The organism is Mycobacterium sp. NGS35 (assembly GCF_059812855.1).
The window spans coordinates 113,288-165,412 of the sequence record NZ_JCALDL010000011.1 but is presented as its reverse complement, the minus strand read 5'-3'; the positions used below and the strand labels follow the sequence as shown (position 1 = coordinate 165,412).

The window sequence follows — 52,125 nt, the reverse complement described above, 5'->3', positions numbered from 1 at the left end:
CCCTCGGACACAATTTCTTAGCTACACAGCCGGAAAACATGCTCCGAACTTGGCCAGGGCGGCGTTTCTGTATTTGCTGACGTCGATTGGGCATCGCGTTGATGTCCGAAATCTGTCCTACCGCCAGTACGCCCGCCGTTGGGCTGCCGTGGGCATTTACACCTGGCAGCACAGCTGGAGTGCTTACACCTCAATCGGCGTCTGGTTTTCTGGGTTCAGTGCCGCGAACAGCTTGATCTGTCGGCGCACCGACATCGGCCGCCGCTCGATCGCTGCCAGGCCGTCCAGCAGCACGTTGATGTCTGCGAGCGCTTTCTCGAGCCACGACCTCAGCACGTTGTACTTGATCTCATCCACGTGCGGGATGAAGGCGGCGTCGTTCCTTGGAGCGTGGTGCGCTACTGCGAGCGCGGCAAGGGCGCTACCGATCGACTTGATGACCACCTCGATCTGCTCGGGTGTAGGCACCATGAACCGGTGCTTCTTTGCGTTCAGATACGTCCGTAGTTCGTCTAGATCTGCCTCAACGGGGCTTCCGGGAAGGAGGCCTCGATCCACGTTGTCGACTGCTCGCACTAAAAGGAACTGCGAGTTGAGCCGCGCTCGCAGTTCCATACACAGAGCTGCCTGGCGTTCGTCGAAAGGAGCGCTCTTCGCATTGTGGTTGGCGCGGATGGTCAGCAAGATACCGAAAGCGGTCATGACCAGGCCAAAGACGGTTGAGATGACGGTGAAAATGTGCATGCTGCGGAGTGTATGAAAGCACGGTGCACGCACCCGAGGTCTGAAACGACCACTGCGGTAAGACAGCCACGCAGGGCTCTCAGATCCCATTGCTTCTCTGCTTGCGGCGTCTTCCCGAAAGAAGCAGTGAGGGCACACCGCGTGTCCTCGAACATCGAAGAATCGAGAACCAACAGTGAGCTGCGGATATTGCGGCCATCGGGGCTTCCACACTCAGTTGATTCCACTGGGGCCGGGCCGTCTCGACAGTGCGGCGACTGCGCACGCGGTCAGGCAGGTGCAAGGCCCACCACCGGTACGTCCCGCTAGCGGAGCGGCCGACCTCGGGGCCGGTCGATCCGGCCCCGAGACTCCGACCAATGCCAGTGGCCGCCGTTACCCTGCTGCGGTGGAAGATATCGAGCGACCGGCGCCGGCCGAGCTCCGAAGTGGTGAGTTCGGTTCGGCGTGGTCATTGCTCGACGCTGCGACCAACGCTGTGCGTGAGATGGCGGGCGAGTGGAACAACCTCGTTAGAAGCGAGCTGTTCAGAAGCAATGTCTACATCGACGACGACGGGATGGGCCACCTCGACGTTCTGATCGACGAATATGAGGGTTACCGGCTTGAGCCTCTTGAGGAAGTGGCCGGGCGGTTCGCCGATGCATTGCTCGGGTGCGCGCGAGAAGCTGTGCTCGCTGCAGAGCAGTGTGTTTCCCGGCCGTTGCGCTCACCCGGTGGTGAACACCTCCCCCGATTCCCCCTTTTCGGCACAGTGTCTGAGTTCGTTGGCTTCCTCGACTCAGGTGCGCTCTCGGGGTTGAGGCCCGACCAGATCCAGCTCATCGAGCAGTTCCAGCCCTACTACCGATGGCACGTTTCTGATGATGCCCGTCAGCCAGTTCAGGCGGTGCTGACGCGGTTGTTCAACCTCGCCAGCATGCGTGAAGAGAATGGCCGCCCTGTGGTTGCGTTCTGGGCACATTCGGCCAGCCCGATGGTTGAAGTTGACCCGCCTGCGGTTGTGAGCGACCTCCAGTGCTTGCCCGACGGTGTTCTTGTCGATTGGCATCGGGTCGCCACTTTTCGCCCGCCGCCCGGTGCGACCGGCGTTCGGGCCAACCCCGATATTGCCTTCGATCCCATCCTCAACGTGGAACCCTGGCCTGAGGATCCCGACCACAACATCGATGTCCAGTGCCGTGCACTGTTACGGATGGTCGAGGCACTGATTTGTGCATTGGAACGCTCGGTTGGTTTACGAGCGCCGTTGACCGAGGGGCGTTTTCGCCTCGTTCCGATCGAGGAAGATCCGGTGTGGGCACGTGTGGATATCGAGGACGCGCCGGATATCGAAGAGGGTTTGCGCCGGTCCGATCTCGGCTTGGCGACCTACCGCGCCGGCGACGACTTCATCATGGTGATCCAGCGCCCTGACGGAGTCTATGGCCGCATCGTGCCGGTGGCGGAGCCACTCGATCAATCCCTTGAGCGTGGCACAGCAGCCGAGGACGCGAGCCGGGATTCGGCATCCCGTTGGGGATTATCGGACTTCGTTTTCCAGCCTGAGACCGTCCAGCGCGGCAGTGCCACTCGAGAAGTCGGCGATGGAACTATCGTGTGCGGCGATCGCGGCCTTGCGGTCCAAGTCAAGGCGCGGACCAAGGCGACCGCGCAGCCTGATCGCGAGCGCGCATGGATTTCGAAGAAGGCCAGGGAAGGCGCACGGCAAGCCAGCGGGTCAGTCCGGACTGTGCGGCGCGATCCCACGCCGCATGTGAACGCGCGGGGACGCTCGATCACCGTCGACGGCAACGCCATCGAATGGGTGGGCGTCGTTGTCATCGACCACGACACTCCCCCAGACGATGTGTCGGCCTATGAACAGAACGTCCCGATCCCCTATGTGGTTGTCCTTCGGAGGGAGTGGGACTTCCTGTTCAACCATCTCCGTTCTACGACCGCCGTCGTCGACTACATGCACCGGATCGCCACTGAGCAGGTCGCGCCCGGTGAACACGTTGCGAATTACTACGAGTTGGCCTTGGCCGACGAGCAGAGTCCGCACGATGTGTCAGGATCACGAATCCCTGCCTCCCCCGGTGACCCCGCACTGCGAACGTCGCATCCGGTCTTGCCTCTTGAACCGGCCAGTGCCGCAGACGAATACGGTGCACGGATGTACCGTCAGATACTTGAAGATATTGCGCTCAGCCCGTGGGATCGCGAGGAATCCGACCGCGTCAACATTCTGCACCTGCTCGACAAACTCCCAGTCGCTGAGCGCGCGGTCATGGGGCGCCGACTGTTGACGCACATGAGCAGGGCGCCGCATGTGAAGTTAGGCACAGCTCACTGGGATTTCCGACGTTATCTATTGGGCAACGCCGACCTGCATCTGGGATACGCCGTGTGCAACCAATTCACGGACTTGCACAATGAAGCCTTCAGACAGTGGGTCCTGCTACGTCATACCGAATGGGTCACGACGCTCGAGCCCGACAGGCGTCGCCTTTCGGCAACCGTCGCTGTGATGCTGACGCCGCGCCATGACCACGTACGCCCCTGGGACACAACACTTTACGCCATGTTCGGAGAAATCCCTCTCGACCCCGAAGAGCTGGCAGCGATGCAACGTCTGTGGAACAACCCCCAGAACATGGCAGATCAACTGGGCCTGGAATGAACTCGCGCCAGTCGCCGTACTGCCTGTTAGCTACGGGGCGCGCGGCCCGGGTTGGGTGGCGTGTCGCGCGTGCCGCCTCCGGCCTGTTGGTGCAACGATCCGGTCATGGGGGATCGACTGCGTGAAACGATGGATGGGACACTCGGCCATTTCTGGATGAATTTCGGCGATGTGTACAACCTCGACAAGGCAGCAGATGGCTACGTGCGGCTAGCCGAGGACGACCTATTCCACATCGGCACTTTGCGCACTCGCCAGTACAACAGCGAGTTCGGCACAAACCGCGAGCGACTTGCTCTGCCAGACACGATCTACGCGATGACGAACGTGACCCGTTCGATCTTCTTCGATATCGCCGGCATCTCGCAGTCGAACGTGATGGGGGAACGAGCTTCCACCCAAACTGTTCGGACACGCGGTGTGATAGTGAACGTGCCCCTTGCGGCGCTCAAGGATGACAAGTTTCTCGCCGTCGAGCTTGAGATTCCACAGGTGACCAGATGGGCGGGGCTAACCAGCATTCGCGAGGGAATCGTTCCTCCCAGCGGTAATCGGGGGAAGCAATACCAGGCCGAAACGGTTGAGGTGGATCCTCTTGAATTGGACATCAGGCCCGGTTTCAACTTGAAGCTGCAGTCGACCTGGCACGTCGACGGCCCTGACGACCGGCGAACGATCAATGCGCCGCTCGTGGTGGGGACAACAAGCCGCATACCGCGGAAGTGGCACGACCACCTTGTGCCGCTGCTGGCCGTCCAAGATCTGATCAATCTCGCCCACGACGGATTCGTGCCAGCGGAGCAAGCGAGGGTTGACTTCAAGATCGAAGACGACGGCAGCCCCCGCGGCTCTGCCACACTTTGGAACTCTCGACTGATGGCGCTGCCGCGCCAAGGCGGTATAACGAGCCCGAAGTCGATGACGGAGGTCCCGTTGTTCTACCTCGGTCACATCGGCGGCGTTAAAGGGCTCCGCAACTGGATCCGTCTTGACCACGAACACGGGCGTGCGACGGGTCCGATTACGAACACATACAGGTACGGCCGCACCGGCATAGAGGTCCATCTAATCGAACTGGCTGTCGGGATGGAGTACTGGACCAACCTCCACAAAAAGCTAGGGCGAGCCTGGGCGCAACCGCGTCGCCTACGAAAGAAGACGAAAGAACCGCTACCAATGTCGATCGGGCGCCACGTTGGTCCGGCTTTTTCAGACTTCGTCGGTGACCTAAACAAGTGGAGCCAACTGTTCTGGGACGCCTACACCAGCTTGAAGCACGCTCCGTCATATGAATACGATCCAAGGGATATCGAGGTGCTTGGCGACTCAGGCCAACTGTTACTACTGGGAGAGTTGTTGAATCGGGTCGCTGGCAACAGGACGCCAATGAATGCGATCACCAGCAGTCACCGCACACAGCACCTCAAGCAGAGAATTCAAAAGCTCGTTGCTGCAAGCTAGACCCGGCGTCCGACACCGAGGCGCTGCCGTCGCCATGCAGCTGACCATGAACGCCAGCTGGGACGAAGTCCCACCGGGGACGGCAAACACCTTCCGCCGCAACACCTTCGGATGCAGCTTGGACGAAAGGCGACCAACCACCATGACATCGACCGTCCCGGCGTCGCCAGCACCGCGGACGAATCGGTGTATCGGCCCGTTGCCACCTCGCCTCAGGCTTGCGCAGGTCAATCTCTCAGGTCGTCGTTGCCGCGCTCAGTAGTGACATGTACAAATCACGGCTCAGTGAGTGTACAGTTCACGGTATGGAGGTATCCGTGACCGAGTTGCGCGCGCACCTCAGCGATTGGCTCAATCAAGTTCGGGCTGGTGGTGAGGTCGTCATCACCGACCGCGGGATTCCGGTCGCGCGACTCGCTGCGCTGGACAGCGCGGGCACCTTGGAGCGTCTCACGGCCGAAGGCGTGATTGGCAAGGCCACCGCGCAGCGGCCCGTTGCTGCGGGACGGTCCGGACCCCGACCGCGGCGGCCGGTGTCTGACCGGGTCAGCGACCAGCGGCGCTGACCGGTGCCGCTCGTCTACTTCGACGCCAGCGCCTTCGTCAAACTTCTCACCACCGAGACAGGGAGCTCGCTGGCGTCCGCTCTATGGGACGGCTGCGACGCCGCATTGTCCAGCCGCCTGGCCTACCCCGAAGTCCGCGCCGCACTCGCCGCAGCAGCCCGCAATCACGACCTAACCGAATCCGAGCTCGCCGACGCCGAACGTGACTGGGAGGACTTCTGGGCCGCCACCCGCCCAGTAGAACTCACCGCGACGGTTGAACAGCACGCCGGCCACCTCGCCCGAGCCCATGCCTTACGCGGAGCCGACGCTGTCCATCTGGCCAGCGCGTTGGCAGTCGGCGACCCCGGCCTGATCGTCGCCGTTTGGGACCGACGCTTGCACAACGGAGCCCAAGCCGCCGGGTGCCGAGTCGCCCCCGCCCAACTCGACCCCTAGCCCGCCGCCGGACATTGGAGTGAGTCAACCCCAGCACTGACGACGATCAAGTACCGATTCGCCAGGTCGCAACCCGTGTCGCAGATGGCCAAGTCCCCCTCGGACACAACACCGAAAAATGCATCGTCGCAGCTAGATAGCGGTCTTCCTTCGAGGGCGACGACGGTCTGCGGGCGCTTTGGACACACTTTTCTATTTCGCGTCCAGATTGACCGCTACCGCGTCGAGGTCCGAGTCGAACAAGTCGGCGTATATCCTCAGCGTGACGCTACCCCGGTTATGCAGCCATCGCTGCGGCCCGTTCGTCGTCGCCGACCGCGATGTACCGCTCCGTCGTCGCGACGCTCGAATGCCCAAGCAGCGTTTGCACCGCGCGGAGGTTCCGGAATTCGCGGTACGTCATAGTGGCGAATCGGCGTCGCGATGAGTTTTGCCCTGCACTACAGTCTGATTTGCATGGGCAAACTCATCTATGCCTTCAACGTTTCGGTGGACGGGTACATCGCCGATGCACAAGGCAACATCGGCTGGTCCGAACCGAGCGAAGAACTGCACCAGTCCTGGAACGACTTCGAGCGGGAAACCGCCCTGGCGTTCTACGGGCGCCGGCTCTACGAACTGATGTCCGCGTACTGGCCGACCGCCGACAAGGCCCCGGACGCAACCCCTTTGATCGTCGACTTCGCCCGCATCTGGCGCGACATGCCCAAGGTCGTGTTCTCGCGCACCCTGGAGTCCGTCGATTGGAACTCCCGCCTGGAACGCGGCGGCCCGGTCGAGGTGGTGACGAAGCTGAAAGCCGAAACCGACGGCAGGCTGGAGGTAGCCGGCGCGACGCTGGCCCGATCGATCGTGCAGGCCGGACTGGTGGACGAATACCGGATCGTGGTCGCGCCCACCGCCGTGGGCGGCGGCATCCCGTTCTTCCCGGCCCTGCCGTCATGGATCCGGCTGCGACTGTTGGAGAACCGCACCTTCCCGGGTGGCACGGTCCTGCTGCGCTACGAGGCGAAACACGACTGATCGGGCATACACAGGCAGGGCCCAGCACGATGTCGCGTCGCACGCCGGTGGTTCGCAGCCCTGGCGCTGCTGCTCGCAAGGCACGCCGATGACCTGCTCGGTACCGCTCAGAGATTTCATGCCGGGGCAAAATAACTCTGTTGCCTAGCTTCCGTCCGGGTGGCTGTGGGTACTCCTGGGCTGCTCGGTTTCACACACGCCTGACGAAGGGAACGCCATGTCAGCGCCTAATGCGCCGGCCATTTCGCCTCGCAAGGTCCGGTGGGCCACGGTCCAGGTTTTCGCATTAGCGATCGCGGTGGTGTTCCTGCTTGTCGGAATCCTCGGGTTCATACCGAAAGTGACTGTCGGCTACGACACGATGACCTGGGCGGGACATGCCTCGAACGCGAAACTTCTTGGTGTGTTCGATGTTTCGGTGCTACACAACGTGATTCACTTGGCGTTTGGCATTCTCGGGATTGTGATGGCTCGAACGTTCAACGGTGCCCGTGTGTATCTCATTGGCACCGGCCTGGTGTACGCCGCCCTGTTCGTCTACGGCATGCTTGTCGACCGCGAAAGTTCGGCGAACCTGGTTCCAGTGAACGACGCAGATAACTGGCTGCATCTGGGTCTGGCTGCAGCGGCTCTGTTCTTAGGCTGGGCTTTTGGCCGCCAAGGCGTCAACCGCCCACTGGGCGGGATCAGCACGGGAGTATTCGTCGGCAAGGGGTGACACGTGCGGGTCGTTGCTTCACCAAGAATGCGACGTTGATCATGCCGAACTCGGTGACGTATGAAAACGGTTATGGCACAAGATGATTCGTAACCGAAACATGCTGTCATTCATCCCGTTGTCGGCGGCTTAGGGGTCGCCTGGAAGAACCCGCCGAGGACGATCTCGTCGCCCGCCTCCGGTTCGGCACCGCCGCCGCGAACAACACCCATGACACAAGCACCAGCATGAACACCGTCGCCTGGACAAGCACCGCCGCGCCAGCTGGGTAGAGCACCCCGGCGATGTAGTGGTCGATGAAGCCCGCAGACGGCAGCTGCGCCATACCGGCATGCGCACGCGCCCATCGCTCGGCGTCGGTCAGTGGACAAGGGAAGTGCAGCAGGACACTGCCCAATCCCCACAACACCGTGAGCACGTGCAGCGCGATCGTGCGCGGCCACCGCAGCGCCAGGAAACCGCCGACGACGAGGTAGGCGAGGAACATGAAGTGGACGGTCGCCACCACGACGACGGCGATGAACACTCCTCCACTGTGGCACGCGGGCCCCGATCGAGAGGACACTAGGACGCGGAGGATCGCAATGCGACGATTTTCTGGCCTGACCCGCGGCGCCGGCACACCCTACGCCGACCGCCGTGAAGCCGGGCGCGCCCTGGCCGCCGCGCTCACGACCTACCACGGCACACCCGATCTCTTGGTGCTGGGTTTGCCGCGCGGCGGCGTGCCCGTCGCATGGGAAGTGGCCGCCGCCCTGCACGCGCCGCTCGACGTGTTCGTCGTCCGCAAGCTCGGCGCACCGCGCTGGGAGGAACTGGCCGTCGGTGCGCTGGCCAGCGGCGGGCTGGTGGTGCTCAACGACGAGGTGGTGCGCAGCTTGCACATCAGCGAAGAGCAGCTGCAGCAGGTGATCGAGCGGGAAAGCGCCGAACTGACGCGCCGGGAGAGCGCCTACCGGGGCGGCCGACCGCCGATCGACTTGGCGGGCCAGACGGTCATTCTGGTTGACGACGGGATCGCCACCGGCGCAAGCATGCTGGCCGCCGTGCGGGCCGTGCGCGCCGCAAACCCGGCGAAGATCGTCGTCGCGGTTCCGGTGGCGCCGCCAACAGCATGCCGGCAGCTGGCCGAAGCCGCCGACGACGTGGTGTGTGTGGCCACACCGCCGTCGTTCATGGCGGTCGGCGAGTACTACCGCAACTTCAGCCAGACCTCAGACGACGAAGTGCGCAAGCTTCTGGCCACCCCGACCTGCTGAGGTCAGCGCTCGGTCTTGTCTTCCTCGGCCACCGGCGCCTTCTCGTCGCCGGCACGCTCTTCGTCGGGGTATTCCTCGTCGAACTCCTGCGCCTCGGCCGGGGACTCCTCCGGGGCCTCTTTCGGAGTCTCCTCTGCGGAGTCCGCGGCAAGCGTGGTGTCGCGTTTCTGCCGCTCGCGCACGGCATCCACGATGAGCAGGATCACGCCGATCACACTGGCTCCGATGCACACCCACGCGATCACCTCGTTGCTGGTGACGACCGCAGTCACCAAGGCGGCAAGGCCGATCACGGCCATGACCAGTGCGACGATCAGCATTGATCAGCCTCGGGGCTAGTTGCCCCTGTTGTACTGATTGAACGCGCCGCTGTCGCTGTTGGCGCTCGAGTCGACGGGAGCGGCGGAGCCGCGCTGACCCAGTTCCTCCAGCTGCGACTCCAGGTACGTCTTGAGCCGGGTGCGGTATTCACGCTCGAACGTGCGCAACTGCTCGAGCCGTCCTTCCAGCACCGTGCGCTGCTGGTTGATGGTTCCCATGATCTCCGAGTGCTTGCGTTCGGCATCGGCCTGCAACGCGTCGGCCTTCTCCTGGGCTTGGCGCAGCTGGGTCTCCGAGCGCATCTGCGCGTCTGCGAGCATCGCCTCGGCGCGCTGGCGCGCCTCGGTGACCGTGGTCTCGGCCTCGCGCCGGGCCTCCGAAAGGATCTGGTCGGCGTTGGCGCGGGCGTCGGCGAGCAGCTTGTCGGCCTCCGCCTTAGCGGTGCTGGTCAGCCGGTCGGCGGTGTCCTGGGCCAAGGCCAGCACGCGGGCGGCCTTGATGTGGGACTCTTCGTCGACGGGGCCGGGCGCAGCGGCCGGCGTGGGCGGCGCCTCGTACGCGGGCTGCGGTGCCTCGTAGGCGGGCTGCTGGGGCTCGGGCTGCTGCTGCTCATACAGCGGAATGGCCTGAGTGGTGGCCGCGCCGTTGCCAGACCGCGCGCCGGCCAGCTCTTGCTCGAGCTCGCCGACCCGCTGGCGCAGATCCGTGTTCTCCTCGATCAGTCGCGTAAGCTCGGCCTCGACGAGATCGAGGAACGCGTCGACCTCGTCCTCGTTGTAGCCGCGTTTGCCGATAGGCGGCTTGCTGAATGCGACGTTGTGCACGTCGGCGGGCGTTAGCGGCATTTTCTGCCCCCTCAAAGTTCTGGACGGTCGAAGCTGATCTAGGAGTGTAGACCGTGGTCGGTGCCCGGACTGTAACTGCCGTCCATCCTGTCACATCAGAACCGCCGGTTGCAGGCGAGGATAATAATTAAGAAGGAATTTCAATCTCTGCGGCGCGCCATGTTTTAGGCGCCGGCATTGAACGCCAGGTTCATTCCAATGAAGGCGACCAGCAGCAGGACCATGATCGAAAGGTCGAAGCGGACCGCGCCGACGGTGAGCTGAGGAATGATGCGCCGCAACAGCTTTACCGGCGGATCGGTGACCGTCAGAATGATTTCGAGGATCACCACCGTGACACCCCGCGGCCTCCAGTCCCGGCTGAACGAGCGAATGAATTCGATGACCACGCGGGCGATCAGCAGCAGCCAGAATAAGAACAGCGCGAAGCCCAAAATGTCGAAGAACAGCCGCAACAGGCCCGACCTCACTAGAGACGTAGACGACAGCGCCCCCCGAATAGGGAGCGCTGTCAGCCTACCGATGGCTCACTGGTAGGCGTAAAAGCCCGCCTCAGCGATGCGCCGGCGTTCCTCAGCGCTGACGTCGACGTCTGCCGGCGACAGCAGGAACACTTTGGTGGCCACCTTGTCGAAGGAACCGCGCAGCGCGAACGCCAGGCCGGCGGCGAAATCCACCAGCCGCTTGGCGTCGGCGTTGTCCATCGACACGAGGTCCATGATCACCGGGGTGCCGTCACGGAACCTCTCCCCGATGGTGCGTGCCTCGCTGTAGTCCTTCGGCCGCAGCGTGGTGATTTTCGACAAGGGGCTGCCGGCCTCGAACAGCTCGGCCATCCGACGGGGGTCCATCGCCAGCGAGCCGCGGGTAGCGCCACGCAGCGCACCGAACCGCGAGCGACCCATTTCCGGCGGCCGGTCGAATTCGCGCGGCCGGAACCGCGGCTCGTCGTAGCCGCGGTACGACGGCGCGTAGTCGTCCGCGTCGCGATCGTCGTAGTCGCGATCGCGAGCTTCGTAGCGACGACTCGGGCGGTCATAGCCGTCGTCGCCGAACCTCTCCGAATGCGGCCGGCGCGGATAGCTGCGTCCGCGGTCCTCGTCGTCGTAGTACTCGTCGTCGTAGTCCTCCATCGGCGCCATGCCGAAGTAGGCCTTGACCTTGTGAAGCGTACTCATCGGTGACCCTTTCGGGAGGCTCGTGGTTGACGACTACTTGATGTTGGTGTGACAGGAGTGACTACTGCAGGTGACGATAAAGGCCGCGGTCCCAACAACGCGGTACCGACACGCACACAGGTGGAACCGTGTTTCACGGCAGCCTCCAAGTCGTCGGACATGCCAGCCGACAGGCCTGAGGCTTGCGGATGGGCGCGAAGTACCCGCTGATGCTCGGTGTGCAACCGCGCGAACGCCCGCTCCGGATCCCAGCCCAGCGGCGGTACGGCCATCAACCCGACCAGCGACAGGCCCGCCGCGGAAGCCACCGCGTCGCACACGTCGTCCACGAGCTCAGGCCGGCGTACGTCCACCCCGCCGCGCTGCGGATCACCGTCGAGGCTGACCTGCACAAACACCCGCAGCGGCGGCCCGCTGACGGCGCGGTCCAACGCCTCGACGAGTCGAATGGTGTCGACGGAGTGCACGGTGTCGGCCCAGCGGGCGATCGAGCGGGCCTTGTTGCGCTGAATCCGCCCGACCATGTGCCAGTGCACGTCTTCGTCGACGAGCTGGGCGACCTCGGCAGCCTTCGCCGCGGCCTCCTGGTCGCGGGATTCGCCGACGGCGCGGCAGCCGAGCCGGGCCAAGATCGCGACGTCAGAGGCGGGGAAGAACTTGGTGACCGGCAGCAGGTCGACGTCGGCCGGGTCGCGGCCCGCCGCCGCGGCGGCGTGGTCGATCCGCTGGCGCACGGCCGCCAACGAGCGCGCCAATTGCTCTTGGCGTTCGGTCATTCCATCCATATGACGGAGGCGAGCCGACCTGTCGTCGCTTGTCTGCGGTGACTGAACAGCTTCGGGTCGTCGACCGTGCAGCGCGGGTCGATGTCGATCGCCTTCACCCCCAAAGCGCTGAGCTGACGAGCAATTCCGGCCCGCAGGTCCAATGCCGCAGTGCCGCGCCGGCTGGTGGTGCGGCTACCGGGCAGCGCGGCTTCGACCTCGGCGGCCATCTCCTCGGGCACCTCGTAGTTGGCGCCGCTGACGGCGGGGCCCAGCAGCGCCGAGATGTCGTCGGGGTGAGCGCCCGCAGCCTGCATCGCCTCCAGCGTGCGTGCCACCACACCGCGCTGGGCGCCGACCCGGCCGGCATGCACGGCCGCCACCACGCCGGCGCGCGCATCTGCCATCAGCACCGGGACACAGTCGGCCGTCACCACCGCCAGCGCCAGCCGTAGTGTCGTCGTCAGCAGCGCGTCGGTGTCGTCGACCGGCCTGTCCCGCGGCCCGTCGACACGCGTCACCCGATCGCCGTGTACCTGATTCATCCAGATCAGCCGGTCCTCGTCGAGCCCGATCGCCGCGGCCAGCCGTTTCCTGTTGGCGGCCACCGCTTCGGGATCGTCGCCGACGTGGTCGCCGAGGTTGAACGTGTCGAAGGGTGGCCCGGAAACGCCGCCGTCGCGGGTAGTAGTCACCCGCCGAACCCGAATGGTCACGCAGCCAGTATTTACCGGCGCATGAACGGCGGCACGTCGACGTCGTCGTCATCGTCGCCGCCGATGCGCACGGTCGCACCGTTGGTGTGCGCGGGAACGGCGGCCGGGTCACCGGGCTCGAACAGCGTGGAGGTGACCTTGCCGGCCGCACCGGCCGCTACCTTCGCACCGGCACCCACCACGGGCTTCGCGTGCCTGGCGCTGACCGCGTCAAAGCCCGCGGCGATCACGGTGACCCGCACCTCGTCGCCCAGCGAGTCGTCGATGACCGTGCCGAAGATGATGTTGGCGTCGGGATGTGCGGCTTCCTGCACCAGCGACGCGGCCTCGTTGATTTCGAACAGCCCCAGGTCGCTGCCGCCCGCGATGGACATCAGCACGCCCTGCGCGCCTTCCATCGACGCCTCGAGCAGCGGCGAATTGATCGCAATCTCAGCGGCTTTGAGCGCGCGGCCGTCGCCGCGGGCCGAGCCGATACCCATCAGCGCGGTGCCAGCGCCGCTCATGATGCCTTTGACGTCGGCGAAGTCGACGTTGATGAGCCCCGGCGTGGTGATGAGGTCGGTGATCCCCTGCACGCCGTTGAGCAGCACCTCGTCGGCGCTGCGGAACGCATCCATCAGCGACACGTGCGCGTCGCCCATCTGCAGCAGCCGGTCGTTGGGGATCACGATCAGCGTGTCGCAGCTCTCCCGCAGCGCGGCGATCCCGCCCTCGGCCTGCGCGCCGCGGCGCTTGCCCTCGAACGAGAACGGCCGGGTGACGACGCCGACGGTGAGCGCACCGAGTTTGCGAGCGATGCTGGCGACGACGGGGGCGCCGCCGGTGCCGGTCCCGCCGCCCTCGCCGGCGGTGACGAACACCATGTCGGCGCCGCGAAGCAGCTCTTCGATCTCGTCCTTGGCGTCTTCGGCGGCCCGGCGCCCGACTTCCGGGTCGGCGCCCGCGCCGAGTCCTCGGGTCGAGTCGCGACCGACATCGAGCTTGACGTCGGCATCGCTCATCAGCAGCGCTTGCGCGTCGGTGTTGATGGCGATGAACTCCACGCCCTTGAGGCCTTGCTCGATCATCCGGTTGACGGCGTTCACGCCGCCGCCGCCGATGCCGACGACTTTGATGACGGCGAGGTAGTTATGCGGGGGGGTCATCAATAGCCTTCCTCCCAACCCTCAACCTCAACCAGAGGCTTAGAGTTATGTCAAGTAGTTCCGCGCAACCAGAACGGTATGGCCGCATGCCGCGCTATCCGCGCAGGCGCGCCGATTCGAAAGCAGGAATTTCTATTTGACCGTCGGCAGGTCGGGGCTCGACACGTCGTAGGTGTGGCCTGGCCGGGTCAGCAAGGCCGCCAGTTTCTCGGCCTTCTCGTCGGTGCGGTCGTTGGTCCCCCAGATCACCACGCGCCCGTCGGCAAGTGTGAGCGTGATGGAGGCGACCGACGGCGCGGCGATACGTCCCACCTGCCCGGCAACCTCGGGCCGCAGTGCAGTAAGCACGGCCAGCGCGGCCTTCGTGGGCGGATCGCTGGGACCCGGATGGTCGACGTCGAGGTACGGCACACCCGGCGGCGGCGGCGCGGTGGCGAAATCCACGCCGTCACGGTCGAAGAGATGCGTGCCGTCCGGCATGTCCTTGACCGCCACCGGGATTCGCTCCACCACCGTGACTCGCAACGACGACGGATACTCGCGCTGCACGCGTACCGAGGCCACCCGGCTGATAGTCGCCACGCGGTTCGCGACCTTGCCGGTGTCGACCTGGAGCAGCGGCGTGCCGTGCGGTATTGCCACCGCCGCGACCACTTCCTCGCGCGAAATCACCTGCAGGCCATCGATATTCAGATTGCGCACCGACATCAGCGGCGTGAAGTACAACACCAATCCGAGGCCGACTGAGATGACGGTGATGACCACCGCCCATACCAGCACCTTGAGCCCCCGGACCACGCCGCGCCGGGGCGGTTGAGAGGCAGTGGCCGTGGCGGTGACTTTGCGCTTGGCCTCGCGGCGCGCGTCCTCGATCGCCCGCGCCCGGGCTGCCGCGGCGCGACGCTGCTCGCGCTCCCGGCGGGCACGTCGCCGCGGTCCCTCTTCCAGCAGAGGCTCGGTCATCCGCTCACCCCGGAGCGGCGAGGCGCGCTGCGGTTGGCCTTGACGTGCAACGAGTTCACGATCTCCGGCCCCAGCATCGTGATGTCGCCGGCGCCCATCGTGACCACCACGTCGCCGGGCCGCGCCGCCTCTGCCACCCGATCAGGCGCCGCCGCGAAATCCGGCACGTAGGACACGGGGACGCTGACGTGCTCGGCGACCATCGCCCCGCTGACTCCGGCCCGGGGCTGCTCTCGCGCGCCGTAGACGTCGAGCACGAACACCAGGTCCGCGTCGTCGAGCGCGGCACCGAACTCCCGCGCGAAAAGCTCAGTGCGCGAATACAAATGGGGCTGAAACACCGCGATCGCGCGGCCGCTGCGGTCGGCGGCGCGCGGTGCCTGCTCGATCAGCGCACGCACCGCCGCCAGCGTCGCGCGGATTTCGGTGGGATGGTGCGCGTAGTCGTCGAACACCCGGACCGAGTCGGCGACGCCCACCAGGTCGAACCGGCGGCGTACTCCCTCGAAACCGGCGAGCCCGTCGAGCACGCACTCGGGTTCCGCGCCGGCGTCGACTGCCGCCACCAGCGCACCCAGCGCATTGAGCGCCATGTGCCGCCCGGGCACCGACAGCCGCATCACCCTGCGCCGCGACTCACCGGCCAGCTGCACCTGAGCGACAGCGCCGGTGCCCTGCTGCTCCCAGGACAGCAACTGCCCGGCCAGCGGCAACGAAGCGTCACTGCCGTAGCGCAGCACCCGAACTCCCTTGTCCGCCGCCCGCTCGGCCAGCGCCGCCGCACCCGGGTCGTCGACGCACACCACAAGCGCGCCGCCGGGCGCAACGCGGTCGGCGAAGTCGTCGAACACCTTGGTGTAGGCCTGCGCGCTGCCGAAGAAGTCGAGGTGGTCCACGTCGATGTTGGTCACCACCGCGACGTCGGGCGTGTACTCCAGAAGCGAGCCGTCGCTTTCGTCGGCCTCGGCGACGAAGTAGTCGCCGCTGCCGTGATGCGCATTGGTGCCGGCCTCCCCCAAGTCGCCGCCGACAGCGAACGACGGGTCCAGCCCGCAGTGCTGCAGCGCGACGATCAGCATCGACGTGGTCGACGTCTTGCCGTGCGTGCCCGTGACCATCACTGTGCGGTAGCCGTCCATGAGCTTGGCCAGCACCTTCGGCCGCAACACCACCCCAATGCCGCGCCGGCGCGCCTCGACGAGTTCCGGGTTGTCCTTCGGAATCGCCGCGTGCGTGGTGATCACCATGGTGGGCCCGCCCGGCAGCAGGTCCAGCGACGCCGGGTCGTGGCCGATGCGGACCTCGGCACCGCGGGCCCGCAGCGCGAGCACCGCGCGCGACTCCTTGGCGTCCGAACCCGACACCGCGGCACCGCGGTCGAGCAGGATGCGCGCGATCCCGGACATCCCTGCCCCGCCGATGCCGACCATGTGAACCCGCGCCAACTCGGAGGGCAACGGCCGCACGGTCACCGTCGCCCCGCTTTTTTCGGCGGGCGGGCGTCGCGCGCGAGGTCTAGCGCCACCCGCGCCACCCGCTCGGCGGCGTCGCGATGGCCAACAAGCGCCGCCGCGGCCGTCATCGCGGCGAGGCGGGGCCCATCGGTGAGCAGCTCGGTGACGGTCTGTGCGACGAAGTCCGGCGTCAGGTCTTTGTCGTCGACCAGCAGGCCCCCTCCGGCGTTGACCACTGGCAGCGCGTTGAGGCGTTGTTCGCCGTTGCCGATCGGCAGCGGCACGTACACGGCCGGCAGCCCCACCGCCGATACCTCGGCCACGGTCATCGCTCCGGACCGACAGATCGCCAGGTCGGCGGCCGCGTACGCCAGGTCCATGCGATCCAGGTAGGGCACCGCGAGGTAAGGCGGATCGCCCGGTGCGGGCTCCGGCAAGTCCAGGCGATTCTTGGGGCCGTGCGCATGCAGCACCGAAATGCCTTCGGCAGCAAGGTGTTTCGCGGCACCCGCCACAGCCCGGTTGATGGACGCCGCACCCTGCGAGCCGCCGAAAACCAGCAGCACCAGCGCGTCGTCGTCGAACCCGAAGAACGCCCGCGCCTGCGCGCGCACGGCCATGCGGTCCAGCCCCGTGATCGACGGGCGCAGCGGCACGCCCACCACCTCGGCGCCGCGCAGGCCCGCGTCGGGCACCGCCGCCAGCACGCGTTGCGCATGTCGTGCGCCGACGCGGTTGGCCAGGCCCGCACGGGCATTGGCCTCGTGGATCACCACCGGCACGCGGCGCCGGCGCGCGGCAAGGTAGGCCGGCAACGCCACGTACCCGCCGAAGCCGACGATCACGTCGGCGCCCACCGCGTCGAGGATGGCGCCTGCCTCACGCACCGCCTGCCGGATCCGCAGCGGAAGGTGCGCGAGGTCGCGGCTGGCTTTCCGGGGCAGCGGCACCGGCGTGATCAGCTCGAGCCGATACCCCCGCTCAGGCACCAGGCGGGTTTCCAGCCCCCGCGCGGTACCGAGTGCGGTGATGCGGACATTCGGGTCCAGGGCCTTCAGTGCGTCGGCGACGGCCATGGCGGGCTCGACATGGCCAGCGGTACCGCCGCCGGCGAGCACGACGGAGACCGCCTTATTGCCGTTCACCAGCGGCGGGCACCGATGTTCTTCGCGCTACCGGTCATGGCTGCCTCTCCTGAAGTTCTGCTGCGCGCACCTTCACCTCGGCTGGTGCGGCGCCGGCCGTTGTGACGCTGGCCGACTCTATGATGCCCTGACCGTCGCGACCCACTTGCCGCGACCTTCGTCGGCGTCGTGGGCTTCGCGGGCTTGTTGGGCTTCGTGGGCTTCTTCGACTTCTTCGGCGTTTCGGCGGAGGGCCGCGACCGCAGCCGGTCGCGCAGCGCCTCGGTGCGGCTGGGCACGTACGGCTCGGGCAGGGCCAGCCGCAGCAGCCGATTCATCTTGTCGTCGCGGCCGGCCCGCAGCGCCGCCACCGCCTCCGGTTCGTGCCGGGCCGCGTTGGCGATCATGCCCATGATGAAAAGCGTTGTGGCCGTTGATGTTCCACCGGCGGAGATCAGGGGCAGCTGCAAACCGGTGACCGGCAACAGCCCGATCACGTAGCCCACATTGATGAAGGCCTGGCCCAAAACCCACATGGTCACGGTCGCCGACAACAGCCGCAGGAACGGGTCGGCCGAGCGGCGCGCCACCCGCATCCCGGTGTAGGCGAACAGCCCGAACAGACACAGCAACCCGAACGCGCCGACGAACCCGAGCTCTTCGCCGATGATCGCGAAGATGAAGTCGTTGTGGGCGTTGGGCAGGTAGTTCCACTTCGCGGTGCCCTGGCCCAGCCCGTCGCCGAATACGCCACCGTTGGCCAACGCATACTTGGCCTGACGGGCCTGGTAGCCGGAGTCCTGCGGGTCGGCGCCAGGGTTCAGCCACGACCGCACGCGGTCGGAGCGGTACCCCTCGGAGACCGCGAGGATGGCGCCGGCGCTGATCGCTGCGAACAGTGAGCTCAGGAACACCCGCAGCGGCAGGCCGCCGTACCACAACAAGCCCAGAAGGATGATCGCCAGCGACACCGTCTGCCCGAGGTCGGGCTGCGCGACGATCAGGCCGAGTGCGATCACCGCGGCGGGCACCAGCGGAATCAGCATCTCGCGCAGCGACGCCCGCTCCATACGGCGGCCGGCCAGCAGGTGTGCGCCCCAGATCGCGAACGCGATCTTGGCCAGCTCCGAGGGCTGCATGGACAACCCGGCGATGACGAACCAGCCGCGAGATCCGTTGGAGTAGTGCCCGATTCCGGGCACCAGCACGAGCACCAGCAGAAGGATGGTGAACGCGAAAGAGAACGACGCGGTGCGCCGCATCACCCGAACCGGAACCCGCAGCGCGATGTAGAACCCGACGAGCCCGATCACCGTCCAGAGCACCTGGCGGCCGAAGATCACCCACGGCGAGCCGTCGTCGTCGTAGGACCGCACCCCCGACGCTGACAGCACCATGATCAGCCCCAGCGACGTGAGCAGCGCGACGACGGCGATGACGAGGTGAAACGAGGTCATCGGCCGGCCCAGCCACGCACCGACCCCGTTTCCCCGACTACGAAGTCGGGCCAGCGTGTCGCGCATCGCCACTACCGGGTCGCGCCGCGGACCGCGGCAGCGAAGGCGTCGCCGCGGTGGGCATAGCCGGTGAACTGGTCGAACGACGCCCCGGCCGGGGCCAGCAACACCGTGTCACCGGGCCGGGCCAGGCGGCGGGCCGCTGCAACGGCCTCGGCCATCACTCTTTCCCCAACAGACTCACTGGCCTCTTGCACCACAGCATCGTCTCCCGTGGTGACCTCGACGACGGGGACATCCGGGGCGTGTCGCGATAACGCGTTGGCAACTACGGCCCGATCCCGGCCCAGCAACACCGCGCCGACCAGCCGATTCGCCACTTCGCGCACCATGTCGTCCACCGAAGCGCCCTTGAGCAGGCCGCCCGCGACCCACACCACCCGCGGATAGGCCGTGATCGACGCCTGGGCCGCGTGCGGGTTGGTGGCCTTGGAGTCGTCGACGAACGTGACGCCGTCGACGACCGCGACCACTTGAGCGCGGTGCGGGGCCACCCGAAACGACGCCAAGCCCGCAGCGATCGCGTCGGCGGGCACGTCGACCGCGCGAGCCAGCGCTGCGGCGCCCAGGGCGTCGAGCACACCGACCGGCCCCGGCACGGGAATCACCGACTCGGCGACCAGCGGCAGGTCCATCGCGAAAGCACGGTCCGTGAGCGTCCCGTCGCGAACCCCGAGCTCGCCCGGTGCCGGCTCCCCCAGCCGGAAGCCGACGCGTATCGCGGCCGGGGCGTCCTGCAGCAGCCGGGCGGCCACCGGATCGTCGACGCCGGCGACCGCCACCCGGCCGGTCAGGGCCCGGGCCTTCGCGGCCGCGTAGTGCTCGAACGAACCGTGCCAGTCCAGATGGTCCTCGGCGACGTTGAGCACCGTGCCGGCCTCAGGCCGCAGCGACGGCGCCCAGTGCAGCTGGAAGCTGGACAGCTCGACTGTGAAGAACTCGGCGGGCTGGTCCAGGACGTCGAGCACCGGGCTGCCGATGTTTCCGCACAGCACGCTGCGGCGCCCGGCCGCCAGCAGCATCCCGTGCAGCATCGACGTGGTGGTGGTCTTGCCGTTGGTGCCGGTGACCACCAGCCAGCGGCGCGGCGGCCCGAAGCGTCCGGACGCATCGAGCCGCCATGCCAGCTCGACGTCGCCCCAGATCGGCACGCCGCTGGTGGCGGCGGCCGACAGCAGCGGGGTCGTCGGGGAAAATCCCGGGCTGGTGACCACCAGATCGAAGTCGGCGATCCGCTCGGCGGCCTCGCTGGTCCCCACCACGATCGCCGGTTCGGACAGCCGCTGCAGCGCCTTGGGGTCGTCGTCACAGATGTAGAGCCGTACACCCATCGGTGTCAGCGCGGCGCTCACCGCCCGCCCGGTGATCCCTGCGCCGGTAACCAGCACCCGCGTGCCAGGTTCGAGGACGTCGGCCATCTCAGTCACCTATCGCGGCAAGCCATTCGCCGTAGAACAGAGCCACGCCCAGCCCGCACGCGATCGCGGTCAGCAGCCAGAACCGGATGATCACCGTGGTCTCGGCCCACCCCACCAGCTCGAAGTGGTGATGAAACGGCGCCATCCGGAACACCCGGCGGCCGGTAGTGCGAAACGCCAGGATCTGTAGCACCACCGAGGTGATCTCCGCGACGAACAGCGCACCCAGCACCACCGCGAGCAGCTCGGTGCGGCTGCTCACCGACAGCCCGGCGATGATGCCGCCCAACGCCAGCGAGCCCGTGTCGCCCATGAAGATCTTGGCCGGCGCAGCGTTCCACCACAAAAAACCGATGCACGCGCCGGCCGTCGCCGCGGCGACCAGCGCCAGGTCCAGCGGATCGCGCACGTTGTAGCAGCCCAGCCCGGGGTGCGTCGAGCAGGCGTTGCGGAACTGCCAGAACGTGATGATCACGTAGGCGGCGGTCACCATCGCCATGCACCCGGCGGCCAGCCCGTCGAGTCCGTCGGTGAAGTTCACCGCGTTGCTCCAGGCGCTCACCAGCACCACACAGAACAGCACGAACAGCGCCGGCGGCAACGTCACCGTGGCGACCTCACGCACATACGAAAGCTGCGCACCCGCCGGGGTGAGCCCGTCGCCGTTGCGGAACTGCAGCACCAATATGCCGAACAGGATCGCTGCGACGATCTGCCCGACAGCCTTGGCGGTCTTGTTCAGCCCGAGGTTGCGGGCCTTGCGGACCTTGATCAGGTCGTCGACGAACCCGACCGCGCCCAGCGCGGTCGCCAGCCCCAGCACAAGCAGCCCGGACGCCGACGGTCCGCGGCCGTCCAGCGCGAGGCCGACCAGGTGAGTGCCGAGGTAACCGGCCCAGATGCCGGCGACAATCGCGACGCCGCCCATCGACGGCGTGCCGCGCTTGTGCTTGTGCGTGGGCGGACCGTCGGACCGAATCTCGTGGCCGAACCCTTGCCGCGTGAAGAGGTTGATCAGCAGCGGGGTGAGCAGGATCGACACCGTCAGCGCAATGCCGACGGCAATGAGGATCTGCCTCATGCCGTGCTGTCCGCCAGCGCCCGGGCCAGCGCGCCCAGCCCGGCCACGTTCGAGGCTTTCACCAGCACGACGTCACCGGGAGCCAGTTCTGCGCGCAGCAGTGCAAGCGCAGCGTCGGCGTCGTCGACCATGGTCACCGAAGTCGTCTGGGGGCCGCCCGAGGAACCCTCCATGACCGCTGCCTGATGCATGGCGCGCATCGACCTCCCGGTTCCGACGACGACGAGTCGAGAGACATCTAATCGCACGGCCAGTCGCCCGATGCGATCGTGCTCAAAAACCGCGTCGTCGCCGAGTTCGCCCATCTCGCCCAGCACGGCCCAGCTGCGGCGCCGACCGCTCGGCCGGTTCGCCATCCAGGACAGTGCCTGCAGCCCGGCCCGCATCGAGTCCGGGTTGGCGTTGTAGGCGTCGTTGATCACGGTGACGCCGTCGGCGCGCGTACTCACCTCCATCCGGTGTCCCGACACCGGGCCCGCGGTGGCGAGCGTGTTCGCCACCTGTTCGGCCGTGGCGCCGCACTCCAGCGCCACCGCCGCCGCGCACAGCGCATTGGTGACCTGGTGTTCGCCGTGCACGGCCAGCCGCACGGGCACGTCGGTGCCGGCGGCGTGCAGTGTGAAGCTGGGCCGGGCCAGCTCGTCGAGCGTGATTTGGTCGGCCCACACGTCAGCCGGTCCGGTGCGGCTCACTCTCACCACGCGGGCGGCCGTCACCTCGGCCATTGCGGCGACTGAGGGGTCGTCGACGTTGAGAACCACCACGCCTGACGGCGGAACTGCTTGCGGCAGTTCGGATTTCGTTGCAGCGATGGCCTCCCGCGAGCCGAACTCACCGAGGTGGGCGGTGCCGACGTTGAGGACGGTCGCCACCGACGGCCGCGCGATGGCGGCCAGCTCGGCGATGTTGCCAGGCCGGCGCGCGGACATCTCCAGCACCAGGAAGTCGGTGTCGGGCGTGGCGCGCAACACGGTCCAGGGGTGGCCGAGCTCGTTGTTGAACGACCCTGGCGGTGCGACCACCTGCCCTAGCGGCGCCAACAATGCGGCAATCAGGTCCTTGGTCGAGGTCTTGCCCGACGAACCGGTGATGCCGACGATCGTCAGTCCACCGGCCACCAGCTCCGCAGCGACGAACGCGGCGAGCCTGGCCAGCGCGGCCAGCACCGCGGCGCCGGAACCGTCGGTGTCGTGTTCGAGCACACTCGCGCCCGACTCCCTCTTGATCGGTTGCACGACGATCGCCGGCACACCGACCGGCCGCGCGGCCAGTACCGCCACAGCGCCCGCTTGCACGGCGGCGGCAGCGTGATCGTGTCCGTCGGACCGCGCGCCGGGCAGCGCAAGAAACAAGCCGCCGGGGGTGACCTTGCGGGAGTCGAACTCGACCGTGCCGGTGATGCGCAGCTGTGCGGCGTCCGCGGGCGAGACATCAGCCAGCTGGCCGCCGACGATCTCGGCGACCTGAGCGACGGTCAACTCGATCACGCCGTGGAGGTTATCGCGCTCAGCGCCGCGGCAAGCTCCTCGCGGTCGTCGAACGGGCGGGTGACGCCTTTCACGGTCTGACCCGTCTCGTGCCCCTTGCCGGCGACCAGCACGACGTCGCCGCGGCGTGCCCACCTCACCGCGTGCGCGATCGCGGCACGCCGGTCGCCGATTTCGACCACTTCCGCCGCCCGGCCGGCTTTCTCGGCGCCGCTCAGGATTGCCGCGCGGATGGCGGCAGGGTCTTCGCTGCGGGGATTGTCGTCGGTGACGACGACCAGATCGGCCAGCTCAGCGGCGATGCGGCCCATGGCTTTTCGCTTGCCGGGGTCGCGGTCGCCGCCAGCACCGAACACCACCGCCAGCCGGCCGCTGCTGTGCCGGCGCAGGTTCTCCAAGACAGCCTGCAGCGCGCCCGGCTTGTGCGCGTAGTCGACCAGCGCCAGGAAGTCCTGCCCGCGGTCGACCGGCTCCAGGCGCCCGGGCACCCGCGCGGCGGCCAGCCCCGGGGCCGCCTGCGCGGGCGCCACACCCACTGCATGCAAAAGGGCAAGGGCCAAAAGGGCGTTCGTGACGTTGTATCGGCCGGGCAGGGCTATCGCGATCGGGTGCCGGTGGCCCTCGGGGTCGACGGCCACGAACTGCTGGCCGCCGTCGGGCCGGGCGCGGATGTCGGTCGCGTACCAGTCGGCGGTGCCGTCGACGCTGACTGTGACCGGCTGCACCGCACGAGCCGCCATCTGGCGGCCGGCGTCGTCGTCGACACACACCACCGAGACGGCTGCCCGCAGCGGCGAGTCGGCGGCGAACAGCCGCGCCTTGGCCTCGAAGTAGGCCTGCATCGACGGGTGGAAGTCCAGGTGATCGCGGGACAGGTTGGTGAAGCCCGCCACCGCGAATCGCACACCGTCCACGCGGCCGAGCGCCAGCGCATGGCTGGACACCTCCGTCACCACCACCTCCACGCCGCGGTCTGCCATCTGCGCGAGCAGCGCTTGCAACGCCGGCGCCTCGGGCGTGGTCAGCGCACTCGGCTGGTCCACGCCGTCGACGCGGATGCCAACGGTCCCGACAAGCCCGGCACGCCGGGCGGCCGACCGCAGCCCAGCCTCGACGAGGTAGGTGGTGGTGGTCTTTCCGGACGTGCCCGTCACGCCGATGACGGTCAGTTTGGCCGACGGGTCGCCGTACACCAGCGACGCGGCGGCGCCGAGCACGGAGCGGGGATCCGGGTGCACGAGCACCGGCACGTCGACCGCCAGCATCGCCGCGCCCACCGGGTCGGTGAGCACCGCAACGGCGCCGGCCGCCACGGCGTCGTCGGCGAACGAGGCGCCGTGCACGTTCGAGCCGGGCAGCGCGGCGAACAGGTCGCCGGGGTGTGCGTCTTGCGCGCGCAGGGTGACACCGGTGACGGCGACGTCCGCGCCGGGCGGGGCGTCGGCGCCGACGCGGGCGGCGACTTCACGCAGCTGGACGGACACCGTCAAACCGTACCCAGGTGCGGTGTCAGGCCTGCAACGTCAGCGGCGGCCCAGGGTCGGCAGACAGCGGGATGTTCTCACGTTGCAGCAGCCAGCTGGCGATGTTGTGGAACAGCGGCGCCGACGACGAGCCGGGCTTGCCGTCGGCGGCCCTCTTGGGGTTGTCCATCATGATGCCGACGACGTAGCGCGGGTTGTCGGTGGTGGCGATGCCGGCGAACGTCGTCCAGTACACGTCGTCGAAATAGCAGCCGCAGGCGGGATTGATCTGCTGGGCGGTGCCGGTCTTGCCGCTGATCTGGTAGCCCTCGACCGCGGCCTGCGGTCCCGTGCCCTGCTGTACGCCGGTGGGGTCGTGTTGCACCACCGCGCGCAGCATGTTGCGCACGGTTTGGGCGGTCTGCGGCGACACCACCCGGATACCGTCGGGCCGCGGTTCTTCGGTCCGCTTGCCGTCGGGCGCGACGGTCGCCCGCACGATGCGCGGCGGTATCCGCACACCGTCGTTGGCGATCGCCTGGTACATCGCGGTCATCTGCAGCAGGGTCATCGAAAGGCCCTGCCCGATGGGCAGATTCGAGAAGGTAGAGCCCGACCATTGGTCGATCGGCGGCACGATGCCGGCGCTTTCACCCGGCAACCCGACGCCGGTGCGCTGGCCCAGCCCGAACTTCGTCAACATGTCGGCAAAGCGCTCAGGGCCGACGCGCTGGGCCAGCATCAGCGTGCCGACGTTCGACGACTTCCCGAAGACACCGGTGGTGGTGTAGGGCATGGTGCCGTGTTCCCACGCGTCGTGCACCGTGACGCCGCCCATGCTGATCGACCCGGGCACCGACAGCACCTCGTCGGGGTTCGACAGCCCGAACTCGATCACCGACGACGCGGTGACGATCTTGTTCACCGACCCGGGCTCGAACGGCGACGACACCGCCAGGTTGCCCAGCTGTTTGTCTTCCTGCCGGCCGATGTCCTGGCTCGGGTCGAAGGTGTTGTCGTTGGCCATGGCCAGTACTTCGCCGGTCTTGGCGTCCAGCACCACCGCCGCGACGTTGTGCGCGCCGGACAGCCCCTTGGCCAGCTCCACCTGCTGCTGGACGTAGAACTGGATGTCGTTGTCCAGGGTGAGCTCCACTTCGGAGCCGTTGACGGCGGCGTGCCGATTGCGGTAGCTGCCGGGGATCACCACGCCGTCGGAGCCGCGGTCATAGGTGACCGAGCCGTCGGTGCCGGCCAGCACACCGTCCATCGCGTCTTCCAGGCCGAGCAGCCCGTGGCCGTCCCAGTCGATGCCGCCGACGATGTTGGCCGCCAGCGAGCCGCCCGGGTACTGACGGATGTCCTGGCGTTCGGCGCCGACCTCGGGGAACTTCGTGATGATCGCGCTGGCGACCGCGGGATCGACCGCGCGGGCCAGATAGACGAACGTCTCGTTGCTCTGCAGCTTTTTCAGCGCCGTCGCGGCGTCGGGCCGGTTGCCCAGCCGCTGCGCCACGCCGTCGGCGATCTCACGCAGCCGCTGAGCAGGGTCGGGTGCGGCGGGATTCTTCTGCTTGGCCTCGGTGAGCTGTTTGCGGATCTTCTGCGGCTGAAACGTCAGCGCCCGCGCCTGGGTGGTGAAGGCCAGTTTGTTGCCGTGGCGGTCGACGATGCTGCCCCGCACCGCCTTCTCGACGTCGGTGACCTTCAGCTGGCCCGCAGCCTCCGCCCGCAACTTCGCCGCACCAGGGACCTGGAGGTAGAACAACTGCGCCGCGGCGATCAGCAGCAGCACGAGGATGACGGTGTTACCCGCGCGGTGCCGCGCGACGAACGACGCACCCTTGGTGGTGGCCTTGACGATCGGGCGGATCCGCCGGTCCCGGGCCGAGCGCGGGGTGCCGCCGCGCCGAGGGGCCGAACGTTGGCCGCCGTGCCTCACGTCGGCGGAACGGCGGTCGGAGATGCCACGCTGTTGGATTGTTCCGGCACGGCTTGCGGATTCGGCGCATTTGCCGGCTGCGGCGCGTCAAGCGGAGCGGCCGGAGCCGGCGGGCCGGCGACATTCGGCACCGCGCCGGGGCCGGGCAGCGGGCCGGTGGGCGTGGGCATCACGGGCGGGCGCACCACCACTTCGGGACCGGCAGGACTGGCGCCGGGTACCGCACCGGGCCGAGGCACCATGACCGGCACCTCTGTGCGGTTGACCGGCACTGGCGGTGGCGCCGGCGTCGGATCGGGCAGCTTGGTGTTCAGCGGCGGCGGTGGGGTGCCTTCGGCCGGTTTCGGCTCGCCGACCACCACCCAGTTGCCCGCCGGATCCTGCACCAGGTGCGCGGTGTCACGCGACGGGATCATGCCGAGGTTGCGTGCCGCCTCAGCCAGCGCGGGGGCGGCCTGCGCTTCGAGCACCTCCCGCTCGAGCGATTCCTTCTGCTGGGTCAGCACCCGGTTGCGCTCACGGGCACTGCTGAGTTCGTAGGAGCGCTCGGCAGCATCGGTGGACAGCCACAGCGTCAGCGCCAGTCCGATGCCCAAGGATCCGATCACCAACACCACGAACGGCACCTTGGCCACCAGTGTCTGCGGCCGCAGGTCGATTGACGACAGCCGAGCGATCAGCCGTTCGCGTAGTGGTTCGCGAATCGGCTTTGGCGCCTTGGCTTTACGCGCCTTCGCCCGCGCCTTGGCCTGACTGGAGCTGGTGGCGGGTGCCGGGCGCCGGATCGGCGTCGTGCGTGGACCGGAGCGCACGGGGCGCCGAGCCCGGGCCGGACGATCCACGACCGGTGTATCGCGCCTGCTGGTCATGAATCACCTTCCCTGACAACCGGTTGTGCGCTCATCGCGCCCGCACCTTCTCCAGTGCGCGCAGCCGCACGGAAGCACTGCGCGGATTGCGGTCCACTTCATCGGCGCCGGCCTTCTCGGCACCGCGGGTCAGCGACACGAATTGCGGTTGATGCCCGGGCAATTCGACCGGCAGGTCCTGTGGCGTGCGCGACGACGTCGCTTCGGTGAAGACGCTCTTGACGATCCGGTCTTCCAGGGACTGGTAGGCCATCACGACGATTCGCCCGCCGGGCGCCAGCGCGTCCAACGCCGCCGGCAGCGCTGCGCGCAGCGAGTCCAGCTCGCCGTTCACCGCGATCCGCAGCGCTTGGAAGGTGCGCTTGGCCGGATGGCCGCCGGTGCGCCGCGCCGGCGCCGGAATCGCTTGGTACAGCAGCTCGACCAGCTCGCCGGTGCGGCGGAAGGGCTGCACCGCACGCCGGCGCACCACATGGGCGGCAATCCGGCGAGCGAACCGCTCCTCGCCGAAGCGGGCGAGAATGTCGGCGAGGGCGGTCTCGTCGTAGGTGTTGAGGATGTGCTCCGCGGTCAGTGCGGAGTCCGGGTCCATCCGCATGTCCAGCGGCGCGTCGACGGCGTAGGAAAATCCGCGCTCCGGGCGGTCCAGCTGCATCGACGACACCCCGAGGTCGAAGAGCACCCCGGCCACGGGTTCGTCGACAATCTCGCCGATTCGGTCGTATCGGGCTCGCACCGTCGTCAGTCGGTCGCCGAATCGCACCAGCCGCTGTGCTGCCGTCCGCAGCGCGTCGGGATCGCGGTCCAACCCGATGACCCTCAGGCCGGTCAACTCGGTGAGGAATCTTTCGGTGTGCCCACCGGCGCCCAGCGTGGCGTCCACCAGCACCGCGCCCGACCCGTCGGCGCTGCGCCGGGTGAGGGCCGGTCGCAGCAGCTCGACACAGCGGTCGAGCAGCACGGGCACATGGCCGGTCATGACGCGGCCCCTTGCACCCTGGTCCCTGTCCGATAGCACGAACCTGACGTCGGGGAAGTACGCCAGGGTCGGATCGGGCAGAGACCACGATGCACGGGCATGTGGCTCGACCTCCGGGTCAGATGATGTCGCGCAGAGTTTCATGGGTGGCCGCGGAGAAGTCGTCTTCGTGAGCCTGCTGGTACTCCTGCCAGGCCTGGGCGTCCCAGATCTCGAGGTAGTCGACCGATCCCGTGACGACGCAGTCCTTGGTCAGGTTCGCGTAGCGGCGGTGGTCGGCCGACAGCGTGATCCGGCCCTGGGCGTCGGGGTGTTGCTCGTCGGTGCCGGCTGCCAGGTAACGCAGAAACGCTCGCGCTTCCGGGTCGCTGCGCGAGGCGTTCGCCGCGCGGCGTGCCATCTGCTCGAATGCCTCCCGCGGATACACCGCAAGGCTGTGGTCTTGGCTCTTGGTGACCATCAACCCTCCCGCCAGTGCGTCCCGAAACTTCGCCGGCAGCGTCAGCCGCCCTTTGTCGTCGAGCTTGGGCGTGTAGGTGCCGAGGAACACTCCGCGCCCTCCTGCCACGCCGTCGGAACCACCCGGGCTCCGATGTCCGCCACTTTACCCCACAATCCCCCACATCGCCCCCCATCGTAGCAATTAGGCGTGTGTCTCCTCCACAGCTCCCCACGGCCGGGTTCCGTGCACACAAAAGCGGGGTGACCCGTGGTGGGTCACCCCGCTGAAGGGAGGTCAGAGAAGGTCAGTCAGGAAAGCGGCGGCGGAACCGGTCTTCCATCCGGCTGGTGAACGAGCCGCCCGCACCCTTCGCCCGCCGCGGCCGTCCGCCGGCGGTGGGCCGTTCGGCCACCCGGGGCAGCCGCGGCCCGGTGATCGCGAACACCACGCCGCCGAACATCACCAGAAAGCCGAGCACCGAGAGGATGGGGAAGGTACCGATCATCGTCGCCTTGAACGCCACGCCGGACACCAGCATGGCCAACCCGACCACGAAAAGCGCCGCACCCTGTATCCGCCGACGTGTGGACGGCGCGCGGAACGTGCCGCCGCGAACGCTCGACGCGAACTTGGGATCCTCGGCATACAGCGCGCTCTCGATCTCGTCGAGCATGCGCTGCTCATGATCGGAGAGTGGCATCCGTCCCTCCTTGCCGCCGCTGCGATCCCCAATTGCACACCCGTATAACCGGGTAACTGACAGCCATGATACGAGGCAGCTGGGCGCCGTACCACCTACTTGATCGGCCGATTCTATAGGCAGCCAAGGGCGCACGATAATGAGCCTTGACGAACGCGCGCGCTGTATGGAGGAGCCACGTGGCGACATTTCTCATCGACCTGTCGCCGCGCGACATGCAACGCCGGCTCGGTGACGCGCTGGCCATCTACGTCGACGCGATGCGCTACCCCCGCGGCACCGAGGACCACCGCGCCTCGATGTGGATGGAGCACAGCCGCCGGCGAGGCTGGCGGGCGGTGGCGGCGGTGGACGTCGACGGCCACGCCGACCCGCCGGCCGTCGAGGCGCTGGTGTCAGCGCCGATGGTCGGCGTCGCATACGGCTACTGCGGCGCCCCCGACCAGTGGTGGCAGCAGCAGGTGGTAGCCGGCATGCGGCGATCTGGACTGTCGCAGGCAGAGATCGGCTCGCTGATGAACAGCTACTTCGAGCTCACCGAGCTGCACATCCACCCCAGGGCGCAGGGCCGCGGGCTCGGCGAGGCGCTGGTGCGACGGCTGCTGGCCGGGCGCGACGAAGAATGGGTGCTGTTGTCGACGCCTGAGATCCGCGGCGAGGCCAATCGTGCGTGGCGGCTGTACCGTCGGCTCGGCTTCACCGACATCGTTCGCGGCCATCATTTCGCCGGCGATCCGCGCGCGTTCGCGATCCTCGGACGCAAGCTGCCCCTCTAGGATGACCGCGTGCTGCGTGGTCAGGTCCGCTCCTCGCGTCGTCTCACGACGATGCTTCTTGTCCTTCTGGTCCTTTTGCCGCTGGCCACCGGCTGCGTGCGGATCCGTGCCTCGATGACGATCTCGCCCGACGACAGGGTGTCGGGCACCATCACCGCCGCGTCCAAGCCGCGCAACAACGACGACAAGGGGCCGCAGTTCAACGGCGGCAGCCTGCCGTTCGCCGACAAGGTGTCGATCTCCGAGTACTCCCGGGACGGCTACGTCGGCTCCCAGGCGGTGTTCTCCGACCTGACCTTCGCCGAACTCCCCCAGCTCGCGAGCATGAACCACGACGCCGCCGGCGTGGACATCTCGCTTCGCCGCGCGGGTGACTCGGTGATCCTGGAGGGCCGAGCGGATCTGACGTCGCTGACCGATCCCAGCGCCGACGTGTCGTTGTCCATGGCGTTTCCCGGCGACGTCACCTCCACCAACGGCGACCAGGTGGATGCCCAGGTCGTCGAGTGGAAACTCAAGCCGGGCGTGGTGTCGACCATGACGGCGCAGGCCCGTTACACCGACCCCAGCGCGCGCTCGTTCACCGGAGCGGCGATCTGGATGGGCCTGGCGGCGCTGTTGGCGGCCGCCGTGATCGGCGCGTTGGCCTGGGTCAACCGGGACCAATCCCCTCGATTCGCCGAACCGCGCGAGCACTGAGCACCGTACCCTGAGGCCGATGAGCGTCGACACCGCCGCACCGTCGGCTCTACAGCTGGCCGCCGCGGTCACCGGTCAGCTTCGCGAGTACATGAGCACGCGACGCAGCGACGCCGCGTACATCGGGCACGAGTACGCGGCGCTCACCGGTGCGCTGGAGGAGTTCGTGTTGCGCGGCGGCAAGCGGCTGCGCCCGGCGTTCGCCTACTGGGGCTGGCGGGCGGTCACCGACGATCCCAATCCCGAAAACCCCGAGATGCTGAGGCTTTTCGCGGCGCTGGAACTGCTGCATGCGTGCGCGCTGGTGCATGACGACGTGATCGACGAGTCGGCGACGCGAAGGGGCTTGCCCACCGTGCACCGGCAATTCGCGGACATGCACCGCGAAAACGGCTGGCGCGGATCGGCGCATCAATTCGGGGTGTCGGCCGCGATCCTGCTCGGCGACCTGGCCCTGGTCTGGGCCGACGACATCATCGCCACCGCCGATCTGCCGGCCGACGCCCGTTGGCGCGTCCAGGCGGTGTGGGCCGACATCCGCACCGAAGTCCTCGGCGGGCAATACCTCGACATCGTCGCGGAGGCCAGCGGCGTGGATTCGATCGCATCGTCGATGACCGTGAACACCTACAAGACCGCCTCCTACACAGTGTCGCGCCCGCTGCAGATGGGCGTCGCGGCCGCCGCTGACCGGCCCGACGTGCTGGCCGCCTTCCACGAGTTCGGCACCGACCTGGGCCTCGCGTTCCAGCTGCGAGACGACGTGCTCGGCGTCTTCGGCGATCCTGCGGTAACGGGGAAGCCGTCAGGCGATGATCTGCGCTCGGGCAAACGCACAGTGTTGCTCGCCGAGGCCGTCGAGCGCGCGCAAGCCTCCGATCCGGCAGCCGCAGAGCTGCTGCGCTCGTCCATCGGCACCGAGTTGTCCGAGGAACAGGTGCGCTCGGTGTGCGAGGCGATCAGCTCGGTGGGCGCGCTGGCGGCCGTCGAATCACGCATCGACGCGCTGACCCGGCGCGCTCTCGACGTGCTCAGCGCGGCGCCGATCGCCGAAGCCGCCAAAACCGGGCTGCTCGAGCTCGCCAGATTGGCCGCCAACCGGTCGGCCTGACTCGCATGAACCGGTTATCAAATTTCGTCAGATCCCGCGACGGCCGGCCCGCGCTGCTCGGCTGCCTGGGCGCGTTGCTGATCACCGCGGGCGGGTTAGGGGCCGGCAGCACGCGCCTGCACGATCCCGTGCTGGAAACTCTGCACCTGTCGTGGCTGCGGTTCGGGCACGGTCTGGTGCTGTCGTCGGTGACATTGTGGATCGGCGTCGCGCTGATGCTGGTCGCGTGGATCTGGTTGGGCCGCATCGTGATCGAGGGTCAGGCCACCGAGCGGCAGATGGTGGCGACGACGGCGTTCTGGTTGGCGCCGCTGTTGCTGTCTGTGCCGGTTTTCAGCCGCGACACCTATTCGTATCTGGCGCAGGGGGCGCTGCTGCGCGACGGGTTGGACCCCTATGTGGTGGGTCCCGTCGAGAACCCGAATGCCTTGTTGGACAACGTCAGTCCGATCTGGACCACCACCACCGCACCCTACGGACCGGCGTTCATTTTGGTGGCACGGTTTGTGACGATGCTGGTCGGCGACAACGTGGTGGCCGGAACCATGGTGCTGCGACTGTGCATGCTGCCTGGCCTCGCGCTGCTGATCTGGGCCGCACCGCGCGTCGCCCGACATGTCAATGCGAGCGGCGCTGCTGCACTGTGGATTTGCGTACTCAACCCGCTGGTGATCATCCACCTGATGGGCGGCGTGCACAACGAGATGCTGATGGTAGGCCTGATGATGGCCGGCATCGCGTTGACCATGCAGCAGCATCCCGTGGCCGGTGTCGCGCTGGTAGCCGTCGGCGTCGCGGTCAAGGCCACCGCCGGATTGGCGTTGCCGTTTCTGGTGTGGGTCTGGATGCGGCAGATGCGGGAGCGTCGCGAATTGAGCCGGGCGTCAGCGTTTTTGGCGGCTGCAGCAGGTTCGGTGGTGATCTTCGCGGCAGTCTTCGCGGTGCTGTCGGTGACAGCGGGCGTCGGCCTGGGATGGCTGACGGCGTTGGCCGGCTCGGTGAAGATCATCAACTGGCTGACGCTGCCCACCGCTGCCGCCAACCTGATCAACGTCTTCGGCGGCCTGTTCGTCGGCGTGCAGTTCTATGCGGTGCTCGAGATCACCCGACTCGTCGGGATCGCGATCATCGTCATCGCGTTGCCGCTGCTGTGGTGGCGATTCCGCCACGACGACCGCGAAGCGCTGGCCGGGATCGCGGCCGTGATGATCGTGGTGGTGCTGTTCGTGCCGGCCGCCCTGCCGTGGTACTACACCTGGCCGCTGGCGGTGATGTCGGCGCTGACGCAGTCGCGTGCATGGATCGCCGCGATCGCCGGGTTCTCGACGTGGATCATGGTGATCTTCAAGCCCGATGGCTCGCACGGCATGTATTCGTGGCTGCATGTCGGCATTGCCACCGCGTGCGCCGTGATCGCGTGGCGAGCGCTGGCCAAGACGCCCGCGGTCAGTACGCCATCGCCTGCGCCCGCCTCGTCACTTCCCGAGCCTGGTGAGAGTGCAGCGCATCGACCGGGCGAGCGTTCGTGAGCTGCTCGCGGCTGCCGTCGCGGGTGATCGTCAGCGACTCGTCGCGCCGGAACAACCAGCGCAAGATGTCGGTGTCGTTGTAGCCGCCGTCGCGCAGCACCGCCAACAAGCCGGGAAGGCTCTTGACCACCTGGCCGCTGTCGGTGAAGAAGATCTGCGGCACCATGACTGTGCCGTTTCTGCGTACGGCGATCAGGTGCCCGTCGCGCAGTTGCTGGTGCACGCGCGTCACCGCCATTTTCAACATCTCCGCGACTCTGGGCAGGTCGTACATCGGTTCGTCGGGGTCGAGGACGTCGTCACACGCCGGAACGCTGCTCACCGCGCCGAGTCTAGAACGCGACCTGGGCGAACTACGATGATTCCGATGGAGACCCGACAGGCCCGAGCCGACCCGCTGGTCGGTGCGGTCCTCGACGGCCGCTACCGCGTCGACGCGATCATCGCCACCGGGGGCATGTCGGCGGTCTACCGAGGCGTCGACACCCGCCTGGACCGTCCCGTCGCGATCAAGGTGATGGATTCGCGCTACGCCGGCGATCAGCAGTTCCTGACCCGGTTCCAGCTGGAGGCCCGAGCGGTGGCCCGGCTGAAAGATCCTGGGCTGGTAGCGGTTTACGACCAGGGTGTCGACGGCCAGCATCCGTTTCTGGTAATGGAACTCGTTGAGGGCGGAACACTTCGGGAACTGCTGCGCGAACGCGGGCCGATGCCGCCGTACGCGGTCGCCGCGGTGATGCGTCCGGTGCTGGGCGGATTGGCCGTAGCGCACCGCAGCGGCCTGGTCCACCGCGACGTCAAGCCGGAGAACGTGTTGATCTCCGACGAGGGGGACGTCAAGATCGCCGACTTCGGTTTGGTGCGTGCGATGGCGGCGGCCAAGATCACTTCGGACAGCGTGATTTTGGGTACGGCGGCCTACCTGTCTCCCGAGCAGGTGCGTAGCGGAGACGCCAGCCCGCGCAGCGACGTGTACGCCTGCGGCATCCTGGTCTACGAACTGTTGACCGGCGCCACGCCGTTCGGTGGCGACGCCCCGCTCACGGTCGCCTATCAGCGCCTGGACAACGACGTGCGGCTCCCGAGCACTGTAATACGCGGTGTGCCAAGGCAATTCGACGAGCTGGTGCGCCGCGCAACCGCGCGTGAACCGGACGATCGGTTCGCCGACGCGCAGGAAATGGGTGCGGCGCTAGAGGCGGTGTGCGACGAACTCGAGCTGCCGGGCTTCCGCGTGCCGGCGCCGCGTAACTCGGCTCAGCATGTCTCGGCAGCAATGTATTTCACGCAAGAGGACACAGCTCCTGCGGCTGCGGTACCCGCGCCTGGACCTGCACCAGCGCCTGCGCCACGGCAGGTGACACGGCAGATGACGCGAGGCCCCGAGGACTGGGCTGAATCCCAAATGCCAGCTGCTTCAACTAGATTCGCCGGCATTGAGCTCGCCGCGTTCCAAGAGGAGCGCCGGCGCGCGCAGTGGCGTGCTTGGCTGTGGTTTGCCATAGTGCTGACGCTCACTGGGCTGGTGGCCGCCGCGGCATGGACGCTTGGCACCAATATCGACGCCCTACTCTAGGTCATAACCGGTGGTCTTCGGGGATGTCCGAGACGCGCGCAGGGAGATTTTCCAGCGGATATCCTCGCCATAGGATGGTGCCCGGATCGCCAGGGTGACGGAATGCCGCAGATGTGCGGTTCTCCTCGAGATCAAGCAGGTAGTAGTACAACGCCGCTTCGTCCGAAGACGGCCACGGCCCGGGACCGATGATCGACTGCCTGGTGTCTCGTGCAAGTCCCCATGTGATGTCAGACGGCGGAGCCTGATACACCAAGTACATCATCGGCCCTTCGGTCCACGCGTGCGAGACCAGGTAGGTGAAGTGGTGCTTCTCCCTACCTTTGATCTCGATGTGCTTCAATAACTTTCGCAGAACCTCTGCGGCGAACTCGGCCGCATCCTCTCGGTCAGTTGATGGGTACATTGTTGTTCACCCATGGTGGACAAATCGTCCAATCGGGTCCCACTTCGACTACGCCAGTTCCCCCGGGCAACGGATACATCGTGATCACGCCCTTTTGCCCTCCTCCCGGAATATCGGACCGGCCCTCGGTCACGTTGGCGACGATCCTCATTGTCAGGGTCTCACCGGTGTCTTGACAGTTTGGGAGGCCGAATATGCCTCTACTGCAATGCACCCGGTTGATCGGTACCTCATAGATCAGAGTTCCACAGCAGAGCCCCGTTGCCGTCGAGGTCCGTCGCCTCCTGAAGATCGTAAGCGCGCGCAGGACGTGCCCATCGCACCAAATACGGCCGCTGCCAACGCCGAACGTGAATCCACTGCGAAATTTCGGCGGATTTTTCGCAGTGAGCGCACGCTCGGCGAAGCGGGCCGGCGAAACAGGCCGGCGAAGCGGGCCGGCGAAAGGCCTAGTCGCGCAGCATCTCCGCGACCAAGAATGCCAACTCCAGCGACTGCTGGGTGTTCAACCGCGGATCGCATGCGGTCTCGTAGCGCCCGGCCAGGTCCATGTCCGAAATGTCTTGCGCCCCACCGAGGCACTCGGTCACGTTCTCGCCGGTGATCTCGACGTGGATGCCGCCCGGATGCGTGCCCAGTGCACGGTGCACCTCGAAGAAGCCCTGCACCTCGTCGACGATCCGGTCGAAGTGGCGGGTCTTGTACCCGTTGGACGACTCGTGGGTGTTGCCGTGCATCGGGTCGCACTGCCAGATCACCTGGTGGCCGGTGGCTTGCACCTTCTCGATGATCGGCGGAAGCAGGTCGCGCACCTTGTTGTTGCCCAACCGAGAAACCAGCGTGAGCCGGCCCGGCTTGTTGTGCGGATCCAGCCGCTCGACGTACTCGACGGCGAGTTCGGGCGTCATCGTCGGGCCGATCTTCACGCCGATCGGATTTGCGATCACCTCCGCGAACGCAATGTGCGCGCCGTCGAGCTGGCGGGTGCGCTCCCCGATCCACACGTAATGCGCCGACAGGTCATACAGCGCCGGCTCGCCCGCCTCGTCCTCGGCGAGGCGCAGCATCGCCCGCTCGTAGTCGAGCACCAGCGCCTCGTGGCTGGCGTAGATCTCCGCGGTCTGCAGGTTGCGGTCGTCGACGCCGCATGCGCTCATGAACGTCAAGCCGCGGTCGATCTCACTGGCCAACGCCTCGTAGCGGGCACCCGCCGGAGAGGTCCGCACGAACTCGCGGTTCCAGTCGTGCACCAGGTGCAGCGACGCCAAGCCCGACGACGTGAGCGCGCGTACCAGATTCATCGCCGCACTGGCGTTGGCGTAGGCGCGCACCAGCCGCGACGGATCGTGCTCGCGCGCCGCGGCCTCCGGTGCGAAACCGTTGATCATGTCGCCGCGGTAGGACTTCAGGCCGAGCGCGTCGATGTCGCTGGAGCGCGGCTTGGCGTACTGGCCGGCGATCCGGGCCAGCTTGATCACCGGCATGCTGGCCCCGTAGGTCAGCACCACCGCCATCTGCAAAAGCGCGCGGATGTTGCCGCGGATGTGCGGCTCGGTGTTGTCGACGAACGTCTCGGCGCAGTCGCCACCCTGCAGCAAAAACGCCTTGCCCTGCGCGACGTCCGCGAGCAGGCCTTGCAGCTTGCGGATCTCAGACGGGACGGTGATGGGCGGCACGCTCTCGAGGACCGTCCGCATCGCTTTGGCCTGGTCGGCGGGCCAGCTCGGCTGCTGAGCAGCGGGCTTGGCCAGCGCGGCGTCCAGCCGGGCGCGCAGCTCCGCCGGCAGCGGCGGCAACGCAGGCAGCTGGTCAATCGGGATGTCGACGGTCCAGTTCACCCGTCTATGGTAACGATGCCGCTCCAGCTGAATTACCGCCTTCGGCGGTGGCAATGAGTCGGAATCTCCGCAAAGCCTCCCGGGCGTCCACCAGCGCGTCGTGCGCGTCAGCGGGTTTCGGCGGCAGCGTCGGCGACCCGCGATCCTCCCAGAACTGGCGAAGCTCGCGGGTGAACTTGGGCATCGCGGGTGGCAGCGCGGTCATCGGACCCCACAGCTGACACAGCGCGACGTGGTCGTAGGCGCCGATCCACGCCCACAGCTGGATCGGTTCTGCCCTGTCGATACCGAAGAAGTCCTCGAGGTCGTTGCGGATCGCTGCCCGCGAGCGCCACAGCGGCGACGACGGCGGCGGCAGTTTGGGCAGTACGTGGTTGCGCACCCAGCGCCCGGCGAGCTGCTCGTTGAATTCGGTTGAGACAGCGTAATATTCGCGGCCATCCTCGGCGGCCACGCCGATCGAGATGAGGTCGATGGTGCGGCCGTCGTCGATGAACTCGGTGTCGTAGAAGTACCTCACGCGGGAAGCCTCATGTGCTCCTCGTGTCCCCGGGCTGTCTGCGGCGGCTTGGCGGCGTGGATCTCGCGGTCGAGCTGCTCGTCGACCCGGGCGTCGTCGGGAAATCGCGGCATACCCGACACCGCGTCCTGCACCCACAGCTTGGCCTGCACCACGGGCCGGCGGAACCGCCGCTCCCGTTCCAGTGCGTGGTACATCTTGCGCGGCCTGTTGGTGTAGCGCCACCGCGCCCACGGGGCATGCGGGCGCGACAGCCGGATCGCCCCGAGCACCAGAAGCGGCGGAATGAACATGCCCACCAGCCCCGTCCACACCTTGCCCTTGAGCAACACCACCACCGCCAGCGCGAGCGTCGCCACCGCCATCATCACCACGGTCACGCGGGCGGGCACCGAGTTGTCGTCGCGCCACATCCCGATGTCGAAGAACGACAACGGGTTGAAGCCCAGCACCAGCAGCCCGGCCACCGCGACAGCGGCGAACACAGCATCCACCGATGTGCGGCCGTCCTCAGCCCAATACACGTCGCTCAGGTGCAGAATCAGCGCGAACTCGTCGAGCACCAGCGCCGCCCCGACACCGAAAATGACTGCCGCAGCAGTGAATTCGGGCTCTCCGCCGTCGACCGCGAGCGTCACCATGGTCACTCCCGAGACCATCACCAGCACTACGCCGATCACCGCGTGGTGGATGTGCATGCCGCCGTGGCCGAGGTTGCGCGGCTGCCACCACTTGCGTGGCGCGTCGCTATCGGCGTGCCGCCGGATGTAGCGCACGATCGTGCGCGTCACGAAGAACGTCGAGATGAATGCGAGCAGGCAGAACAGCAGCGGCAGCCGCCCCCTGTCGACGAGGCTCTGCCAAAAGGAGTGCCACAACTCGGCCAGCGGACGGTCCTATGCGGCGGTCGAGCGGGCGACGCCGTCGTCGACTTTGCCCTCTTTGATGTCCGCCGCGTACAGGTCGACGTACTCCTGCCCGGACAACTGCATCAGCTCGTACATCACCTCGTCGATGACCGCGCGCTCGATGAAGCGGTTGCCGGCCAGACCCTCGAACCGGCTGAAGTCCAACGGCTTGCCGACGCGGACGGTGACCTTGCCGAACCGCCACATCTTGCTGCCCGGGGGGTTGACGACGTTGGTACCGATCATCGCGACGGGGATCACCGGCACGCCGGTTTCCAGCGCGAGCCGGGCCAGCCCCGTCTTGCCCTTGTACAACCGGCCGTCCGGCGAGCGCGTGCCCTCGGGATACATGCCGAGCAGCTTGCCGTCGTCCAGCAGTCGTTTGGCGGTGTCGAGCGCGGCCTGCGCGGCATCGGCATTGCTGCGGTCGATCGGAACCTGACCCGCCACCGTGTAGAACCAGCGGGTGAACCATCCCTTCAGACCGGTGCCCGTGAAGTACTCCGCCTTGGCCAGGAACGTGATGCGGCGCTTGACGACGAGCGGCAGATAGAAACTGTCGGCCACAGCAAGGTGGTTGCTGGCCAGAATCGCCGGGCCGGAGTCCGGAATGTGTTCAAGCCCTTCGGTTTTCGGCCGTCCCAGAAGCAACAACAGAGGTCCCATGAAGATGTACTTGAACAGCCAATACCACATGGACACTCCTGGCTCGGGGCGCGCTTTCGGGTAACTCTACCTATTCTGGAGGGTCTTCGACGCTGATGGGAATGTGCTGATACCGGCCGGGAGCAGGAGGCGGGCCGGCGCCTGGCGGACCGTCTCCATCCGGCGGCGGCGTGCCGTTGCCGTCTCCGTTGGTCGCGCCGTTGCTCTCCAGGATCGCGCGCACCACCGTCAGCAGCGCCACACTGTGCTCGGCGATGACGTCGAGCAGGGGATGCTGCTCGCCGGAGGTCAGCGCGGCCAGCGCGCATACCGGGCACCACACCTGCTGACACTTGCCGGGCGCGCCGCCGCGGCCCGACGCGATCGCCGCAGCGGCACGCACCGCGGGATCGATGCGGTCGAGCACCGCCTGAGCCAGCGCCCGCAACTCCGGCGGAATCTCGGGGTGCATTCCACTCACGCGGGCCACACCTCCGGGTTCGGTCGAAATCGCACCGTCAACTCACTCCCCCGCAGCGCGGCGTCGGTGACCACGCACCGCCGCAGCACAGACGCCAGCCGAACTCGACGCCTCATTCCCGAGGAGCCGATGATCAGGTCGTCGTCGACTCGGCCCAGCGTCAACGAGCCGGGGTCGACCTGCGGCAACTCTAACCGCATCCGGTACACAGCATCGAGACCCGAGCCGGATTCCCGGTCCACCACCGGCTGGATCGGCCCCGGCGGCGGCAAGCCGTCGACGCGGCGGACGTTGTCGAGCAGCTGCAGCAGCGCCTTGGGACCGATCGGCTCGCCGGCCAAATGAGGTGCCAGCACCAGCTCGACGTCGCCGATCTTGGTCGCGAGTTCGTCGAGTACGGCCTGCTGCTCGGTGATGCGTTCGGTGTACCAGTCGAAAGCCGGATGCTCCGGCAGATTGCGGTACTCGTACGAATCGTCTCTCATCAGAACCTGATTCACGATCAGCTCGTCGACCCGCACACCCGTCAACGACAGCGCGCCAAGCGTGCGCACCGCCTCCGCGGCGACCACCCGCTCGGCCGTCAGCACCAGGTGCGCACCCACCCGCGATTCGTCGGTAAGAAGCGCGGTCAGCCGCTCCATCCCGGCGGCCATCTGTTCCAGCACGCTCACCACAACCGCTGCGCCGGCATCCTCGCCCGCACGTGCCAGCCGCCGGTGGCGCGGCCAGGCCCGCTCGACGTACATGCCGAACGTGGCCGGCAGCGTCAGCATCCGCAGCGCGTCGGCGGTCGACGCGCAGTCGACCACGACGTGGTCCCACCGCCCCGACTCGGCGAGCTGGCCGACCTCGTGCAGGCCGAGCACCTCCTGGATACCGGGCAACGCCGACAGCTCCTCCGGCGCGACGTCACCGAGTTCCGAATCGGGAAACCGCTTGCCCAGCGGGGCGGCCACCTGCCGCCAGCGCGCCTCCAGCAGCGCGAGCGTGTCCAGGGCCAGCGCGTCGAGGAAGCCCCCGCCGGCGTCGACGTCGTCTTCCAGCACCCGGGTGACCTGGCGCGCGCCCGTCGGGACCACCGGGACACCGAGGACGTCGCCCACCGAATGTGCCTGGTCGGTGGATACCAGCAGGACACGGAAGCCGCCGCGGGCGGCACCGACCGCAGTGGCTGCGGCGAGGGTCGACTTGCCTACTCCCCCTTTGCCGACGAAGAGGCTGATCCGCTGCGCGGCGGGCGGTGACTCACTCAGCCTCGACTCGTTTCTTGAGGTCCTTCAGTGCGGTGTCGGTCAACCTACGCTCGGCCTTGCGTTTGAGCAATCCGATCATCGGGATGAGCAGGTCCACCGACAGCTCATAAGTGACCTCGGTTCCGGATCCCTTGGGCGACAAGTGGTATGCGCCGTTGAGCGCTCGCAGCAACGAACTCGACACCAGATGCCAGCGCACGGAGTTGTGATCGGCCGGCCAGTCGTACGCCAGCACCATCGTGTCCTTGAGCACGGCTGCGTCCAGCACCAGCCGCGCTGTCTTGGGATAGCCGTCGGCGTCGGCTTCGAGCACCTCGGCTTGTTTGTACTCCGACACCCACTGCGGGTAGGCCTCGATGTCCGCGATCACGTCCATCACGGTCTTCGGGTCGGCGTCGATGTAGATGGTCTGCGCCGTGGAATCTGCCACCTTCAAAAGGTACCCAAGTCAGTGCGTGCGCGACGCCCCCACCGGCCGGGAAGCTTCGAGCGTGCGTTTGACCTCGAACGCCATCTCCTTACCCGCCACCCGGCGCTGGTGGGTGAGCTTCGCGAAGTTCATCCGCGCCAGCTGCCACGCCGCCGCGCCGGCGGGCTCGGCGTGCAGGAAATAGTGCAGGATCACACCGTCGAGCATCGGCTCCAGCCAGATCTCCATCGTGCCGGTGAGCGCGCCGGTGACCGTCCAGCGGATGCCCTTCTCACCGCGGTCTTCGACCACATCGAGCCACAGATCCGGCCACCAGCGCCGCCACTTGCCCGGGTCGGACACCGCCCGTCCGACGTCGGCCGGCTCCGCGGCGACGAAGGTTTCGTCGGCAATCTGGATGCTGTGCATGGCCTCTCTCAATCCGGCGACGGATGGGTGTCCACTACCTGCTCGCTAGGCTGAACACGATAGTCACCCGCCGCTGAAAGAAGGTCCGTGATCGTGCGTGAAGTGAGCCTTCCGGCGTCGTTTTCCGTCGCGGAGAATGACAATGTTGCCAGCTCGGTGTTCGAGCACGAGCGAAGCGACCCCGATCACGTGATCTTTCAGCGGCTGGTCGACGGGGCATGGGCGGACGTGACGTGCGCGCAGGCCGCCGCGCAGATCCGCGCGGCCGCGCTGGGCCTGATCGCCGAGGGCGTCAACGCCGGGGACCGGGTGGCGATCCTGTCGGCCACCCGCTACGAGTGGGTGATCCTCGACTACGCGATCCTGTCGGTCGGGGCCGTCACTGTGCCCATCTACGAGACCAGCTCACCGGACCAGGTGCGCTGGGTGCTGGAGGACTCGGGGGCGGTGCTGGCGTTCACCGAGAACGAAGCGCACGCCCAGACCGTCAAGGAACTCGCCGACGAGCTGCCGTCGCTGCGCACGGTGCTGCGGATCGAGTCGTCGGGCCCGTCGGCGCTCGACGAGCTCTCCGAGGCCGGCCGCTCCGTGGACGCCGGCGAGCTCGACGCCCGGCTGGCCGGGCTGCGCGCTTCTGATCCGGCCACGCTGATCTACACCTCGGGCACCACAGGGCGCCCCAAGGGCGTGCAGCTGACGCACTCGAATCTGGTGCACGAGATCCGCGGTGCGTCGGCGTGCTTTCCCACGCTGCTGCGCAAGGGCGAGCGGCTGCTGATCTTCCTGCCGCTGGCTCACGTGTTGGCCCGCGCGCTGTCGATGACCGCGTTCGCCAACAAGGTGACTCTGGGCTACACCAGCGACATCAAGAACTTGGTGCCGATGCTCGGCGTGTTCAAGCCGACCGTCGTGGTGTCGGTGCCACGCGTGTTCGAAAAGGTCTACAACACAGCCGAGCTCAACGCCCGCGACTCGGGCCGGGCCAAGATCTTCGACCTTGCCGCCAAGACCGCGATCGACTGGAGCAAGGCGACCGCGGACGTGAGGAGCAGAACAGGCCAAGACAGCGGCGGGCCGTCGCTGCTGCTGCGCGCCCGGCACGCGCTGTTCGACCGGCTGGTCTACGGAAAGCTGCGCGCCGCGCTGGGCGGAAACTGCCGGGCCTCGATCTCGGGCGGCGCGCCGCTGGGCGCGCGGCTGGGCCACTTCTACCGCGGCGTCGGCGTGTCGATCTACGAGGGCTATGGCCTGACCGAGACCAGCGCCGCGATCACCGTGAACCGGATCGGGGACCTGAAGGTCGGCACTGTGGGAAAGGTCTTGCCGGGCAACAGTATTGCCCTGGCCGACGACGGCGAGCTGTTGGTCAAAGGCGGGGTGGTCTTCACCGGCTATTGGCACAACGAGCAGGCCACCCGCGAGGCGATCGACGCCGACGGCTGGTTTCACACCGGCGATCTGGGCAGCATCGACGCCGACGGCTTCTTGTCCATCACCGGCCGCAAGAAGGAGATCATCGTCACCGCGGGCGGCAAGAACGTCGCACCGGCAGTACTCGAGGACCAGCTGCGCGCGCACCCGCTGATCAGCCAGGCGATGGCGGTCGGCGACGCGAAGCCGTTCATCGGCGCGCTGATCGCGCTCGATCCGGAAGCGTTCGACGTGTGGAAGCAGCACCACGGCAAGTCGGCCGGCGCTTCGGTGGAAGAACTCGCCGACGACCCGGACCTGCGCGCCGAAATCGACCTTGCGGTCAAGGAGGCGAACCGCGCCGTGTCCAAGGCCGAGGCGATCCGCAAGTTCACGATCCTGCCGGTCGATTTCACCGTGGATACGGGCGAGCTGACGCCGACGCTGAAGGTCAAGCGCAAGGTGGTCGCAGAGAAGTTCGCCGACCAGATCGAGGCGCTTTACAGCTGATGCGGGTTACTTGAACCCGGCCTGATACTTGCATGCCTCGATCTCGTCGAGGCTCGCCAGCGGGAGAACGTGCTTGGCCTCGGCTTCGTGCAAGCAGTTCTCGTACTTGGCCTTCTTGGCTTCTTGAGAGTGCTTCTCTGCTTCGTTGACGCCCCAGGAAATTCCGATCACCGCCAGGCCGCATACCAGGATGGCCGCGGTGATGTCCCTCCTCGTCGGCTGCTTCCAGCGAGAGAAGTACTGACGCATGCCGACAGGTTAGCCGGTGCCTAGAGCAGCTCGGCGAGCCGCGCGGCCTGCCGAGTCCAGTTCCAGCGGTCCAGCACCCAGCGCCGCCCTTCTGCGCCCATGCGATCCGCCAGATCCCTGTCGGCCAGGATGCGGCTGAGCGCGTCGGCGATCTGGTCGATCGAGCGACCATCGACGACGAACCCGGTGCGGCCTTCCTGCACTGTCTCCGGCGCTCCCCCGGACCGGCCGGCCACCACGGGCACTCCCGTTGCCGACGCCTCCAGGTACACGATGCCCAGCCCCTCCACGTCGAGTCCCGCGCCGCGGGTGCGGCACGGCATCGCGAACACGTCCGCCATCGCATGGTGGGCGGGCAGCTCAGCGGCCGGCACACCTTCGGTGAATGTCACGTGCTCGCCGACGCCGGTGCCGCGGGCGAGCCGGCGCAGCGTGTCGAGATACGGGCCCCCGCCGACGATCACCAGTGCCGCGCCGTGGACCCGCGACCGGATCGCCGGGAGCGCACGGATCAGCATGTCCTGGCCTTTGCGGGGCACCAGCCGCGACAGGCAGACGATCACCGGCCGCTGCCCGAGCCCGTAGCGGGTGCGCATCTCCGCTCGCGCGGCCGGGTCGGGACGAAACCGGTTCGCGTCGACGCCGGGCGGCAGGTGTTCCAGGGACGTCCGCGGCCCGAAGGCGGACGCGAACCGGTCGCGGGTGTAGCGGCTCACGTAGGTCACCACGTCGCTGTCCTCGCCGATGCGGCGCAGCGCCGAACGCGCCACCGGCAACATCGACCAGCCCACTTCGTGCCCGTGCGTGCTGGCCAGCACCCGTCGCGCACCGGCCTTACGGGCACGCCGCGCCAGCAGTCCCAACGGCGCGGCGGCCCCGAACCACACGGTGTCGATGCCCCGTTCGGCGATCAATGTGCGCATCCGCGCGTCGACGTCGGGAATCGGCAGCATGAGCGTCCCGGGGTGGCGGACCACGTCGAACGGGGCGTCCCGGTCGTATTGTTCCGCGCGTTTCCAGTGCGGTGCGTACACCGTCAGCGTGTGCGCAGCCGACCGGGCCAAGTGATGCGTCAGCGCCTCGAGATAGGCCTGGATGCCGCCGGGACGCGGAGGAAAGTCGTTGGTGACCAGCAGGACCCGCGACACGGCTGACCAATCTACCCAGCGAGCCAGCGCTGCCAGCGCGCTAGCAGCACGTCCCAGCCCAGCCCCAGCGTGGCCTGCGGGCCACCACCCGATAGGTAGAGCCGCCGCAGCGCAGGCGTGCCGTACGCGTCGGCGATGAACGTCGCGAACCACCAGGCGCGGTCGTAGGCCGCCGACCGGCCCGCGCCGACCGAGTCGAGTTCGGCGTCCGACGGCAGACGTGCCGGCACCGCGGTCTGCCCGGGCGGTGTCGCAGGGCCGCGCGCGACGTAGTCGGCGACACCCTCGGTCAGCCACTGCGGCGCGTCGAGCGTCGTATCGGCCCGGGTGGCGTAATGAAAAAGCTCGTGGCGCAACACGATTCGCAAGGCTTGCGGGTTCATCGCAGCAGCTCCGGGGGCGAACACAATCCGCTGCCCGGACGCTTCCCGCCGGGCGACGTCCACGTGGTCGGCCACCGCGACCGCGGCCACCCCGGTCCAGTCGCGGTCCGGCTGCCCGGTCTGGGCCGCGAAGTCGGTGTCGCTGCCGGTGGTCACGACGACGATCTCGCGGGGCCAGTCGTCGCCCCAGAATGCCGACACCGCGGCGACGGCGTCGGGCATCTCCGCGGCGATGCGGCCAGGCAGTTGCGCCGGCGCGCCGCGGTCGACGAGCCGCATCATGTGCGCAGGAGCGGCGGTCGGTGCCGGTGAGCGGCCGAGCACCACTGCGGCCGCTACTATCTGGCCGACCAGGAGCAGACCCAGAGCGGCGGCCAGCAGCCGCGGGTGCGGGTGCTCAGTACCTGCGGACGTTGTAGATCGGCGCATTGCCCACTGGCGCCACCTTCACCGGTGTGCCGTAGGTGGACGCGTGCACGATCATCCCGTCGCCGATGTAGAGGCCGACGTGCGACGCGTCGCCGTAGTAGGTGACGACGTCACCGGGCTGCATGTCCGACAGCGACACCGGCTGGCCGCCGGCGGCCTGCGCCTGGCTGGAATGCGGCAGCGAAACGCCGGCCTGCTGGAACGCCCACTTCACCAGGCCCGAGCAGTCGAACGCGTTGGGGCCCTCAGCGCCCCACGAGTACGGCGAACCCATTCGGCTCAGCGCCGCCTGGACGACGATCGCGGCCTCCGGTGAGCCGCCCGGCGCGGCGACGTCGCCGTTGGGCGGCAAGGCGCCCTCGGGAGCGGGCATCGCGTTGATCGAGACGTCCGGCGGCGGCAGGTTCGGCAGCGCCTCCGGGGCGTCGGGCAGCGTGGCCTGTGCCTGCGGCGGCGCGCCCAATGCGGCCCGCTGGTTGGGGCTGAGCGCCAGGTACTGCGACTTGACCACCGCGATCTGCGTCTGCAACTTGCTTTGCTTGGCCTGCACGTCGGCGCGCACTGCGGCGGCCTGCTCGGCGGCGACGCGGGCCGCATCGGCGGACTTGGCCGACGCCGCCTCGGCCGCGGCGGCCTTCTGGCTCAGCGAGCGGTAACTGGCCATCTGCGCCGACATCTCGCTCGCCACTACTTCTTGTGCGGTCATCTGGTCGATGAGGTGCTGCGGCGAGTCGGCGGTCATCATCGCGCTGAAGCTGTCGGTGTGGCCGCCCATGTACATCGCCGCGGCCAGCTTGTCGACGGTGGCCTGGTATCCCGTCAGTTGCGCCTTGGCGGACTCGACGGCCGCCACGTCGGCGTCGTGCTTCTGCTCGGCGGCTTTCTGCGCGGCGAGCTTGCGGTCCAGATCCAGCTGGGCCGTGTGCATCTCTTCGGTGGTCTGCTCAGCCTGCCGTGACAGTTCGTTGAGTTTGGCCAACGCGTCATCGGCCGGATCGGCATGCCCGCTGCCCGCAAGCAGGCTGCCGAATATTGAAAGTACTGCTGTCGCAACGATTATCGATCGCCTGGAACGGCGGCTGATCCACCGCGCACGATCAGATCTCAAAGCCGGAGAATCCTTCGAGTGCCGTGGCCGAGGCCCGTAGCTGCTTAGGTCTCAGATAGGTTACGAAACGGCATCCACCTTGTCCAACAGGCAGGCGAATCTAAGAGGCAATCTTAGAAGTCACGCAACGCCAGGATTTTTTCGCCGCCGAATCGGAACCAACCGCAGCCGCGGCGCAAGCCCCGCTTCGGCAAGCGCTTCCAGCGCCGCGCACTCGTCGTCTCGAAGTGAGCCCGGAACACCGATCAGAACACTGATCACGCATTCCTTGCAGGCGGCGCCCCGCACGGCGCAGTCGTCGCAGTCAATGATCATGGCCGCGACGGTAGCGACACCCACCGACAGGTTCCGCGCAAATCTCGGGCGGTGTCAGTGCCCCTGCCTAGCGTCAACGCTCATGGAGCAGCTCAGCTTCGCCGACGTGGACCCTGCGGCGGAAGTCACGCTCGCTCAAACCACCTTCGTGGTGGTCGATCTGGAGACCACCGGCGGGCGGGCCACCGACGCGATCACCGAGATCGGGGCGGTCAAGGTGCGGGGCGGCGTCGTGCTCGGCGAGTTCGCGACGCTGGTGGACCCCGGTCGCGTGATCCCACCGCAGATCGTGCAGCTGACCGGCATCACCACCGCGATGGTCTCGGACGCACCGAAGATCGACGCAGTCCTGCCCATGTTCCTCGAGTTCGCCCGCGGCGCCGTGCTGGTCGCCCACAACGCCGGATTCGACGTCGGTTTCCTCAAGGCTGCGGCGCGGCGCTGCGACATCACATGGCCACGTCCGCCGGTGCTGTGTACCGTGCGGCTGGCCCGACGGGTGCTCTCGCGCGAGGAGGCGCCCAGCGTGCGGCTGGCCGCGCTCGCCAAGCTGTTCTCGGTCTCGTGTCAGCCCACCCACCGCGCGCTCGACGACGCGCGCGCCACCGTCGACGTGTTGCACGCGCTCATCGAGCGGGTGGGCAACCAGGGCGTGCACACCTACACAGATCTGCAGGCGTATCTGCCGAATGTCACTGCGGCGCAACGACGTAAACGCGTGCTCGCCGACGGCGTGCCGTCGCGGCCGGGGGTGTACCTGTTCCGCGGCCCGGGCGGTGAGGTCCTTTACGTGGGCACCGCGGTGAACCTCAAACGCCGTGTCAGCCAATACTTCACCGGCGCCGACAGCCGGGCGCGGATCAGTGAAATGGTGACGCTGGCCACCGGCGTCGACGTGGTCGAGTGCGCGCATGCGCTGGAGGCCGGGGGGCGCGAACTGCGGCTGCTGGCCGCGCACGCACCGCCTTACAACCGGCGCTCACGGTTCCCGCGCCGATGGTGGTGGCTGACGCTGTCCGACGAGGCGTTCCCGCGGTTCACCGTGGTGCGGGAACCGCGGAGCAGCCGCGTCGTCGGCCCGTTCCGCTCCCGCACCGACGCCGCCGACACCGCTGCACTGCTGGCGCGGTTCACCGGAGTGCGGACCTGCGGCACACGGCTGGGCCGCTCCGCCACCCACGGCCCGAGCTGCCCCGAACGGGAGGTGTCACCGTGCCCGGCGCCCCGCGGGCTTTCGGCCACCGACTACGCCGACGCACCACGACGTGCCGAAGCGCTGATCGACGGCCGCGACAACGCAGCGCTGGCGGCGATCGCGGACCGGATCGCCGAACTCGCCGCGCGAGGCCACTACGAATCGGCCGGCCGGCTGCGGGATCACGCGGCCGCGACGGTCGAGGTGCTGTGGCGGGCACAGCGGCTGCGAGCGCTCGCCGAGATTCCCGAGCTGGTCGCGGCCGCGCCCGACGGCGACGGCGGCTGGCACATCGCGGTGATCCGGCACGCCCAGTTGGCCGCCGCCGTCACCGCGCCGCGCGGCGTGCCGCCGATGCCGGTGATCGAGGCGGCGTGCGCGGGTGCCCAGATGGTTCTGCCGGCCGACGCGCCGCTCGGTGGCGCGCTGGTCGAAGAGTCCGCGCTGATCGCCCGCTGGCTCGAGAAGCCCGGCGTTCGGATTGTGCGGACCGAACGCGGCTATGCGGTCCCGATTGCCAGCGCGGGCCCGTGGGCGGCCTGGGCGGCGGCTGCGCGCTCTGCCAAACTGGCTGCCGAGCAAGACATTCAAGCGTTCGAAGGGTCGCTAGACCTTTTGTGTGAACCGCGCCCAACGCGCGAGCAGGTGTTCGGCCGCCCCCGAGTCGATCGCGGTAGCGGCCCGTTGCAACGCCGACTCCCAGGCGGAACGCCACTCGACGTCGCCGGCTAGCCCGGCGTGCGCCACCATCGCCCCCGCGGCGTTGAGCAGCACCGCGTCGCGCACCGGGCCGGCGGCCCCGGCCAGCACCGATCGGGCTACCTCGGCGTTCTGCTCGGCGTCGCCGCCGAGCAGGTGCGCCAACTCGGCCTTGGCGATCCCGAACTCGCTGGGGTCGAAGGTCAGCTTGGTCACCGTCCCGGCCCGCACCCGCCAGACCGTGCTCGTGGTGGTCGTGGTGAGCTCGTCGAGGCCGTCGTCGCCGCGGACCACCAACACGCTGGACCCGCGCTCGGCGAACACGCCGGCCATCACCTCGCCCAGCTCGTCGAAGGCACAACCGACCAGACCGGCTCGCGGCAGCGCCGGATTGGTCAGCGGCCCCAGGAGATTGAACACCGTCGGGACGCCGACCTCGCGCCGCGCGACAGAGGTGTGGCGGAACGACGGGTGAAATAGCGGCGCGAAGCAGAACCCGATGCCCACCTCGGTGAGGCTGCGCGCGACGTCGTCGGGCGACAGGTCGATGCGCACGCCGAGGGCCTCCAGCACGTCTGCGCCGCCGCTGCGCGACGACGCGGCGCGGTTGCCGTGCTTGATCACCGGGATTCCGTTGGCCGCCACCACGATTGCGGCCATCGTCGACAGGTTGACGGAGTTGGACCCATCGCCCCCGGTGCCGACGACGTCGACGGCGTCCGACCCCAGCTGCGCCCCCGGCAGTCTGCGCGCGTGTGCCAGCATGGTGTCGGCGAGCTCACGGACTTCGGCGGCGGTGGGGCCCTTCATCTTCATCGCGACACCGAACGCGGCGATCTGGGCGGGGGTGGCCGCGCCCGTCATCACCTGCTCCATAGCCCAGGCCGCGCCTCCGGGTTCCAGCTCATTTCCGGAGGTCAGCGCTGCGAGCACCTGCGGCCACGACAATGCCGTCACGCGCAGATGGTCCCACGTGCGATCACTTTGTGACCAAAAGGGTCCCCCGCTGGAATCCGACAACTACAAAGCGTCATACTTCTTTTGTGACGAGCGCTGTAGGGACCTCCGGAACCGCGATCACGTCGCGAGTGCATTCCCTGAACCGGCCGAACATGGTCAGTGTCGGCACGATCGTCTGGCTGTCCAGCGAACTCATGTTCTTTGCTGGATTGTTCGCGATGTACTTCACTGCCCGTGCCCAGGCCGCAGGCAACTGGCCGCCGCCGCCCACCGAACTGAACCTGTATCAGGCGGTTCCGGTGACGCTGGTGCTGATCGCGTCGTCGTTCACGTGTCAGATGGGCGTGTTCGCCGCCGAGCGCGGCGACGTGTTCGGGCTGCGCCGCTGGTATGTGGTCACGTTTCTGATGGGCGCCTTCTTCATCGCCGGCCAGGGCTACGAGTACATCCATCTGGTGCAGCACGGCACCACCATCCCCGGCAGCGCGTACGGCTCGGTGTTCTACCTGGCCACTGGATTCCACGGCTTGCACGTCATCGGCGGTTTGATCGCATTCATCTTGCTGCTGATCCGCACCACGATGAGCAAGTTCACTCCTGCGCAGGCCACCGCGGCGATCGTCGTCTCGTATTACTGGCACTTCGTCGACATCGTCTGGATCGCGTTGTTCGCCACCATCTACTTCGTCCGATGACCCGCAGCGCGGCGAAGATGAAGGGAGCCCAGTTGTTTGGCGCGGACGTGAGGAGCAAGACGGCCGCCGCGGACGCGAGGAGCAAGACGCCCTCAGCCCGGTTCGGCCCGACCAGCCGGTCCCGTCGGCGGCTGCGCCGACGCCTGTCGGCCGGTCTGCTGCTGTTGGCCGCGCTGTTCATTGCGGGCGGCTTGGCCGCCACGCTCACCCCCAAGCCGCAGGTGGCCGTCGCCGACCAGTCCCAAGAGGCGCTGGTGCGCAACGGCAAGCAGCTTTACGAGACCTCGTGCGTGTCCTGCCACGGGGCGAACCTGCAGGGCATCGCCGAGCGCGGCCCCAGCCTGGTCGGCGTCGGTGAGGCGGCGGTCTACTTCCAGGTGTCCACCGGACGCATGCCGCTGGCCAGCCAGAATCAGCAGGCGCCCCGCAAGCCGCCCGCCTTCGACGAGAACCAGATCGACGCGCTGATGGCCTACGTGCAGGCCAACGGCGGCGGTCCGACGGTGCCGCGCGACCAGAACGGCAAGATCGCGATGGAGTCGCTGATCGGCGACGACGTCGCCCGGGGCGGCGACCTGTTCCGGCTGAACTGCGCGTCCTGCCACAACTTCACTGGAAAGGGGGGTGCGCTCTCCTCGGGGAAGTATGCCCCGGACCTGGCCGAGCCGAACCCGGCACAGATCTACACTGCGATGCTCACCGGCCCGCAGAACATGCCGAAGTTCTCCGACCGCCAGCTCACCCCTGACGAGAAAAAGGACATCATCGCCTACGTCAAGATGGCTTCTGAGGTCCCGAACCCCGGCGGGTACGGCCTGGGTGGTTTCGGGCCGACGTCGGAAGCCTGGGCGATGTGGCTGATAGGAATCGTGGGCGTTATCGCCGCCGCCCTGTGGATCGGAGCACGCTCAACATGACGGAAACGCCGAAGGTGCCCAGCGATCAAGAGCTCAACGAGATGGACCGCGACGAGCTGGTACGACTCGGCACCAAACTCGACGGTGTCGAGGTGCTCTACAAGGAGCCCCGTTGGCCCGTGGAGGGCACGCGCGCCGAAAAGCGCGCCGAGCGGCGGGTCGCGTTCTGGTTGCTGCTGGGCGGGTTCTCCGGGCTGGCGCTGCTGCTGATCTTCTTGTTCTGGCCGTGGGAGTGGAAG

54 protein-coding genes and 2 pseudogenes (1 of these 56 running past the window's edge) are annotated in these 52,125 nt (G+C 67.6%); 17 read left to right on the top strand and 39 right to left on the bottom strand.

Going from position 1 to position 52,125, the window contains the following annotated elements; translation table 11 throughout:
- Window positions 1–183: 183 nt before the first annotated feature.
- Window positions 184–834, bottom strand: a complete 651-nt coding sequence (locus AC5Y4C_RS17670; protein ID WP_499963970.1) for a hypothetical protein — start codon at window positions 832–834, stop codon at window positions 184–186.
- A gap of 298 nt (window positions 835–1,132) precedes the next feature.
- Here AC5Y4C_RS17670 and AC5Y4C_RS17665 point away from each other — a divergent pair, with 298 nt between their 5' ends.
- From AC5Y4C_RS17665 to AC5Y4C_RS17650, 4 genes and pseudogenes are all read left to right on the top strand, one after another.
- Window positions 1,133–3,409 (top strand): hypothetical protein, encoded by a 2,277-nt coding sequence (locus tag AC5Y4C_RS17665; RefSeq protein WP_499963969.1) that lies wholly within the window; start codon window positions 1,133–1,135, stop codon window positions 3,407–3,409.
- A 105-nt stretch (window positions 3,410–3,514) separates the two neighbouring features.
- Window positions 3,515–4,870, top strand: coding sequence for an ApeA N-terminal domain 1-containing protein (locus AC5Y4C_RS17660; RefSeq protein ID WP_499963967.1), 1,356 nt, complete (start codon window positions 3,515–3,517; stop codon window positions 4,868–4,870).
- Between the two features lie 111 nt (window positions 4,871–4,981).
- A pseudogene (locus AC5Y4C_RS17655) lies at window positions 4,982–5,436 on the top strand (type II toxin-antitoxin system Phd/YefM family antitoxin).
- A gap of 3 nt (window positions 5,437–5,439) precedes the next feature.
- Window positions 5,440–5,874: a type II toxin-antitoxin system VapC family toxin gene (locus AC5Y4C_RS17650; RefSeq protein WP_499963965.1), complete on the top strand. Its 435-nt coding sequence runs from the start codon at window positions 5,440–5,442 to the stop codon at window positions 5,872–5,874.
- A 277-nt stretch (window positions 5,875–6,151) separates the two neighbouring features.
- Here AC5Y4C_RS17650 and AC5Y4C_RS17645 read toward each other — a convergent pair whose 3' ends face one another.
- Window positions 6,152–6,277 (bottom strand): hypothetical protein, encoded by a 126-nt coding sequence (locus tag AC5Y4C_RS17645; protein WP_499911678.1) that lies wholly within the window; start codon window positions 6,275–6,277, stop codon window positions 6,152–6,154.
- 53 nt (window positions 6,278–6,330) lie between these two features.
- On the opposite strand from AC5Y4C_RS17645, the gene AC5Y4C_RS17640 reads away from it, so the two are divergent.
- A complete protein-coding gene (locus AC5Y4C_RS17640; RefSeq protein ID WP_499963963.1) occupies window positions 6,331–6,897 on the top strand; it encodes a dihydrofolate reductase family protein in 567 nt (188 codons plus the stop codon).
- Between the two features lie 217 nt (window positions 6,898–7,114).
- Window positions 7,115–7,615, top strand: coding sequence for a DUF4383 domain-containing protein (locus tag AC5Y4C_RS17635; protein ID WP_499911676.1), 501 nt, complete (start codon window positions 7,115–7,117; stop codon window positions 7,613–7,615).
- 106 nt (window positions 7,616–7,721) lie between these two features.
- On the opposite strand, the gene AC5Y4C_RS17630 is transcribed toward AC5Y4C_RS17635, so the two are convergent.
- The gene (locus AC5Y4C_RS17630) at window positions 7,722–8,141 is read right to left on the bottom strand and encodes a DUF2784 domain-containing protein (RefSeq protein ID WP_499963961.1); all 420 of its coding nucleotides are present in this window, start codon (window positions 8,139–8,141) and stop codon (window positions 7,722–7,724) included.
- A 58-nt stretch (window positions 8,142–8,199) separates the two neighbouring features.
- Here AC5Y4C_RS17630 and AC5Y4C_RS17625 point away from each other — a divergent pair, with 58 nt between their 5' ends.
- Window positions 8,200–8,874 carry a phosphoribosyltransferase gene (locus AC5Y4C_RS17625; RefSeq protein ID WP_499950195.1) on the top strand — a complete coding sequence of 225 codons (675 nt, stop codon included), beginning with the start codon at window positions 8,200–8,202 and terminating at the stop codon, window positions 8,872–8,874.
- 2 nt (window positions 8,875–8,876) lie between these two features.
- Here AC5Y4C_RS17625 and AC5Y4C_RS17620 read toward each other — a convergent pair whose 3' ends face one another.
- The 20 genes from AC5Y4C_RS17620 to AC5Y4C_RS17525 form a co-directional block, all read right to left on the bottom strand.
- Window positions 8,877–9,194, bottom strand: a complete 318-nt coding sequence (locus AC5Y4C_RS17620) for a DUF308 domain-containing protein (protein WP_499950193.1) — start codon at window positions 9,192–9,194, stop codon at window positions 8,877–8,879.
- A gap of 15 nt (window positions 9,195–9,209) precedes the next feature.
- A complete protein-coding gene (gene wag31 / locus AC5Y4C_RS17615) occupies window positions 9,210–10,040 on the bottom strand; it encodes a DivIVA-like cell division protein Wag31 (RefSeq protein WP_499911672.1) in 831 nt (276 codons plus the stop codon).
- A gap of 164 nt (window positions 10,041–10,204) precedes the next feature.
- Window positions 10,205–10,495, bottom strand: coding sequence for a YggT family protein (locus AC5Y4C_RS17610; protein WP_499911671.1), 291 nt, complete (start codon window positions 10,493–10,495; stop codon window positions 10,205–10,207).
- Between the two features lie 72 nt (window positions 10,496–10,567).
- The gene (locus tag AC5Y4C_RS17605) at window positions 10,568–11,218 is read right to left on the bottom strand and encodes a cell division protein SepF (protein WP_499911670.1); all 651 of its coding nucleotides are present in this window, start codon (window positions 11,216–11,218) and stop codon (window positions 10,568–10,570) included.
- Window positions 11,215–12,003, bottom strand: coding sequence for a YggS family pyridoxal phosphate-dependent enzyme (locus tag AC5Y4C_RS17600; protein WP_499914710.1), 789 nt, complete (start codon window positions 12,001–12,003; stop codon window positions 11,215–11,217). The genes AC5Y4C_RS17605 and AC5Y4C_RS17600 overlap by 4 nt, the downstream gene beginning before the upstream one ends.
- Entirely contained in the window at window positions 11,991–12,698 is a 708-nt protein-coding gene (gene pgeF / locus AC5Y4C_RS17595; protein ID WP_499911668.1) for a peptidoglycan editing factor PgeF, read from the bottom strand. Before pgeF ends, AC5Y4C_RS17600 begins: the two co-directional genes overlap by 13 nt.
- A gap of 11 nt (window positions 12,699–12,709) precedes the next feature.
- A complete protein-coding gene (ftsZ, locus tag AC5Y4C_RS17590) occupies window positions 12,710–13,846 on the bottom strand; it encodes a cell division protein FtsZ (RefSeq protein WP_499911667.1) in 1,137 nt (378 codons plus the stop codon).
- A 132-nt stretch (window positions 13,847–13,978) separates the two neighbouring features.
- Complete coding sequence (locus AC5Y4C_RS17585; RefSeq protein ID WP_499950186.1) at window positions 13,979–14,809, bottom strand: cell division protein FtsQ/DivIB; 831 nt, start codon at window positions 14,807–14,809, stop codon at window positions 13,979–13,981.
- Entirely contained in the window at window positions 14,806–16,239 is a 1,434-nt protein-coding gene (gene murC, locus AC5Y4C_RS17580) for a UDP-N-acetylmuramate--L-alanine ligase (RefSeq protein ID WP_499914729.1), read from the bottom strand. Before murC ends, AC5Y4C_RS17585 begins: the two co-directional genes overlap by 4 nt.
- Before the next feature lie 38 nt (window positions 16,240–16,277).
- Window positions 16,278–17,411 carry an undecaprenyldiphospho-muramoylpentapeptide beta-N-acetylglucosaminyltransferase gene (murG, locus tag AC5Y4C_RS17575; protein ID WP_499914727.1) on the bottom strand — a complete coding sequence of 378 codons (1,134 nt, stop codon included), beginning with the start codon at window positions 17,409–17,411 and terminating at the stop codon, window positions 16,278–16,280.
- Window positions 17,405–18,910, bottom strand: a complete 1,506-nt coding sequence (gene ftsW, locus AC5Y4C_RS17570; protein ID WP_499963958.1) for a putative lipid II flippase FtsW — start codon at window positions 18,908–18,910, stop codon at window positions 17,405–17,407. Before ftsW ends, murG begins: the two co-directional genes overlap by 7 nt.
- 5 nt (window positions 18,911–18,915) lie before the next feature.
- Complete coding sequence (gene murD, locus AC5Y4C_RS17565; RefSeq protein WP_499911664.1) at window positions 18,916–20,322, bottom strand: UDP-N-acetylmuramoyl-L-alanine--D-glutamate ligase; 1,407 nt, start codon at window positions 20,320–20,322, stop codon at window positions 18,916–18,918.
- 1 nt (window position 20,323) lies between these two features.
- Complete coding sequence (gene mraY / locus AC5Y4C_RS17560; RefSeq protein ID WP_499911663.1) at window positions 20,324–21,403, bottom strand: phospho-N-acetylmuramoyl-pentapeptide-transferase; 1,080 nt, start codon at window positions 21,401–21,403, stop codon at window positions 20,324–20,326.
- Window positions 21,400–22,890, bottom strand: coding sequence for a UDP-N-acetylmuramoyl-tripeptide--D-alanyl-D-alanine ligase (locus AC5Y4C_RS17555; RefSeq protein ID WP_499950180.1), 1,491 nt, complete (start codon window positions 22,888–22,890; stop codon window positions 21,400–21,402). Before AC5Y4C_RS17555 ends, mraY begins: the two co-directional genes overlap by 4 nt.
- On the bottom strand, window positions 22,887–24,374 hold the full coding sequence (locus tag AC5Y4C_RS17550; protein WP_499963956.1) for a UDP-N-acetylmuramoyl-L-alanyl-D-glutamate--2,6-diaminopimelate ligase: 1,488 nt from the start codon (window positions 24,372–24,374) through the stop codon (window positions 22,887–22,889). Before AC5Y4C_RS17550 ends, AC5Y4C_RS17555 begins: the two co-directional genes overlap by 4 nt.
- A 25-nt stretch (window positions 24,375–24,399) precedes the next feature.
- Complete coding sequence (locus tag AC5Y4C_RS17545) at window positions 24,400–26,295, bottom strand: peptidoglycan D,D-transpeptidase FtsI family protein (RefSeq protein ID WP_499963954.1); 1,896 nt, start codon at window positions 26,293–26,295, stop codon at window positions 24,400–24,402.
- A complete protein-coding gene (gene ftsL, locus AC5Y4C_RS17540) occupies window positions 26,292–27,164 on the bottom strand; it encodes a cell division protein FtsL (protein WP_499950176.1) in 873 nt (290 codons plus the stop codon). The genes AC5Y4C_RS17545 and ftsL overlap by 4 nt, the downstream gene beginning before the upstream one ends.
- A gap of 31 nt (window positions 27,165–27,195) precedes the next feature.
- A complete protein-coding gene (gene rsmH / locus AC5Y4C_RS17535) occupies window positions 27,196–28,287 on the bottom strand; it encodes a 16S rRNA (cytosine(1402)-N(4))-methyltransferase RsmH (RefSeq protein WP_499950174.1) in 1,092 nt (363 codons plus the stop codon).
- On the bottom strand, window positions 28,262–28,693 hold the full coding sequence (gene mraZ / locus AC5Y4C_RS17530) for a division/cell wall cluster transcriptional repressor MraZ (RefSeq protein WP_499911727.1): 432 nt from the start codon (window positions 28,691–28,693) through the stop codon (window positions 28,262–28,264). The genes rsmH and mraZ overlap by 26 nt, the downstream gene beginning before the upstream one ends.
- A 196-nt stretch (window positions 28,694–28,889) precedes the next feature.
- A complete protein-coding gene (locus tag AC5Y4C_RS17525; protein WP_499911657.1) occupies window positions 28,890–29,285 on the bottom strand; it encodes an SCO2097 family morphological protein in 396 nt (131 codons plus the stop codon).
- Window positions 29,286–29,464: 179 nt separating this feature from the next.
- Here AC5Y4C_RS17525 and AC5Y4C_RS17520 point away from each other — a divergent pair, with 179 nt between their 5' ends.
- From AC5Y4C_RS17520 to AC5Y4C_RS17505, 4 genes are read left to right on the top strand one after another with little or no spacing between them, the layout of a single operon-like run.
- A complete protein-coding gene (locus AC5Y4C_RS17520) occupies window positions 29,465–30,061 on the top strand; it encodes a GNAT family N-acetyltransferase (RefSeq protein WP_499911656.1) in 597 nt (198 codons plus the stop codon).
- 51 nt (window positions 30,062–30,112) lie between these two features.
- Entirely contained in the window at window positions 30,113–30,760 is a 648-nt protein-coding gene (locus AC5Y4C_RS17515) for an LppM family (lipo)protein (protein WP_499911725.1), read from the top strand.
- Window positions 30,761–30,779: 19 nt separating this feature from the next.
- Window positions 30,780–31,871 (top strand): bifunctional (2E,6E)-farnesyl/geranyl diphosphate synthase, encoded by a 1,092-nt coding sequence (idsA2, locus tag AC5Y4C_RS17510; RefSeq protein WP_499963953.1) that lies wholly within the window; start codon window positions 30,780–30,782, stop codon window positions 31,869–31,871.
- A gap of 5 nt (window positions 31,872–31,876) precedes the next feature.
- Window positions 31,877–33,400 carry an alpha-(1->6)-mannopyranosyltransferase A gene (locus AC5Y4C_RS17505; RefSeq protein ID WP_499963951.1) on the top strand — a complete coding sequence of 508 codons (1,524 nt, stop codon included), beginning with the start codon at window positions 31,877–31,879 and terminating at the stop codon, window positions 33,398–33,400.
- On the opposite strand, the gene AC5Y4C_RS17500 is transcribed toward AC5Y4C_RS17505, so the two are convergent.
- Window positions 33,318–33,722 carry an Rv2175c family DNA-binding protein gene (locus tag AC5Y4C_RS17500; RefSeq protein ID WP_499911653.1) on the bottom strand — a complete coding sequence of 135 codons (405 nt, stop codon included), beginning with the start codon at window positions 33,720–33,722 and terminating at the stop codon, window positions 33,318–33,320. The two genes, AC5Y4C_RS17505 and AC5Y4C_RS17500, sit on opposite strands and share 83 nt — an antisense overlap.
- Window positions 33,723–33,758: 36 nt before the next feature.
- On the opposite strand from AC5Y4C_RS17500, the gene AC5Y4C_RS17495 reads away from it, so the two are divergent.
- Window positions 33,759–34,976 carry a protein kinase domain-containing protein gene (locus tag AC5Y4C_RS17495; RefSeq protein WP_499963949.1) on the top strand — a complete coding sequence of 406 codons (1,218 nt, stop codon included), beginning with the start codon at window positions 33,759–33,761 and terminating at the stop codon, window positions 34,974–34,976.
- Window position 34,977: 1 nt separating this feature from the next.
- On the opposite strand, the gene AC5Y4C_RS17490 is transcribed toward AC5Y4C_RS17495, so the two are convergent.
- The 9 genes from AC5Y4C_RS17490 to AC5Y4C_RS17450 all read right to left on the bottom strand — a co-directional run bounded on the left by AC5Y4C_RS17490 (window position 34,978) and on the right by AC5Y4C_RS17450 (window position 41,868).
- Window positions 34,978–35,382 carry a hypothetical protein gene (locus tag AC5Y4C_RS17490; protein WP_499963947.1) on the bottom strand — a complete coding sequence of 135 codons (405 nt, stop codon included), beginning with the start codon at window positions 35,380–35,382 and terminating at the stop codon, window positions 34,978–34,980.
- A gap of 449 nt (window positions 35,383–35,831) precedes the next feature.
- Window positions 35,832–37,220 (bottom strand): class II 3-deoxy-7-phosphoheptulonate synthase, encoded by a 1,389-nt coding sequence (locus AC5Y4C_RS17485; RefSeq protein WP_499963945.1) that lies wholly within the window; start codon window positions 37,218–37,220, stop codon window positions 35,832–35,834.
- A gap of 4 nt (window positions 37,221–37,224) precedes the next feature.
- Window positions 37,225–37,740: a polyadenylate-specific 3'-exoribonuclease AS gene (locus AC5Y4C_RS17480; RefSeq protein WP_499911648.1), complete on the bottom strand. Its 516-nt coding sequence runs from the start codon at window positions 37,738–37,740 to the stop codon at window positions 37,225–37,227.
- A complete protein-coding gene (locus AC5Y4C_RS17475; protein ID WP_499963943.1) occupies window positions 37,737–38,618 on the bottom strand; it encodes a hypothetical protein in 882 nt (293 codons plus the stop codon). The genes AC5Y4C_RS17480 and AC5Y4C_RS17475 overlap by 4 nt, the downstream gene beginning before the upstream one ends.
- Before the next feature lie 18 nt (window positions 38,619–38,636).
- A complete protein-coding gene (locus AC5Y4C_RS17470; RefSeq protein WP_499911646.1) occupies window positions 38,637–39,344 on the bottom strand; it encodes a lysophospholipid acyltransferase family protein in 708 nt (235 codons plus the stop codon).
- Between the two features lie 40 nt (window positions 39,345–39,384).
- Window positions 39,385–39,774, bottom strand: a complete 390-nt coding sequence (locus AC5Y4C_RS17465; protein ID WP_499911645.1) for a hypothetical protein — start codon at window positions 39,772–39,774, stop codon at window positions 39,385–39,387.
- Window positions 39,771–41,030: an ArsA family ATPase gene (locus tag AC5Y4C_RS17460; protein ID WP_499963986.1), complete on the bottom strand. Its 1,260-nt coding sequence runs from the start codon at window positions 41,028–41,030 to the stop codon at window positions 39,771–39,773. The genes AC5Y4C_RS17465 and AC5Y4C_RS17460 overlap by 4 nt, the downstream gene beginning before the upstream one ends.
- The gene (locus AC5Y4C_RS17455) at window positions 41,023–41,460 is read right to left on the bottom strand and encodes an SRPBCC family protein (protein WP_499911644.1); all 438 of its coding nucleotides are present in this window, start codon (window positions 41,458–41,460) and stop codon (window positions 41,023–41,025) included. The genes AC5Y4C_RS17460 and AC5Y4C_RS17455 overlap by 8 nt, the downstream gene beginning before the upstream one ends.
- An 18-nt stretch (window positions 41,461–41,478) precedes the next feature.
- A complete protein-coding gene (locus AC5Y4C_RS17450; protein ID WP_499911643.1) occupies window positions 41,479–41,868 on the bottom strand; it encodes a polyketide cyclase / dehydrase and lipid transport in 390 nt (129 codons plus the stop codon).
- Window positions 41,869–41,961: 93 nt separating this feature from the next.
- Between AC5Y4C_RS17450 and AC5Y4C_RS17445 the strand changes: the two genes are divergently transcribed.
- Complete coding sequence (locus AC5Y4C_RS17445) at window positions 41,962–43,788, top strand: AMP-dependent synthetase/ligase (protein WP_499963941.1); 1,827 nt, start codon at window positions 41,962–41,964, stop codon at window positions 43,786–43,788.
- Window positions 43,789–43,794: 6 nt separating this feature from the next.
- Here the strand turns inward: AC5Y4C_RS17445 and AC5Y4C_RS17440 are convergent, their stop codons facing one another.
- The 5 genes from AC5Y4C_RS17440 to AC5Y4C_RS17420 form a co-directional block, all read right to left on the bottom strand.
- On the bottom strand, window positions 43,795–44,037 hold the full coding sequence (locus AC5Y4C_RS17440; RefSeq protein WP_499911641.1) for a hypothetical protein: 243 nt from the start codon (window positions 44,035–44,037) through the stop codon (window positions 43,795–43,797).
- A 20-nt stretch (window positions 44,038–44,057) separates the two neighbouring features.
- A complete protein-coding gene (locus AC5Y4C_RS17435) occupies window positions 44,058–45,185 on the bottom strand; it encodes a glycosyltransferase family 4 protein (protein ID WP_499963939.1) in 1,128 nt (375 codons plus the stop codon).
- Between the two features lie 11 nt (window positions 45,186–45,196).
- On the bottom strand, window positions 45,197–45,928 hold the full coding sequence (locus AC5Y4C_RS17430) for a hypothetical protein (RefSeq protein ID WP_499963984.1): 732 nt from the start codon (window positions 45,926–45,928) through the stop codon (window positions 45,197–45,199).
- 37 nt (window positions 45,929–45,965) lie between these two features.
- On the bottom strand, window positions 45,966–47,105 hold the full coding sequence (gene ripC / locus AC5Y4C_RS17425) for a peptidoglycan hydrolase RipC (RefSeq protein ID WP_499963937.1): 1,140 nt from the start codon (window positions 47,103–47,105) through the stop codon (window positions 45,966–45,968).
- A 120-nt stretch (window positions 47,106–47,225) separates the two neighbouring features.
- Window positions 47,226–47,420 carry a hypothetical protein gene (locus AC5Y4C_RS17420; protein ID WP_499963935.1) on the bottom strand — a complete coding sequence of 65 codons (195 nt, stop codon included), beginning with the start codon at window positions 47,418–47,420 and terminating at the stop codon, window positions 47,226–47,228.
- Between AC5Y4C_RS17420 and AC5Y4C_RS17415 the strand changes: the two are divergent.
- Window positions 47,413–49,284: pseudogene (locus tag AC5Y4C_RS17415) on the top strand (DEDD exonuclease domain-containing protein); the annotation flags it as partial. The gene AC5Y4C_RS17420 and the pseudogene AC5Y4C_RS17415 sit on opposite strands and share 8 nt — an antisense overlap.
- Here the strand turns inward: AC5Y4C_RS17415 and trpD are convergent.
- The gene (gene trpD / locus AC5Y4C_RS17410) at window positions 49,222–50,271 is read right to left on the bottom strand and encodes an anthranilate phosphoribosyltransferase (protein ID WP_499963933.1); all 1,050 of its coding nucleotides are present in this window, start codon (window positions 50,269–50,271) and stop codon (window positions 49,222–49,224) included. The pseudogene AC5Y4C_RS17415 and the gene trpD sit on opposite strands and share 63 nt — an antisense overlap.
- An 86-nt stretch (window positions 50,272–50,357) precedes the next feature.
- Here trpD and ctaE point away from each other — a divergent pair, with 86 nt between their 5' ends.
- The 3 genes in view from ctaE to qcrA are tightly spaced (each overlapping or abutting the next) and all read left to right on the top strand, a layout consistent with a single transcriptional unit that may run on beyond the window.
- On the top strand, window positions 50,358–50,969 hold the full coding sequence (gene ctaE, locus AC5Y4C_RS17405) for an aa3-type cytochrome oxidase subunit III (protein WP_499911635.1): 612 nt from the start codon (window positions 50,358–50,360) through the stop codon (window positions 50,967–50,969).
- A complete protein-coding gene (gene qcrC / locus AC5Y4C_RS17400) occupies window positions 50,966–51,886 on the top strand; it encodes a cytochrome bc1 complex diheme cytochrome c subunit (RefSeq protein ID WP_499963931.1) in 921 nt (306 codons plus the stop codon). Before ctaE ends, qcrC begins: the two co-directional genes overlap by 4 nt.
- Window positions 51,883–52,125, top strand: the 5' end (the start) of a protein-coding gene (gene qcrA / locus AC5Y4C_RS17395; protein ID WP_499911633.1) for a cytochrome bc1 complex Rieske iron-sulfur subunit. 924 nt of this gene lie beyond the right edge of the window; only the first 243 of its 1,167 coding nucleotides appear in the window; its start codon is at window positions 51,883–51,885; its stop codon lies off the right edge, out of view. The genes qcrC and qcrA overlap by 4 nt, the downstream gene beginning before the upstream one ends.

Excerpts from the sequence above, each read along its gene's own strand:
- AC5Y4C_RS17670 (WP_499963970.1), bottom strand. The coding sequence starts at position 834 with ATGGGATCTGAGAGCCCTGCGTGGCTGTCTTACCGCAGTGGTCGTTTC.
- AC5Y4C_RS17660 (WP_499963967.1), top strand. The coding sequence starts at position 3,515 with ATGGGGGATCGACTGCGTGAAACGATGGATGGGACACTCGGCCATTTC.
- AC5Y4C_RS17645 (WP_499911678.1), bottom strand. The coding sequence starts at position 6,277 with ATGACGTACCGCGAATTCCGGAACCTCCGCGCGGTGCAAACGCTGCTT.
- AC5Y4C_RS17640 (WP_499963963.1), top strand. The coding sequence starts at position 6,331 with ATGGGCAAACTCATCTATGCCTTCAACGTTTCGGTGGACGGGTACATC.
- AC5Y4C_RS17635 (WP_499911676.1), top strand. The coding sequence starts at position 7,115 with ATGTCAGCGCCTAATGCGCCGGCCATTTCGCCTCGCAAGGTCCGGTGG.
- AC5Y4C_RS17625 (WP_499950195.1), top strand. The coding sequence starts at position 8,200 with ATGCGACGATTTTCTGGCCTGACCCGCGGCGCCGGCACACCCTACGCC.
- AC5Y4C_RS17620 (WP_499950193.1), bottom strand. The coding sequence starts at position 9,194 with ATGCTGATCGTCGCACTGGTCATGGCCGTGATCGGCCTTGCCGCCTTG.
- wag31 (WP_499911672.1), bottom strand. The coding sequence starts at position 10,040 with ATGCCGCTAACGCCCGCCGACGTGCACAACGTCGCATTCAGCAAGCCG.
- AC5Y4C_RS17605 (WP_499911670.1), bottom strand. The coding sequence starts at position 11,218 with ATGAGTACGCTTCACAAGGTCAAGGCCTACTTCGGCATGGCGCCGATG.
- AC5Y4C_RS17600 (WP_499914710.1), bottom strand. The coding sequence starts at position 12,003 with ATGGATGGAATGACCGAACGCCAAGAGCAATTGGCGCGCTCGTTGGCG.
- ftsZ (WP_499911667.1), bottom strand. The coding sequence starts at position 13,846 with ATGACCCCCCCGCATAACTACCTCGCCGTCATCAAAGTCGTCGGCATC.
- AC5Y4C_RS17585 (WP_499950186.1), bottom strand. The coding sequence starts at position 14,809 with ATGACCGAGCCTCTGCTGGAAGAGGGACCGCGGCGACGTGCCCGCCGG.
- murC (WP_499914729.1), bottom strand. The coding sequence starts at position 16,239 with ATGGTCGGCATCGGCGGGGCAGGGATGTCCGGGATCGCGCGCATCCTG.
- ftsW (WP_499963958.1), bottom strand. The coding sequence starts at position 18,910 with ATGCGCGACACGCTGGCCCGACTTCGTAGTCGGGGAAACGGGGTCGGT.
- murD (WP_499911664.1), bottom strand. The coding sequence starts at position 20,322 with ATGGCCGACGTCCTCGAACCTGGCACGCGGGTGCTGGTTACCGGCGCA.
- mraY (WP_499911663.1), bottom strand. The coding sequence starts at position 21,403 with ATGAGGCAGATCCTCATTGCCGTCGGCATTGCGCTGACGGTGTCGATC.
- ftsL (WP_499950176.1), bottom strand. The coding sequence starts at position 27,164 with ATGACCAGCAGGCGCGATACACCGGTCGTGGATCGTCCGGCCCGGGCT.
- rsmH (WP_499950174.1), bottom strand. The coding sequence starts at position 28,287 with ATGAAACTCTGCGCGACATCATCTGACCCGGAGGTCGAGCCACATGCC.
- AC5Y4C_RS17525 (WP_499911657.1), bottom strand. The coding sequence starts at position 29,285 with ATGCCACTCTCCGATCATGAGCAGCGCATGCTCGACGAGATCGAGAGC.
- AC5Y4C_RS17515 (WP_499911725.1), top strand. The coding sequence starts at position 30,113 with ATGCTTCTTGTCCTTCTGGTCCTTTTGCCGCTGGCCACCGGCTGCGTG.
- idsA2 (WP_499963953.1), top strand. The coding sequence starts at position 30,780 with ATGAGCGTCGACACCGCCGCACCGTCGGCTCTACAGCTGGCCGCCGCG.
- AC5Y4C_RS17505 (WP_499963951.1), top strand. The coding sequence starts at position 31,877 with ATGAACCGGTTATCAAATTTCGTCAGATCCCGCGACGGCCGGCCCGCG.
- AC5Y4C_RS17495 (WP_499963949.1), top strand. The coding sequence starts at position 33,759 with ATGATTCCGATGGAGACCCGACAGGCCCGAGCCGACCCGCTGGTCGGT.
- AC5Y4C_RS17490 (WP_499963947.1), bottom strand. The coding sequence starts at position 35,382 with ATGTACCCATCAACTGACCGAGAGGATGCGGCCGAGTTCGCCGCAGAG.
- AC5Y4C_RS17470 (WP_499911646.1), bottom strand. The coding sequence starts at position 39,344 with ATGTGGTATTGGCTGTTCAAGTACATCTTCATGGGACCTCTGTTGTTG.
- AC5Y4C_RS17450 (WP_499911643.1), bottom strand. The coding sequence starts at position 41,868 with ATGCACAGCATCCAGATTGCCGACGAAACCTTCGTCGCCGCGGAGCCG.
- AC5Y4C_RS17440 (WP_499911641.1), bottom strand. The coding sequence starts at position 44,037 with ATGCGTCAGTACTTCTCTCGCTGGAAGCAGCCGACGAGGAGGGACATC.
- AC5Y4C_RS17420 (WP_499963935.1), bottom strand. The coding sequence starts at position 47,420 with ATGATCATTGACTGCGACGACTGCGCCGTGCGGGGCGCCGCCTGCAAG.
- qcrC (WP_499963931.1), top strand. The coding sequence starts at position 50,966 with ATGACCCGCAGCGCGGCGAAGATGAAGGGAGCCCAGTTGTTTGGCGCG.